Below are 55823 nucleotides of genomic sequence, written 5' to 3'. Positions count from 1 at the left end.
CTCGAGAAACTCCGCCGTCACCGGTCCGGTGCGTTCGTGTTCGGCGATCAGCGCCGAGAACAGGTCGGTCGCGCGCTGCACGCGCTGTGTCTCCGTGGCGTGCACCAGGTCGGGGATCATGAGGGCGCGGGGCACGCCGTACAGCGCGACGATCCCCACGGCGAGGGCTATGAAGACGATGACCAGACGGTCACGCATCCGCCGTCCCCTCGTCGAGCCGGAACCCGACGCCGCGCAGAGTGGTTATGCGCACCTGCGCTCCGGCCTCGTCGAGCTTCTGCCGCAGCCGGGCCATGGTCACGTCGAGGGTCTTCGTGGAGCCGAACCAGTTCTCGTCCCACACCTCGTCCATGAGGTGCTCGCGGGTGACCACGGCACCGCGCCGTGCGTCGAGCTGGGCGAGCAGGTCGAACTCCTTGGTGCTCAGCGGAAGCTCGTGCTCACCGGCGAGCGCACGGCGGGCCGAGACGTCCACGGTCAGGGGCGACCCGGCATCCGCCGGGATGCGCACGGCGGATGCCGGCACGGCAGCGCCTGTGCGGCGCAGCAGCGCCCGCAGCCGGGCGAGCAGCTCGGCGAGCGCGAACGGCTTGGCGATGTAGTCGTCGGCGCCCACGTCGAGGCCGACCACGCGATCGAGCTCACCGTCGCGGGCGGTGAGGATCACGATGCCACCGCTGAAGTCCTGCTCGCGCAGTCGTCGGCAGACGTCGAGCCCGTCCATGTCGGGCAGCCCGAGATCCAGCAGGATCAGGTCGACGTCCGAACCGGCTCGTTCGAGGGCGGCAGCGCCCTCGGCGACCCGCTCGACCTCGTACCCCTCCCGGTCGAGGGTCCGCAGCAGGGGGAGTGCGATGCCGTCGTCGTCCTCCACGACCAGGATGCGTCGTCCCACGAGGTCGAGGCTATCGTCATCCCCGGGAAATGGGATACCAGATCCGGGTTCCGGCATGTCGGCGGTGGTCATCAGAACTCCCTGTCCAGGGGGCCGGTCTCGGTGACCGGGGCGATCGAGCAGCGGGTGCCGGCGAGGTCGGTGGCCGCCGCGGACGGCGACCAGGTCATGTTCGCGGCGACGGTCGCGGTGCGCAGCGTTCCGCTGCCGGCGTTCACCGTTCCGAGCGTGATCCGGACGACGGTCACGGATGCTCCGCCGACGGTCTCCGTGGTCGCGGTCATCGTCGCGGGGAACGTCGCGGTCTTGTTCGTCTTGATGTAGTCACCGCGGAGGTTGACCGATCCGAGGCCGACGGAGGCGCTGCCCACGAGCACGTCGATCGTGTCGCCGGAACCTCCGGTGCCGAGCAGGCCTCCGTCGCGCAGCCGCACGGTGACGGGGAGCGCGGAGCCGTTCCAGCCGGTGGCGATGCTGCCGGTGGACATCTGCTTGCTGTAGGTGAGAGTGACGGTGTCACCGGCATCCGCTCGTCCTGCCACCGCACCGCCGCCTGCGGTCTGCACGTCGAGTCCGCGCACCGGCGTGTTGTCGACGCGGCGACCGGTGACGACGACCGAGACGGTCTGCCTGCCTGTCCCGTCGACCAGGACGGACCGCAGATCGTAGATCCCGTCCGGCACGACCGACGTGTCCCAGACGCACGCGATCGCATCCTGGGGCACGGTGCACGCGGTGCTCCACGACGAGGTGCCGCTCACCGCGTACTGAACCGTGACAGAGGTGATCCCGGCCGTGGAGGCGGCGCTTGTGGTGAGGGCGGCGCCACCGGAGAGATACGTCCCCGGGTCGTCCAGCGAGATCGAAGAGATGGTGTTGTCGATCGTGCGGGTGATCACCGCCGAGGTCGCCGTATTGCCTGCGGCATCCGTCGCGACCGCGCGCAGCCCGTAGCTGCCGCCGGCGAGTCCGGTGGTCTTGAAACGGCACGAGTAGGGGGCAACGGTCGCGGTGCAGATCGTGGTCCATGCCGAGCCGCCGCCGAGCGCGTACTGCAGCGCGACGGATGCCACGCCGGAGTCGGCATCCGATGCGGATGCCGTGATCGTGACGGTCCCGCTGAGCGGGGAGCCGGGGTCGAGCATGCTCACCGCCGGCGCGGTGTTGTCCACCAGTACGTCGGTGAGGACAGGAGAGATGGCGGTGGTGAGGGTCTGTGTGGCGACCGCGCGCAGGTCGTAGAAGCCGTTCGCGAGGCCTGCAGTGTTCCAATTGCAGCCGTAGGGCGGCGTGAGCAGGTTCAGGCAGAGCGAGCGCCAGTTGCCGCTGCCGGCGACGGCGTACTCGATGCGCACGGTGTAGACCCCGAGGCCGGCATTCTGCAGCGTGGCGCTCAGCGCGACGGTGCCGCGCACGACGTCGCCAGGGTCGGAGAGCGTGACGCCGAAGTTGTTGCTCACGGTGACGCGCACGGACGCCGAGGTGGCGGAGTAGCCGGCGTTGTCGATGGCCACTGCGCGCACGTCGTAGCCGCCGTCGGGCACGGCGGAGGTGTTCCACGTGCAGCTGTACGGCGCCGCGGTCGCCGTGCACAGCGGCGTCCAGGTGTCCGCACCGGCGGCCTGCACCGAGAGTGCGACGCTCTTCACGCCGGTCTCTCCGTCGGCGGCGACGGCGCTCAGGGTCACGGCGCCCTTGAGGGCAGTGCTCGGGGCCTGCACGCTGACGGTCGGCGGTGTCCAGTCCGCAGCCGCCGACGCGGTGCTCGGAGCGTTCGTGCTCGACGAGGAGTACGCGGCGGTGGAGAACTGCGGGCCGTTGAGGGCGGAGAACGCGATGAGCACGATCGCGAGCACGGCGAGTGCCGCCGTCCTCAGGGTCGTGCCGCTCATCGTGGGTCCTTCCGGTTCATCTCCGACGCTACGGATGCGAGGGTTACAGCTGGGCAACAGGGGCTGCTCGGCCCGGCCACAGTCGCAGCCCGCGCAGCAGATCCCGCAGATAGAGGAGGGCGATCAGCGCGGCGGGGACGCCGATCGCCAGCATCCGGATGCCGGGCGCTGAGAGGGCGATGAACACCCATCCCACAGCGGGGATCCAGCCCTCGACACGCGGCTGCTGAGCGGCGGCGAGTGTGAACGTCCACGGGTCGGCGCTCTCGTTGGCGTCGCCCTTGGTGCGGAATACGCGACCCCCGGCGGCATCGGACTGCTCGGTGGTCTCGACGATGCGGTGCGTCACCAGTTCGGTGACGCCGGAGTCCTCCGGCGGAAGGTACGTGATCACGTCTCCCACCCGCAGATCGCTGACCGGCACCTGACGCTCGAGGACGAGCGTTCCCCTCTCGAAGGTGCCGGACATCGATCCGCCCGTGATCACGTACCGGTCCATGCCGAGCAGTCCAGGAACGAGCATGAGCGCCACGAGCCCCGTGATGATGACGGCTGTGATCGTCACCAGGGTCGTGGCGATCGTGCGGGTCATCCTCGTGGCGCTCATGCTCGTTCCTTCTCCGGCCCTCGGGCGGCCGGTTTGTTCAGTGAATCGGAGGGAGACTCACTGCTCGGTGGTGGTCGCGGCGGCCTGCGTCGCGTTCCACGAGTAGGTGGCCGTCGCGCTCTTGCCCTGCTCGGCGTTGGTCGCCGACTGGGCGAGCGTGAGGCTGAAGGTGTAGTCGTGGCTCTCGCCCGCGGCGAAGGTGCCGAGATCGAGCGGGCCGGCGGAGGTCAGGTCGCCGAAGGTGCCGGTCCAGACCGGAGTGGCGGAGCCCGCCCTGGTGATGACCAGGCCGAGGTTCGACTTCGTGGTGAAGCCGTTGGCGGCGTCCTCGGTGAGGGCGAACTTCGCGGGCAGGCTGCCGGAGTTGGTGATGGTCACCTTTCCGTTCAGCGTGTCGCCGGGCTTCAGGTTCGAGGCGTTGAAGATCGCGCTGCCGGCCTTGGAGTTGGTCTGGGTGAGCGTGCCGGTGCTGTAGGCGTTGGCAGTGTTGACCGAGTTCGAGATGAAGTCGGCGCCCGACCCGACCGCGACGGCGGCGGCGACCAGCAGGCCGGCGAGCGGCACGATCAGCCGCTTGCGCGACGGGGTGGTGGTGGGCGTCTCAGCGATGTTGTCGTTCATGGGTGGCATCCGTTCTGGAAGGGGGAAAGCTCTTGAGAACGAAGCTATTGAGGCGCCGTCAACGGGCGCCCCACAGCGGGGCAACACTCGGGCCAGCGTTCGGCCACACGCTCCTGCCCGGGTAACAGCACGGTGACGGCCGGTACGCTGAACTCGTGCTTCTCAGCGATCGCGACATCAGGGCAGAACTGGCATCCGAGCGCGTCGGGCTCGATCCGCTTGATCTCGGGATGGTGCAGCCGTCGAGCATCGACGTGCGGCTGGACCGCTACTTCCGGCTGTTCGACAACCACAAGTACCCCTTCATCGATCCCGCCGAGGACCAGCCGGAGCTGACCCGGCTGATCGAGGTCGAGCCGGATGAGCCGTTCGTGCTGCACCCCGGGGAGTTCGCACTCGGTGCGACGTTCGAGCAGGTCACGCTGCCCGACGACATCGCCGCGCGACTGGAGGGTAAGTCCTCGCTGGGACGACTCGGACTCATCACGCACTCGACGGCGGGCTTCATCGACCCCGGCTTCACGGGGCACGTGACTCTCGAACTGGCGAACGTGGCGACGCTGCCGATCAAGCTGTGGCCCGGCATGAAGATCGGACAGCTGTGCTTCTTCCGGCTGTCGTCGCCTGCGGAGAACCCCTACGGCTCCGGTGCCTACGGCAACCACTACCAGGGGCAGCGCGGGCCGACGGCATCCCGCTCGTTCCAGAACTTCCACCGCACCGACGTCGGCGTGACCGACGCGGGGGCGACGGGGAACTGACGCGCGGTCCTGGCCGCCGGGCGCCGCTGCCAGCCCACCGAGGGATGTGTTTCGGTGGTACGGGCTCCGGGAAGCCGCGAAAGGCATCTCTACGTGTCGGCGCCGGAGTGGTCGCGCGGACCCCATGCGGGCGAGGGATGGGTTTCGGTGGTACGGGCTCCGGGAAGCCGCGAAACGCATCCCTGAGGGTGGCGGAGCACCGATGCGAAGAGGGCCTCGATCACCGAAGTGATCGAGGCCCTCTCGTCTGAGCGCGTCACGGCTCAGTGGGTGTGGATGTGGATGTGCTGCACCTGCGGGGCGTGACCCCGGTGTGCGCGGCCGGGACCCCAGTGGCCGTGTCCGCGGTGGCCGCCCTCGAACGGGGCGCCCTCGGACATCCGGCGCTCGTAGTGACCGTGACCGTGGCCGCGGCCGTGCGGGCCGAAGCGGTGCTCGCCGTGTCCGCCGTGACGGTGATCGCGGTGACCACGGTGGCGCCGGGGGAGCGGCTTGCCCTCCTCGTAGCCGAAGGCGCGGGCGATGTTCTCGAGCGAGGCCGTCATGACGGCGTAGTCCTCGGGAGTGACGACGTCGGAGACCTGCGCGCGGATGCCGTCGACGACGGCGCCCAGGCGCTCCTTGGCGGCGCGACCGGAGTCGGTGAGCTGCCAGGTGCCGTCGGTGCGCGTGATCCAGCCGCGCTCGGCGAGGCGGCGGATCTTCGGGGTGTGCGGGTCGCCGCCCTCGGCGACGAGGTTCAGCAGCCGCCAGTCGCGGCGGGTGAGTCCCTCGGTCTCGAAGGCGGTGGCGAAGCGATCGGCCATCAGACGGTCGATCGCGGTGATCCAGAAGCCGAACGGGCGGGTGTTGTTATCTGAGCTGTTCATGGGAAGTCCTTTACTTGTCATATTGCATGTATATGCAGTGTGACATGCAATGTGGGTGCATGTCAAGTCACATGTAAAATCAGATGCATGAGCAGCCCGCCGAAGGATCCCGCAGACCTGATCGCCGACGCGCTCTCCCGGCTGCGCGGACGCGGTCCGTCGCGGGCGCACGACGGGCACGGCCGAGAGGGCCACGGCGGTCCGCATGGACACGGCAACGGGATGCACGGACACCCTGGGCCGCACTCCGGAGGTCCCTGGGGGCGCCACGGCGGCTGGGGCGGACCCGGCATGCGCGACTTCCCGGCCCGGCTGCGGATGCTGGAGGCGCTCGCCGCGGCATCCGCTCCGCTGGGCGTGAGCGACCTGGCCGAGGCGATCGGCGTCGACCAGCCGCGTGCGTCGCGGCTGGTGCAGCAGGGCGTCGAGAACGGGTGGGTGCGGCGCGAGGCCGACCCCGACGATGCGCGCCGCACGCGGATCGTGTTGACCGACGACGGACGGCGGATGCTCGGGGGCGTCCGCGGGCAGCGCCGCGATCGGCTCGACAAGGCGCTCGCCGCGCTGAGTGAGGATGAACGCGCCGAGCTCGCGCGGCTGCTGGGGAAGCTCGCCGACAACTGGGAGTGACCGCTCGGCCGCGTCGACGGCCGGATGTCGGAAATCGCAGACGGGATGCCGTGTGGGCGGCGTGTCGATCTGGGGCGCGCCGAGCGTGAAGCATCCGGTCTGTGGATTCCGACCGCGGGCGCCTCGACGCCGGAGCCCCGGACGATCGGTCGGATGGTCCGGACGCACGGTCGGGCGCGCATCCCGGCATGGCGGCAAGCTGGAACCATGACCACGACCGCCCCCGTCCCCGTGACGACCGCCCCCGCTCCGCCGCGCCTGCGCTACGGCGCGCTGCTCACGATGACCGCGATGAGCTTCCTGCTCGTCACCGCGGAGTTCCTGCCGGGCGGCGTGCTCACCGAGATCGCCACGGACATCGGCGTGAGCACAGGCCAGGCCGGCCTGATGGTCGCCGTCACGGCGCTCGCCGGGCTGATCGTCGCGCCGACGATCGGACTGATGTTCCCTCGGCTGGACCGTCGCGCGCTGCTGGTGTGGATGGCGGTCGCGGCCACCGTCTCGAACGCGATCGTCGCGATCGCCCCGAACCTGCCGCTGCTGCTGATCGGCCGCGTACTGCTCGGCGGGGCGCTGTCGGGGTTCTGGGCGATGTCGATCACCGTCGCCGCGAAGATCGCCGGGCCGGATCGACTGGGCAAGGCCGTGATGTTCACGACAGCCGGAGGATCGCTGGCGACCGTCGCGGGCGTGCCGGTCGGCGTCATGCTCAGCGGCGTCGTCGGCTGGCAGGGAGTCTTCGGACTCGCTGCGGTCGCCACCGCGCTGCTGGCTGTGGCGCTGCGGGTGCTGCTGCCGCAGGTGCCGTCCGAGGGATCCTCGTCGCTGAAGACGCTCGTGGGCACGCTGCGCCTGCCCGGGATCGGCCTCGGGTTCGTCGGCCACATCCTCGTCGTGCTGGGGCACTTCCTCGCGTACACCTACATCCGCGTCGCGCTGGAGAGGGTGCAGGATGCCGGGCATCCGATCGATGCCGGTCTGATCATCGCCCTGCTGGCGGCGTTCGGCGTCGGTGGCCTCGCGGGCAACTTCCTGATCGGGCTGATCGTCGACAGGAGCTATGCGGTGCTCGCCGTCGTCACTCCGGTCGTGGTCGCCGCGAGCGTGATCGTGCTGATCGCGGCATCCGGTTCGCCGGTGCTCGTCGGCGTCGCATCGTTCGTGTGGGGATTCTTCTTCGCATCCTGGCTGCTGATCGTGAACACCTGGGTGGGCAAGCGGATGCCGGATCGGCTGGAGGCCGGCGGCAGCATCTCGGTGGTCGGCTTCCAGGCGGCGATCATGATCGCCGCGGCGGTCGGCGGGCTGCTCGTCGACGGACTGGGGATCGTGCCGGTGTACTTCGTGGGCGCGGCCAGCCTGGTCACCGGTGCGGTGCTGTTCGGACTCTCGGACCGGGTGGCGGCGCGGGGGTAACGCCGCCCGGGCTGGGGGGAACGCGCCGGCCCGGTACGCGAGCGACGCTCGTTGCGTACCGGGCCGGCGGGGACCTGCGGGTCGGTGTTCAGGCCCCGAGAGGGAGCCGGCGTTGGGCGCGCCAGGCCGAAGGAGTGTCACCGACATGGCGGCGGAACGCGCGGCTGAACCCCTCATCCGAGGCGTAGCCGAGCTCGCGCGACACCGCGCTCACGCCGAGTCCGCGCGAGAGCAGGTCCTGCGCGGAGCGCATCCGCACCGAGGTGACGTAGCCGGCGGGCGACTGGCCGTAGGTCGCACGGAACCGCTCGGCGAAGACCGAGCGCGACATCGCGCCGATGCCCGCGAGCGTCTCGACGGTCCAGTCCCGGCCGGGCTCGGCGTTGATCGCGTCGACGACGCGGTCGAGGAACGGATCGGATGCCGCGGACGGCCACCCCGCGGGCGCGCAGCCGTTCGCCACCCAGGCGCGGATCACCGAGGCGAGCACCGTCTTCGCCATCATCCGGCAGATCGGGCCGTCACCACTGCGCTCCGGGGCGGGTGCCTCGGCGGGGTCGACACCCATGACCTGTGCGAGTGCGGCAGCCGCAGGCTCGAGGGCGTCGAAGCCGGTGATCCACGCCAGGTCGGGCAGCAACGCAGAGATGTGCGCAGCCTCATCGGCGAGGGCCAGCTCGGAGATCAGGACGGATGCCGATCCGTGAGTGACCAGCGTCGTCGTCCGCTGTCCGCTGACGAGCAGCATGTCTCCGGTGCCGATGCTCCGGTCGGGCAGGCCGGTGGACCGGATCTGCAGGTCGCCGGCGAGCACGTAGGCGAAGGCCAGGGCGTCGGGGGCGAGGACGAGCGTGTCGTCGTCGAGCCGATGCCGGCGCTGTCTGCGAATGCGCACGTCGACGGCGTCGAGCAGCGTCTCGAGCGCTGCTGACGAGTCGTCGGCGCCCTGGCCGTCGTCCGCGCGCGGTGGCGTCATCGCGATCAGGCTCATGAAGGGGCGAACCGTCCGCCCGCGGCGGGTATTCCGACGAAGCGCCTCAGACCCTGACGTTCGTCGGGAAGCGTACGAACATCAGCAGCACCAGTCCGATCAGCAGGACCAGCCCGATGCCGAGCACGCCGTAGACGATGCCCCCGAACCAGGCGAGGAACAGCGACCAGGCCAGCGGCGACAGGAACGAGGCGACGCGACCGGTCGTGGCGTACAGGCCGAAGATCTCGCCCTGCTGATCCGGAGGGGTGAGCCGCGTGAGCAGGCTGCGGCTGGCCGCCTGCGCCGGCCCGACGAAGGCGCACAGCAACAGGCCGCAGATCCAGAAAACGATGGTGCCGAGGTCGCGCAGGGCGAATACCACGAACGCCATCGCGACGAGCCCGATGAGGGTGATCATGATCAGCCGTCGCGGGCCGATCGCATCGTCCACGCGTCCGGCCAGCAGCGTCGAGACACCGGCGACGAGGTTCGCGGCGAGGCCGAACACGATCACCTCGAGGAAGGAGAAGCCGAAGCCCTGCGCCGCCAGCACGGCGCCGAACGCGAAGACACCGGCCAGACCGTCGCGGTAGACGGCCGCGGCGAGCATGAACCAGAACGTCGGCCGGTTGGTGCGGAACAGGTTCGCGATGTTGTGCCCCAGCACGACGTAGGAGCGGAAGAACCCGACCTTCGGCGACGTGCCGTACGCGGGCGACTCCGGCACGTTGCGGAACATGGGGATCGAGAACACCAGCGTCCACACGGCGCAGATCACCGCGACGAGCTTGAACGAGAGCGGGTCGTCCTGGCCGACCAGGAAGAGCACCGGGATGCACAGGATCAGCGCGACGACGCCGCCGACGTACCCGAGGCCCCAGCCGAGACCCGAGATGCGGCCGACGTTCTTGGGCGTGGAGACCTCGGACAGCATCGCGTAGTAGCTCACGTTGCCGATCTCGCCGATGACCGCGGCGATCGCGACCGCGAGGGCGCCGAACCAGAAGAACTTCGGGTCGGCCTCGACGAAGAACAGCGAGAACTGCACCAGGGCGATCGCGATCGTCGCGCCCATCACCCACTTCTTCTTGCTGCCGCGCGCGTCGGCCTGCTGGCCGAGCACCGGGGCGAGAAGCAGGATCAGGATGCCGGCGGCGAAGTTCGCCCAGCCCCACCACTCCGACAGGTCGGTCAGCCCCTGGCAGTATGCGGAGCCCATGTTGGCGGTGTCGTTGCAGCTCAGATACGAGCCGTCCGGCAGCAGGCCGGATTCGCGCACGTCCGGCTCGAGGAACATCCGGCTCGTCAGATACAGGGCGATCCAGACGAAGGTCAGGATGACGGTGTTGAAGGGCTGCATCGCCCAGTCCCACATCGCCCAGGAGAGCACTCGCTTGCGGGGGATCGGCGTCTCGTCGCCGTCGTCCGCGAACGTGGCCCCGAACGCCGCGAGGGCACCGGTGTTGGCGGTGGGCGGCGGAACGTCAGCGGTCATGGGCGTCACGCTACCGGATGCCGGTGACCAGCGTGCGAACAGCTCTCGTCACCGGCATCCGCCCGTCAGAAGCTGGTGACGAGGTCGCCGAGCACCTCTTTGAGCTGCGTCGGATCGGTCGCGTCGTAGTAGTGCGCACCCGTCGCTCCCGAGATGTCCTTCAGAGCCTGCACGTCGGCATCCTTGCCGTAGGCGAGCGTGAAGATCAGCACCGGGGTGTTGTCATGATGCAGGCCCTCGAGCGTCGACAGCATCTGCGCGGCGGTGGTGGTGTCGTGGTTCGTGTCGTTCTCGCCGTCGCTGAGCAGCACGATCGCGTTGATGTGATCGTTCGCCCACGACGCGGCCTGCTTCTTCGCGAACGTGTCGACCGCCTCGTACAGCGGCGTGTCACCCATCGAGGTGATGCTGTTCAGCCGGCTGACGAAGTTCTTCCCGGTCTGCCGGATGTCGGCGACCGGCGTCAACTGGCCGGGCACCAGCTTGCCGTCCGGATCCTGCGCGAATGCGGCAAGGCCCACGTCATCGCCTTCGGTGAAGTGGTCGAGCGCGGCGCTCACCGCCTTCTTCGCCAGGGTGAGCCGGGTGTCGGTCGCCGTCACCGGTTCGTCCATCGAGCCGGAGACGTCGAGCAGGAACAGCACGTTCGCCCGCTTGCGGACCTCGGGGAAGGCCTTCTGCGCGGCGAGCAGCACGTCGGCGCTGGTGGACAGCTGCGTCGTGGCGCCCTTCTTGTCGAGCTGGGCGATCTGCGCGACGTGGTCGTCGAGTTCGCGGTTCAGGTCGCGGTACCCCGCCTCGCGCACCACGGTCTGGCCCTCCTGCGTGCCGGAGAAGCGGATGAAGTCGGCCGCGGCAGCCTGCTGCTTCGCGTCGACCCAGTCGCCGGTGAGCGGAATCGCGGGGTTGTCGGCAGAGTATGCGCCGTCGGCCGGGTAGATGGGCACCAGCGGATCGACCGGGGGCTGGCCGACGGAGCGGGTGACGCCGTCGCGGCTGGTGATGCCTCGGTTGTAGTCCCAGATCGACTTCTCGTCGACGATGACGGCAGAGAGGTAGTCCGCTGAGGAGCCCTTCGCCTCGGCCTGTCGCGCGTGCCAGAGGAAGTGCTCCGGCGTGGCCATGTAGTGGCTGGTCGCGAGCTCCTGGTCGTGCACCTTGCGGCGCACCGTCGGGTCGGCGATGTCCGCTGTGGTCACCTCGCCCACGTCGTCGGCGGCCACGCCGTACGACGCGAGCATCGCTGCTGCGCCTGAGGTCGCCACCAGCGGGCTGGTCTTGCCCAGCTTGAACGTGCCCCAGTCCGGGTGCCCGGCGTCGGCCCAGACGTCGGGGTCGCCGGCGGCGGTGAAGATCTCCGCCCAGGTCGGGGCCTTGTCGGACCATCCGATCGCGTCGGCCAGGGAGTGCGGCATGGCGGGGACCACGTCGGAGAACGCGACCAGGGTGCGCTCGCCGACGGGCGCCGCGTCTCCGGCATCCGCCAGCCACATCGAAGAGTCCGGCAGCCACACGGTGGGTCGCTGGTCGGCGGCGAACCGCGAGAACGAGTCGGCGGCGTCCTCGGCGGCTGTGCCGGACTTCGACTTCGACGTCGTGACCGTCACGCACGAGCCGTCGACGTCACGGGGCTGCTCGTTGTACGCATTCGCGAGGTTCTCCACCATCTCGGCGTTCTCGAAAGACGACAGCACGCGCACCGAGGTGCATGGTCCTGCACCGGCGGCTGCCGCGGGAGTGTCCTTCGGGAACTCGATCGGTGCGGGCTCCTTGGCGACCGCCGCGGGCGGGGCCGCGGCCTCGGCGTCCCTGTCCGACATGGACGAGGCGATGCCGGCGGTCACCGCAGCCAGCGAACCCAGCAGCACGGTGATAACCGCCACCATCGCGATGAGCACCGTGCGGCGGCGCTTCGGTGGGGGCGCGTCCGCGGCATCGGCCGGGGGAGTGGTCCCGTCGCCCGCGCCGCCGTCCACCTGCAGCAGCGGTCGGGTGGGGACGCCGGATGCCGGCCGGGTGCGCAGGCCGGATGCCGGCTCCTCCGCCTCGGACGTGCGGGCCGCAGCGCCGACCGCTGCCGAGCGCGGCAGAGGGCCGGATGCCGGCACCTGCGGACGCGGACGGGGTCGCAGCTGCGGCTCGTGCGTGATCGGCTTCGCAGGCACGACGGCGTCACCTGTCGCCGGGTCGAACTCGATGTGCGTCGAGCGGCGCGGCGGAAGGGGGGTTTCGGGCATGGCGAGAGAATTCCGGTCGGGGGATCGGGCTCACGACCCACTGCAGCCTTCGGGTGATGGCGAGGGGCGGTCGGCTTGATTATAGGGCGGCGCGCGGGCGGGAAAACAGGTCTGACGAGGGCGAATCTGGTATACCTGCGCGGGTCATGCGCCGGAGGTGTTCAGCATGCCGATGATCACCGCCGTCCACCACGCGATCTGCGACGTGGCGGCGCTGCTCAGGCACCACAGCTTCAGGCGGGTCGGCGTGGCCGCGAAGCGGGTGTCCGGCGGCAGCCGGTGCAGCGTGTCGGTGAGCCTGCCCAGCGCTACGCCGTTCATGGCGGCGACGAACACGGCGATCATCTTCACCACGGTGAGCGGGGCGTCGAGGGCGGGCTGCAGGAACGCGCCAGTGAACAGCAGGCCGGCGATGCCGGCCCACGCCAGCGGGGTGACGGACCGCTCGAACACCCACAGGTCGCTGAGCTGCTGGGCCCCGGTCACCCAGCGCACCGCCTTCACATCGAGCATCACGGTCGCGCCGAGTCCGGCGATCACGGATGCCAGGTGCGTGAACAGCATCGGAAGATGCATCCACGGCGCGGGCTGGATCTGCGTGCTGATCCAGAGCGAGGTGAACATGCCGAGCGAGACTGCCCAGTAGCCGAGGGCACGGCGATGTCGGGCGAGCGATCGTCGCTCGCTGAGGGCGATGCTCACAGGCGACGCGTCTCCTCGGGTATGGAGTGGTGCGTGCGCACCCGCGCTGATTCTATTGCCGCATCGATCGAAAGATCGATGCCCTGGAGAGGTTTTTGGTAACGATCCTGCCTAACCTGGAGGTACCCGACCATAGGAGACCTGTGTTCACCACCCCCGCGCGCCTGTTCCGAGTGCTCGCGATCGCCGAGGCGATCACCTGGACCCTCTTGATCAGTGCCCTGATCGCCCGCGCTGTGGGCGCCCCGCCGGTGCTGGTCACCGTCGCCGGCGGCATCCACGGATTCGTGTTCCTCTCTTATGGGGCGACCGCCGTGCTGCTCGCCTTCCACCAGCGTTGGCACGCCGGCGTCGCGGTCACCGCAATCGCGAGCGCGATCGTGCCCTACGCGACCATCCCCGCCGAGATCTGGCTGCACCGCACCGGCCGGCTCGCCGGCGAGTGGCGCCTGACCGAGACCGACGACCCGCGCGACCGCACCTGGTACGACCGCACCATGCGCTGGTTCCTGCACCGGCCGTGGGTGCTGGCGGTGCTGATCCTGGTGCTGGTCGTCGCGATCTTCGCGGTGCTGCTGATGGTGGGGCCGCCGCAGCTGCCCGGGAAGTGAGGACGGCGCGGGTCCTGGACTCTCAGGCGGGGGCGTCCGTGGAGGCGAGGTAGGCGACCTCCGGGACATGGCTCGTGCCCGCCTGGAACGCAGTGGCGTTGCTGAGCTGCGCTTGGTCGCCCTGCAGCCGAAGCGCAAGTATGCGTGCTCGGCGGGAGGGGAAGGTGAGGATGCGCTGCGCGCCGATCCGAGCGCCGCTCACGAGCACCGTACCGTCGTCAGCGCGCAGCTCGAACCCCCGGATCCGCTGACCATCAACGAGATCCTCCTCGAGCCAGAGGTGGTCGATCTCGCGCTCTTCACCGAGATCCAGCGTCCACTCGCTTGCCTCATCGCTCCTCGACACGAGTGACACCACTGCTCGGTGCGGAGCACCGAAGCGGCGGTCCAACTCCGCGCGGAGTTCACGGAGGCGCTCGGCATCCTCATCAGGGATCAGGCCACGCGTGTCGGGCGGAAGGTTCAGCAGCAGATTGGCACCCATGCCGACCGAGCGGTAATAGATCGCCAAGAGGTGGTCGAGTGATTTGGGTCCGTCGTCCTCGGCCCAGAACCAGCCACGACGGATAGACACATCGCATTCCGGCGGCAGGTAAAGCGCCTCTTCATAGGCCACGGACTCCACCGTGTAGTTCGAGAAGTCGCTCTCGCTCACGACGTAGTCGACCGGATCGGCGGCCAGCCCGTCCTCGTTCCCGACCCAGCGGATGGTGGGCGAGCCCATGTTGAAGATCATCGCCTCCGGCTGGTGCTCGGCCACGATCTCCATGTAACGAGCCCAGTCGTAGACGTGGCCTTCTGAGCCGGCGCCGTCGAACCAGATTTCCGACACCCCTCCGTAGCCCGTGCACAGTTCGCGCAGCTGCTCGGCGTACAGGTCGTCGTACTTCGCGGGATCCTGGTACTGGGGAGCATTCCGGTCCCAGGGTGAGAGGTAGAAGCCGAATCGCACGCCCTGCCTCTCGCACGCTGCGGCGACTTCGGCCACGACATCCCCTCGGCCATCCCGCCAGGGCGACGACGCCACCGAGTACTCGGTGGTCGACGTCGGCCACAGGCAGAACCCGTCGTGGTGCTTCGCCGTGATGACCACGTACTCCGCACCGAGGTCTTTCGCCGTGCTGACCCACTGATCCGCGTCGAGGTCGCTCGGCGCGAAGTCCGCCGCCGGGATGTCCCCCGGTCCCCACTCCAATCCGTGGAAGGTGTTCAGTCCGAAGTGGAAGAAGACGCCGATGCGCATCCGCTGCCATGCCAGCTGTCCGGGAGTGGGGAGCACGAGGGGGGTATCCATGAGAGGCCGATCTGTGGGGTGATGTTGATGACGACTACTTGGATGAGTCGGAGAGGAGATCCTCGTACTCCTTGCGGATCTTGTCGCCGCCGCTGGTACGCCAGGTCTTGATGGCGGCCTTCACATCTGCCAGGGTTCCACGGCCCGCGATGAAGTTGAGGGCCGCGTCGTTGACCGGCTGCGCGAGGCTCGAGCCCCTCGTCGCATCCGTTGGGCTGAACAAGCCGCGCGTGGGGTCGGTGACGCCCATCGGGATCAGTTTCTCGTACGCGTCGAAGAGGACCTTCACCGTGTTTTTCGACGACGGGTCGTAGACGGCCTGCTGAGGGGCGGCGAGGTACTTGAACGGCACCGTGACGTCGAGGGCGGCCGCGGATGTGGGCTGCGGGTTGCCCGAGCCGTCCAAGGTGTAGTCGACGTCCGCGGCGCCGTAGTTCATCAGTAGATACTCCTCGGTGCCGAACGGCGCCGCGAGGAAGTTGGCCACCTCGAGAACCTTCCTGATGTGTGCTTTGCCGCCCTTCTTGACCATCACCGTTCCGAAGGTGACGGCGTTCAGTGGCACAGTGCCGTCGCCGCCGTCGTAGCCGAACGGGATGTAGGGCAGCGCCTCGAAGGACGGATCCGTCAGCGGCAGCAGGGTCGCGTAGCCGGTGGGGCCGGGGTAGGCGGTCAGGCCGTCGTAGCTGAGCGCGACCTTGCCCGAGGTGAACGCGTCCTTCTGCTGAGAGACCTCCCAACCACCGGAGCCGGGAACGAAGTATCCGAGCTTGTTGGCCTTCTCCGCCAGCCCAAGGCTCTCCAGGTAGCGGTCGGTCTCGAACGACTTGGTCAGCTTGCCGCCCTTCTCCTCCCAGTTGTAGGGCACCTTGTAGATGTTGCTGAACGGGCCGCCGAACTCGACGCTGCCCAGTGCCCACTGCTTCGCGGCCGGTGAGGTCAGCGCCTTCATCGCGGCGAGGAAGTCATCGACCGTCGTGATGCTGGAGATGTCCGTGATGCCAGCCTTGTCCCACAGACCCTTGTTGTACAGGCCGGCGCCGCCGGTCTGATTGCGCGGGATCGGGATGAGGAAGAGTTTGCCGTTCTGAACACCTTCGCGCCAGAAGGCGGTGGGGATGTTGGCGAGGTTCGGGTACGCCTTCGCTTTGTCGCCGGCCAGGAACGGGGTCAGATCGGCGCAGGACGACTCCAGGAACCCGATGATGTCGGGGATCGCGGTGCCGGAGTTGAGCATGAGATCCGGCAGGTTGTTGCCGGCGATGGCGGTGTTGAGTTTGGTGTCGTAGTCGGCCGCGCCGACCGCGTCGATCTCGAGGGTGCCTCCCAGCCGCTCGTTGACCTCCTTCCAGGCCGGGTTGCTCTTCATCGGCGTCGACGGCGGCAGGTAGGTCAGTGTCATCGCCGTGATGCTGTCGCCCTTCAGCGGCGCGGTGGCTACCGAGCGGAACGGCGAGCTCGGATAACTGAAGAATCCGGCAGGGGCACCGGCGGCCTTCGGCGCCAGGTCGGGGCTTACGCCCTTGAGGGGGATGTAGCTCGGCAGCACGTCCTCGGTCACGCCCGAGGCCTTCAAGCTGCCCTGGGTGCCACAGCCAGTGAGGGTTCCGGCGGCCACGAGGCCGAGCGCGCTGATCGCGGTCAGCGAGAGGAAGGTGCGGCGGGTTGTTTCAACAGCCATTGTTGAGACCTTTCTGGGGGTGGGGTGGGAGGAGAGATGGTCGGGCGGGATCAGCCCTTGATGGCGCCGGTGAGTACGCCCTTGGTGAAGTACTTCTGAAGGAAGGGGTATACGCACAGGATCGGCACCAGACTGACCACGAGCACGGCCATCTGGATAGCTTGAGAGGGGGCGGTGATCTCACCGGCCGCAGCGGTGTCGAGCGGGGAACCGAGCAGTACGTATTGCCTCAGGATCATCGCAAGCGGCCACTGGTCGCTCTTGAGGTACAGCATCGCGTTGAAGAAGGCGTTCCAGTACGAGACGGCGTAGAACAGGCCCACGACCGCGAGCACTCCCTTCGAGAGCGGCAGGACGATGGTCGTCAGGATGCGGAAGTCGCCCGCGCCGTCGATGCGCGCGGCCTCGAAGAGCTCCTGCGGGAGGCCCATGAAGAACGACCGCACCACGACGAGGTTGAACGCCGACACCAGCACAGGCAGGATCAGCGAGGCGTAGCTGCCGATCAGACCCAGCTGGCTGACCATGAGGAAGCTCGGGATCATGCCGGGGCTGAACAGCATCGTGAACAGAGCCACCATCAGGATGAACTTGCCGAACGGCAGATCGCGTCGCGAGAGGCCATAGGCCATGCCGACAGTCGCCGCCAGAGAGAGAACGGTGCCGATGACGGTGATGAGGATGCTCCGTACGAGCGCGTTCGTGACCACGCCGCCGGCGAAGATCGTCTCATATGCCGCGAAAGTCGGGTGCAGCGGGAACAGCACCAGGCCGTTGGCATTCGCGATGTCGGTGGCACTGGACAGACTCGTGGAGATCACGGTGACGAACGGGTAGATCGTGGCGATGCAGATCAGCGTGATCATCGTCGCCTTGCCGAACTGACTGATCCGGGAGGGCTTCTCCATCCAGGCAGGCCGGCCATCGGCGCGGCTCGGGCGCAGGAGCTGCGGCTGGATCGTCGAGGTGCTACTTGTCATTGGAGTACACGCCTTCCTGGCCGAACAGATGGGCGACCTTGTTCGCGCCGAGCACGAGGATGAGGCCGACGACGCCCTTGATCAGGCCGACCGCAGCCGCGGGGCCCCACTGGCCGTCCTGGATGCCGTGGTAGTACACCCAGGTGTCCAGCACCTCGCCGGCGCCGGCACCCACGTTGTTGCGCTGCAGCACGATCTGCTCGAATCCGACCGAGAGGATGCTGCCCAGGTTCAGGATGAACAGCAGGATGATCACCGGCATGATGCCCGGGATCGTGATCTTCCACAGTCGCGTCCACGGGCCGGCGCCGTCGACGGCGGCCGCCTCGTAGAGCTCCTGGTCGATGTTCATCAGCGCTGCGAGGAATATGATCGTTCCCCAGCCGGCGTTCTTCCAGATGTCCTGCAGGACGACGAGGAAGGGGAAGAACCACGGTGTGCTCATCGCGTCCCAGGCCGGGAGCCCGAGCATCTGGGAGATGGTCGGCAACACACCCGTGGCGCCCAGCACCTGGCTGAAGATCGAGACGATAATCACCCACCCGAGGAAGTGTGGCAAGTAGACGACGCTCTGCACGAACTTGCGCACCTTGCCCGACATGATGCTGTTCAGCAACAGCGCCAGCATGATCGGCACGGGGAAGAAGAGCACGAGCTGCAGCACCGTGATCACCAGGGTGTTGCGCAGCGCCTGCCAGAACGAGTCGTCGGCGAGCACCGAGACGAAGTTCTCCAGACCGGCCCACGAGCTGTTGATGAACCCGAGGTAGGGCTGGTAGTTCTCGAACGCGATGATGTTCCCGGGCAACGGTGCCCAGTGGAACAGGATGAAGTAGATCAGGCCGGGTGCGATCAGCAGCAGCATCACCTTGTCGCGCTTGATGCGCTGCCACAGCGTCATCCTGCTGCGAGGCTCACTGACCCGTTGCGGGGGTGCGACGTCATCGCCTCGCAGCACATCCGAACGAGATGTGCCTGCGGCACCCGATTGCGGCGCCGGGGCGGGATGGTCGTCGACCGGCCGCACCTTTGCGGGCACGAAGGGCTCGGTGTAGCCGGTCATCGGGTCGAATCCGGGGTCATGATCGATCTCCTCTGATCGTTCTTCGGGGGCGGCGGAAGGTCTAGGCGGTGAGGGAGAGATCCGCCCTGAGCACCTCGTGGCTGAGGGGGACTCCGCGTGCGTAGCGCTCCAGCTCGTCGAGAGCGGCGTCGGTCAGACGGTGGATCTCCGAGTCGAGTGAACCGGCGATGTGCGGTGTGACCATCACGTTCGGCAGGGACAACAGTGCCGAGTCGTGGGGGAGCGGCTCGGGGTCGCTGACATCGAGGATCGCGTTCAGGCGTCCGGACGCGCATTCGCGCTCGAGCGCGACGTGGTCGATGAGGCTGCCCCGCGCCGTGTTGATCAGGGTGGCGTGGTCGCGCAGCGCGGCGAGCTCCGCAGCGCCGATCATCTGATGCGTACTGGGTAGCGCGGGTGCGTGCAGCGAGAGGACATCGACGGCGGACAGCATCGTGGCGAGGGGGACGAGGTCGGCGCCGGCGGCGGCCACTTCATAGGGATCGGCATAGGGATCGGCCACCAGGCAGCGCACGCCGTCGAGCTGCCTGACCGCTTCGGCGACCTTGCGCCCCACCTTGCTGAAGCCGACGAGGCCGATGGTGCGGTTCAGATTCGAGCGCTCGCCGAAGCGGTGCACATCGGTGACGCCGTTCTCGGCGCCCACGAGACGCGCCAGAAACGGAGCCTTCTTGCCGGCGAAGACGATCGCTGCCAGCGTGAACTCCGCGACAGGGATCGCGTTCGCGTCGGCCGCGGAGGAGACGCGAAGACCACGGTCCCAGAAACTGTCGCTGACCTGCCCCTTGATGCTCCCTGCGCAGTGCAGCATGATCCGCAGGTTGGGCAAGCGGCTGAGGCGCTCGGAATCCAGCCGGGGCGAGCCCCAGCTCGTGAGCAGCACCTCGACCTCGGCGAGGTTCCTCAGTTCCAGGTCGTCGAGGTCGGCCGTGAAAACGGGTTCCGCTGCCGTGAGGCTCGCCAGACGGGTGAGGTGCGCGGAACTGAATTGCCTGGCGAAGGAATCATGCGGCATCGCGATCATGGCGACCGGTGCGCTCCTGGTCGCGAAGGCTCCCTCGCGCAGAGTCACGATCGTCGATCCGTCGCCGGGCGTCGTCAGTTGGGTCATACGTGGCGTCTCCATCGGCTTCGCGTTCTGCGATGGACCGTTGCGCCATCGCGAAGATCAGTACATACTCAACCCGATCGAGAACCCACAATTCAGTCTGACTCGAACATAAAACATCAGATATCGCTACAAAGCAGGAAAACGAGATGCAGCAGATGCCTCCCGGCCAAGACGGCCGTCCCGCAGACCCGGCGCGGAACGGGGCGGCCGGAAAGACCCCGTTCGGGCTGCAGCGGCGCGAGCGGATCATGCAGGAGATCCGACAGCACGGGTCGGCGAATGTCAGCGACATGGCGGCGCGGCTCGGGTTCAGCGAACTCACCGTTCGCCGCGACATCAACGCCCTCGCGCAACAGGGGCTGGTGACGCGCGTGCACGGCGGCGCCGTGTTGCGCAGCTCCTTCGAACCGGCTCTCGGCGCAGCAGTGGGTGGCGATCCGCGCGCCCCACGGTTCGTCATCGGCATGGTCGTGCCATCTTTGGACTACTACTGGCCGTCGATCGTGCACGGCGCCCGCGCTCAAGCGACCCAACTGCGCGCGCGCTTCGTGTTGCGCACCTCGACGAGGGATGTGCGCGACAATCGCCGCCAGATCGAGGCGCTTCTCGGTATGCCCGGCATGCAGGGGCTCATCGTGGCGCCGAACCTCGCCGAAGCCGCGGGACTCGAGATGCTCAAATGGCTGGACGGCCTGCCGATCCCTGTGGTCCTCGCGGAGCGACGCATCCGCCCGGAGGCGTCGTCCTGGCGGTTGGAGTCAGTGGTCACGGACCATGCGAACGGCGCGATGCAGGCCGTGCACCATCTCTACGAAGCAGGTCACCGACGCATCGGGCTGCTGGCCGAACGACGCAACCCCACAGCCCGTTTCGTTCGGCAGGGGTGGCGCAGTGCGCTGACCGGACTCGGCCTCGACGTCTCGCCCGACGACGACATCCGGTTCGACGCCGAGGGTCGCGATGCGGCGATCGACCGCGTTCTCGAACGCTGTCGTTCGGCCGCCATGACGGCTGTGCTCGTGCTCGCCGATCCGCACGCGCTCGCCCTGGAGCAGCTCGCGATCGATCTGGGCATCCGCGTACCGGCCGATCTCGCGATCGTCGCCTACGACGACGAGCTGGCGCGTCTCGGCGACCCGGCCATCACGGCCGTTCGGCCCCCCAAGCAGGCGCTGGGCCGCGAAGCGGTCAACCTGCTCATCGCCCGTCTCGAGGACGGCGCGAATCGGCCCGCGCATCAGGTGGTGCTGAGCCCGGAGATTCACATCCGGGAATCGTCGCTGCCAGCCGAGATCACCGTCGACACGTCCGCGTACGGGCCCGAACCGCTGACCGACCTCGAACTCTTGAACGACGACGACCTGACGATCGGATGACCCCGTGATCCCCCACCTTCCTCCTGAGGACCGCACGCTCTCGCCGTACACCGGCTACACCCGCGCTCACTGGGCGGCGATCGCCGACCACCTGCTGCTGTCCGTCCGTCCCTACTTCAACGACACCAGATCCCGAGTGGACCTGCCTGGCCGCGAGAGTCGGGCCGGCGTCGACAGCGACGCGCTCGAGGGTTTCGCCCGTACCTTCATGCTCTACGCGTTCCGCATGCGCGGAGAGGATGGCACCGACCCGAACGACTTCACCTCCTGGTACCGTGACGGCTTGATAGCGGGCACCGATCCGGAGAACCCGGAACGCTGGATCACCGGGCACGATCGCCACCAGGTGCGGGTCGAAGCGGCCTCGATCGCCCTCGGGCTGCAGCTCACCAGGCCCTGGCTGTGGGACACGCTGACGCCTCTCCAGCAGCGCAACATCATCGACTGGCTGGCGATCTGTCCCGGGGGGCTGTACTCGCCGAACAACTGGTTGTGGTTCCGGTTGCTCGTGGAGTCGTTCCTCGCGTCGGTGGGCGGGCCTCACGACACGGCGCGGATGCGGGACGACCTCGACAGCATCGAGTCGTACTACCGCACCGAGGGCTGGTACGCGGACGGGGCCTGGCGTGCCTATGACTACTACTGCGGATGGGCGATGCATGTCTATCCGCTGCTGTGGGCGACGTCTCCCGGCTCGGAGGAGCTCGGTGGCGCGGCCCTCGAGTCGGTGTTCCGCGGTCGACTGGCCGACTTCCTGGACGACTACGTCCATCTCATCGGAGCCGACGGCGTGCCGCTGCTGCAGGGGCGTAGCCTTACGTACCGCTTCGCCGCCGCCGCGCCGCTGTGGATGGGGGCGCTCTCGGGTGCTACGCGTCAGAGGCCCGGTGCCTTGCGCCGCGCGGCATCCGGCGTTCTCAAGGCGTTCGTCGATCGTGGTGCGATCAACGACGAGGGTCTGCTCACGCTGGGACTCTTCGATGAGTATCCCGACTTCGCGCAGGAGTACTCCGGACCCGGATCTCCGTACTGGGCCTCGAAGGGCATGATTGGGCTCATGCTGCCGGCGGACCACCCGGTCTGGACCGCGGTGGAGGAACCGTTGCCGGTGGAGCGCGACGACGTGCGACGCGTGATCCGCTCTGCCGGGTGGCTGGTGAGCGGCACTGTCGACGACGGGATCGTGCGGGTGATCAACCACGGCGCTGATCACGCCTATCCGGGCGATCGCACCGAGGACTCGCCGCTGTATGCCCGATACGGGTACTCGACGGCGACCATTCCGCCCGGCGGCGGCGCCGAGGTGCTCCCTCCGAGCGACAACGCCGTGGTGGGGGTCGACAGTGCGGGTGGCGTGACCCGTCGCACCGGCTTCACGCGCGGGCTCATCGGCGACGACGGGATCGCCTCCTACGCGACCTCGATCGATGACGCCTACTGGCTGGACGCGGAGGGGGCAGCCGACGGACCGTCCTTCGCGACGGCGTCGATCGTGCGTGGTGCGTGCGAGGTGCGGGTCGTCCGCCGGATCGCCTCGCCCGGCGGCTTCGACGATGCCGCATCCGTGCACCTTCGGATGAGTGGCTGGCCGCTGGCGGGAGCACGGGAGGCGGATTCGGCGACCGGTGCGGGATCGGCCGTCGCGGCGCTCGACGGCCTGAACTCCGCGCTGCATCTGCTCCACGGCGAGGGAAGCGCGTCGGTGCGCATCGAGCCAGGCGCCTCGCCTCTGGGTGACGTCCTGAGCGTGCCTGCCGTCGACGTGTCGGCCCTTGATGTGGGCGACATCGTGATCACCTGTGTGTCGCTGCGCTCCGACGCGGCGGATGCAGGGGAAATGCCGATCGTGGAAACGACCGGGAGCTTGCCCGTGCAGGTCGTCGTGCGCTGGCCGGAGGGCGGGGTGACGGCGGTCGCGCTGCCGGGGTGAGCACACGGGGCGTACCTGGGCCCGCACTACGCGCGTCAGCCGACTGCGCGAGCACGCAGCGCAACGAAGATCGGCGCAGAGTTCAGTCGCTCGTACTTCTCGGCGTCGACAGCGCGCAGCGCCTCAGCCGGCTGGGGCTCGACGAGGCGCTCGAGCACGAATCCGGCATCCGCGACCTCGTTGAGCAGCGTGCCCATCGTCATGAGCTGATACTCCATCGTCGCTTCTCCGAAGGAGCGCGTCACCCAGCGCTCGTCGTAGTAGGAGCCGCCGAAGTACCGCCAGTCGGCGGTCGGATGCGTGGACGAGAGCACGAGCCACCCGCCCGGACGCAGGATACGGCGGACCTCGGACAGGAAGCGCGGGCGGTCGCTGAGATGGTGGATCACCAGCGCGCAGACCACACCGTCCTGCGACTCATCCGCGAGGAAGTCGAGTGGGGTGTCGAGGTCGTGCCGCACGATAGTGGCAGCTGGCGCTGCTTCCCGCGCGATCCCGGCGAGCACTTCGCTTCCCTCGACGCCGGTGACGCTCGCGCCGGCAGAGCTCAGGATCGCCGCCAGATGGCCCGCCCCGCATCCGAGATCGGCGACATCCTGCCCTGCGGCATCGCCGATCAGCGCCACGACGGCCGGCCGCTCATGCAGGGAGTTCAGTCCCGGCGCCTCCGCCCGTGCGGCGAACGTCTCACCTGCGAGCCCGTGGTACGCCCTGTTCCGGTCGGTCATCGGACGAGTCTATGGCTCCGCGCCACGGCTGTTCCTGCCGACCGCGCGTAGGGTCGAGCCATGCCTGTCGCCGCTGAGGAGCCGCGGACGGTCGTCCTGTTCGAGGGCAGGAGCGACCGGCTCGCGTTCGAGGCCGTCGCGCGCCGCCTCGCTGTGAGTGTGGCGGGGGAGAAGCTCGTCGAGCTGGGCGGCATCACCAACCTGCGCAGCGTCCTGACCTCGACACGGGGTGAGGATGCGCGGGTGCTGGGACTGTACGACGGCGCGGAACGGCCATACGTCGAGCGGGTTCTGCGCGACCTCGGGATGCTGGACGGCGACGACCTTGTGCGCGCAGGGTTCTTCGCGTGCGAGCGCGACCTCGAGGAGGAGGTGATCCGCGCCGCGGGATCCGAGCTGGTGCTCGAGGCCCTCGCGGCGCGGGGCGAGCTCGGACGGTTCCGGGTGTTTCAGAGGCAGCCCGCCCAGCGGGTGCGCAGTATCGAGGAGCAACTGCACCGGTTCGCCGGCACGGCCGCCGGCCGCAAGTCGCGGTTCGCCGCCGACGTCATCGAAGCCGTGCCGATGGAGCGGATGCCGCCGGCCTTGGTGCGCCTGCTCGACGCGTCACAGCGAAGCCGGTGACCGGTGGCTTCGATCTCCCACGGACCGTCAGACGATCAGGCCGACAGCGTCGGGAAGCTCCAGCTGCCGTCGGCGATCTCCGGGCGCGGACGGTACAGCCGGACGAGGTAGTTCCAGCCGTCGGTGATCGGCAGTGCGTTCGGGGTGCCCTCCGGGTAGTCGCCGAAGCGCACGGTGATCGTGCCGTCGTCGTCGCGAATGCCGGTGATGTTGTTGATCGTGTACGCGTCACGGTCGTTCTTCTCGAAGAACCCGCCCGCGTTGTAGACCGACAGCGACCAGAATCCGTCGACCGGGACCTCGCCGACCGTGAGCTCGTACTGGCCCACCGGCAGACGAGGATCGACGCCGATGTAGCTCGCCTCGGAAGAGGGCAGACCACCCCAGCCCGCGGCTGTGCCGATGAGGTGGCGCACGGGGTCGACTTCATCGCGTGTGCCGAAGGTGCGATCGAATGCGGCGAGGTTGCGGGCGAGGGCCAGCAGCGCGTCACGGGTCTCGTCGAGGCTCGTGGCGTCGTAATCGGGGTATTCGAAGGCGACGGCCGAGGCGCTCGTGAGCTGGATCTGGTCCTGCAGGGCCGAGACCGCCGCCAGGTCGGCGGCGTCGGCCGGGTCGACCAGAGTGCGCACCGCGACCACGACGTACGGGGTGTCGAACTGCTGCACGGTGAGTTCGTACTCGCCGGCGTCGTGGAAGATTTCGTTGATGTAGTGCTGCTCGTTCACGATCATCGCCGACAGGTAGCGGTCGCCGTGCTCCGGGATCGTCAGCGTGGCGCCGGCGCTGATGTCGACGACGGCGAAGCTGTACAGGGTGTCGCGGTTCAGCCGGATCACGGTCTGCTTGTCGATGTCGGCGGGGAGCCGGTTGTGCAGGAACATGTTCACCCCGCCTGCGTCGCGCTGCAGGTCATGCATCATCCGATGGGTCTCGGCCAGGGCGAAGTTGTCGACGTTCACGTGCACGCTCATGCCTTGATCCTGGCACATAGAGGGGATGCCGGTGCTCCGGCATCCCCTGATCCGTGCTCAGAGGGTCGCGGCGTGCGGATCGAAGTCCGCGGGCAGTGATCCGATCTCGCCGAGCGTGCTGTCGACAGCCACGAAGCTGTGCGCGGCCGCTGCCTCTTCGATCGACAGCAGTGTGTCGAGCACGTGGTAGCCGAACTCTCCGGTGGCGACGTGCGGTCGGCCGGCGCGGATCGATCGGGCCATGTCGAGCACACCGAGGCCGCGACCGGTGACCGCGCCCTCCAGCGGCATCTGGACGATCTCCTGTTCGATCACCCGGGGATCCGTGAGCGGCCGGGTGATGGTGATCTCGCCGCCGAAGGTGTTCGGGTCGGGGATGACCATCGTGCCCTCGGTGCCGTGGATCTCGACGATGCCGTGGCGCGCCACGGGGGAGTCGGTGCTGAACAGGCTCTGCGCCTGTCCGCCTCGCTCGAAGTCCATCAGCACGGACAGCGTCGAGGGGATCTCCACCGGGAACTCCTGTCCGGCCAGCTCGCCCGAGTGCACGCGGCGGGTCTCGGTGCCCTTCAGCCCGAGCGCGGCGACGCTCGCGACGGGCCCGAACGCGTGCACCAGTGCCGACACGTAGTACGGGCCCATGTCGAGCAGGGGGCCAGCGCCCTTCGCGTACAGGAAGGCGGGGTTCGGGTGCCACAGCTCCGGTCCCTGGGACTGCAGGGTCGTGGTCGCGAACAGCGGTCGCCCGATGTCGCCCCGGGCGATCGCCCGCTTGGCGGTCTGCAAGCCGGGGCCGAGCACGGTGTCTGGGGCGACGCCGACGCGCAGACCGGCGGCCTCGGCCCTCCGCAGCAGGCGCTGCGACTCCTCACGCGCGACGCCGATCGGCTTCTCGGTCCAGACGTGCTTGCCTGCGGCGATGATCGCCTCGGAGACGGCGACGTGCACCGCCGGGATCGTCAGGTTGACGACGATCTCGATGTCGTCGTCGTTCAGCACGGAATCGACGTCACCACCGCGTGGCACACCGTACTTCTCCGCCTGCGTCCGCGCGCGCTCCTCGATCAGGTCGCCCACGGCGAGCACGCGCAGATCCGGGAAGGCCGTCAGGTGCGTCAGGTACTGGTCGCTGATGTTGCCCGCGCCGATGACCCCGACGCCGACCGGGGTGCCCATCAGGCGCTCACGATCGAGTCGAGGTGCACGAGGCTCTGCTGGACCGCGTCGAAGAGATCGCCGTCGAAGTGGTCGAACTCGACGATCGCGATCTCGAGGGCCGGCGCCGCGGCGATCGCCTCGGCGAGCGGCACCACGCCCTGGCCGGCCGGAACCTGGTCCGCGGGCGGGTAGGCGGCGATCGCCTCGGGGTCGAGCGTGCCGTCCTTGACGTGCACGGCGACGACGCGGTCGCCGAGCGTCTTCAGCAGAGTCGGCGAATCGATGCCGGCGCGCGCGACCCAGTACAGGTCGACCTCCAGCACGACGCGCTCGTCGAGCAGCTCGGCGAGCAGCTCGAGCCCGGTCTGGCCGTCGAACGTCGCCTCGAGCTCGTGCGCGTGGTTGTGGTACCCGACCCGGATGCCTCGCCGCGCGCCGATCTCGGCCGCGTTGTTCAGCAGGCGGGCGGTCTCCTCCACCTGCTCGCGGGTCTCCCAGCGCGAGGGCGCGCTGTACGGCTCGATGACCGTCGTCATGCCCAGGACGTCAGCAGCGTCGAACACCGCGTCGATGGCCGCGACCGCATCAGTCGTCTCGCTGCCGTCGGGACCGATGAACGACGTCGATGCGACGAACGCGTGCCCCGTCGGCGCGGTGATGCCGTGTGCGGCGAGCGAAGCGGCGAGAGCCTCGGCGCGATCCACGAAGTCGTAGGGCTCGGCGGCGGTGAAGCCCCGCGCGGCGAGGGCGGCGAGGGTGCCGTCCAGGTCGGCCTCGAGGGCCTCTCGAACGGTGAACAGCTGGATGGATGTCTGGACCGGCATCGGTCACGCCTTTCGTAGTCAGCTCTGACGGTGATGACGTAGAACGTTACCAGCGAATACTTCCAACTGGAAGTATTCATTTGACTAGGATGGCGCCATGGCGGATCCGGGGAAGAGTCCGGCCTCGAGGGGGCCGTATGCCAAGGGCATCGCCCGGCGGCAGGAGATCCTCGACCGCGCGATCGAGGTGTTCGCGCGTCGCGGCTCGGACCGCACCAGCCTGCGCGCGATCGCCCAGGAGGTCGGCGTCACCCACGGCGCGCTCACGCACCACTTCGGCTCGCTCGAGGAACTGCTCGTCGCGGTGTACCGCGAGTCCGAGTCCCGAGGCGACGGCGGCCCCGACCTGGATGCGACGCCGGTCGAGGTGCTGCGGCTCTGGACCGAATCGAACCGTGAGGTGCAGGGCCTGGTGCAGCTGTACTCGAGCCTGGTGGCGTCGGCGCTCGAGGAGGGGCATCCGACCGCCCGAGCCTTCGCGACCGAGCGCTTCGCGGCCAGTCGCGCGTCGCTCGCCGAGCGTGTGCGTCACAACCAGCTCAGCGGCAGCATCAGGACGGACGTGGATCCCGATGCCGTCGCCGCTCTCGTGATCGCTGCATCCGACGGTCTGCAGACGCAGTGGCTGCTCGACCCGGCTGCCCCGAAGGAGGCCGCGCTCGTGCTGCTCGAGCAGCTGCTCGCGCCGCCCCCGCGCGAGTGAACAGGTGCCGGAAGCGGCCCTGCCGTCGAGCATTGCCAAGCCGGGAACTGTGCTGATACGCTCGGCGCCGTGAACGTTCACGGCATGTCTTCGTGAACGTTCACGAGACCGACAGTCATCCGATGGAGGATCAGCCATGGCCGACGCGCCGCAGCACGTGCGATGGGGTATCGCAGGACCGGGCAACATCGCGCACCGCTTCGCGGAGCAGCTGCCGCACAGCAGGACGGGAGAGCTGGTCGCCGTCGCCAGCCGCACCTCCGGGCGGGGTGAGGAGTTCGCCGCGAAGTACGAGCGCACGCCGGGCTGCATCCGCGTGCACGAAGGCTACGAGGCGCTGTTCGCCGATCCCGACGTCGACGCCGTGTACATCGCGACGGTGCACATCGACCATGTCCGCCTGGCGATCCAGGCGCTGGATGCCGGCAAGCATGTCGTGTGCGAGAAGCCGCTCTCCGTCGACCACGCCGGGGCGATGGCGGTCGTGGAGGCCGCGCGCCGCAACGGACGCTACTTCGCCGAGGCGTACATGTACCGGTTCCACCCGCAGACCGTCCAGCTCGCGAAGCTCGTCGCGGACGGCGTCATCGGCGAGGTGCAGCACGTCGATGCGACCTTCTCCTTCCGTGCGGACGTGTCGCCGGAGAGCCGGCTCGCCGATCCCCGACTCGCCGGCGGCGGCATCCTCGACGTCGGTGGCTACCCCGTGTCGGCGGCGCGGATGATCGCCGGTGCGGCGACCGGCGCGGCCTTCGCCGATCCGGTCGCGCTGACGGCGAAGGGCGTGGTGGGCGCGACCGGCGTCGACGAGTGGGCGACGGCGTCGCTGGTCTTCGCCTCCGGCATCACCGCGCATGTCGCCACCGGCATCCGGATCGACGGCGAGAACCGCATCGTGATCTCCGGATCGAGGGGACGCATCGTCGTGCCCGACCCGTGGCTCCCGTCGACGACGGAGGGGAGCGTCATCGAGGTGTGCACGACGGATGCCGGAGCCGACGGCGTGCGCACCGTCCGCATCGAGCCCGCGTGCCAGTACGCCCTGCAGGCGGATGCCGTGGCGGACTACGCGGCAGTCGGGCAGAGTCCGAACCTCGGCTGGTCGGACAGCCTCGGCAACGCGCGGGTGCTCGACCAGTGGCGCGCGGCCATCGGGCTGGAGTATCCGTTCGAGCGCGCGACCGCCGACATCCCGCCGGCGAGCGGCACGGCACCGCGCCGCCGACCGGAGGCCACGATGCGCCACGGCCGTGTCCCCGGGCTCGACAAGGAGATGTCCCGTCTGGTGATGGGCGTCGACAACCAGACCACGCTCGGCCATGCCTCGGCGATGTTCGACGACTTCGTCGAACGCGGAGGGAACGCCTTCGACACGGCCTACATCTACGGCGGCGGGGTCACGGAGCAGCTTCTCGGCCAGTGGGTGCGCAACCGCGGCATCCGCGACGAGGTCGTGATCATCGGCAAGGGCGCGCACACGCCGCACTGCGACCCCGAGTCGATCGTGCGGCAGCTCGACGAGAGCCTCGACCGCATGCAGACCGACCACGTCGACGTCTACCTGATGCACCGCGACAACGAGGACGTCCCGGTGGGGGAGTTCGTGGACGTGCTGGACGAACTGGCCGGATCAGGGCGCATCGGCGCCCTCGGCGGATCGAACTGGTCGACCGCGCGGTTCCAGCAGGCGCTGGACTACGCCGAGGCGAACGGACGGCGGTCGTTCGGCGTGCTGAGCGACCACTTCGGTCTCGCGCACGCGCTCGACGTGCCCTGGGCCGGATGCGTGGCCGTGACGGACGACGCCGACCGTGAGTGGCTGGAGCGCACCGGCGTCACGCTGCTGCCCTGGTCATCCCAGGCGCGCGGCTTCTTCGCGCGCGCCGATCGCGCCGACCTCTCCGATGACGAGCTCGTGCGGTGCTACTACAGCGAGGACAACTTCGAGCGGCTGTCGCGCGCCCGTCACCTGGCATCCGAGCTAGGTGTCGCGCCGACGGCGATCGCGCTGGCCTATGTGCTGGCGCAGGACTTCCCGACGTTCCCGCTGATCGGTCCGCGCAGCATCGAGGAGACCCGCACCTCGATGGCAGGTCTCGACGTGGCGCTCAGCCCAGAGCAGGTGCGCTGGCTCGACCTCCGCGGCTGACCACGCGGCATCCGACGCGAGTCCGCGCGGCGGCCCTCGTTCCGCTAGGCGGACTCGCGCAGGATGAGTCGATGGCTGAGCCGGACCCGCCGAGGTCCCGGTGTTCCGTCGAGCATCGAACGGGCCACGGCGACAGCCGCCATGGCAGCCTCATCCATGTCGACGCCCATGGTCGTCAGTTCGGGCATTGTGTAGGTGCCCGCGCTCAGGCCGTCGAGCCCGATGACCCGGATGTCGTCCGGCACCCGCAGGCCCTGGCGGCGCAGCTCTTTCATCGCGCCGAAGGCGCAGAAGTCGTTGAACGCCATGACGGCGTCGGCGCCGCGGATCTCGTCGATGTGCTCGCGCGTCGCCTCCTCGCCCGCCACGACGCCGTCCTGCGATGCGGCGATCACCGTGGGGGTGATCCCGTGCGCCTGCCACGCCGCCACCATCAGCAGCGCGCGAGGGCTCGCAGGCAGCGCTCCGGGGCTGTCGAGCACGACGGGGCGGCTCGCGCCGCTCGCGAGCAGGTGATCGACCGCTTCGCGGACGCCGGGTTCGAGGTCGAACTCGACACCGCCCCAGCCCTCGGGCAGGTCGTCCGAGGGGCCGGCGATCTCGACGACGGGCACGCCGGGAAGGATCAGGCTCAGTTCGCGGTGCGGAATCGAGACGAACCCGACGAGGGCGTCCACCTGCGGGGCGAGCGTGGTCAGATAGGCGCGCTGGTCGTCGATCTTGCTCAGGTCGAGGAGCATCACGGACCATCCCCGTTCCGCGGCATGCGCGACCACCGCCGCCGCCAGTTCGGGGTAGTACGGGTTCGTCAGGTTGTGCACCATCAGCCCGATGGTCTGCTGGTCGCGTTTGACCAGCCCGCGCCCGAAGCGCGAGGGCCGGTATCCGAGCTCCCGCGCGGCGTCCAGCACGCGCTGCTTCGTGACCTCGTTGATGCCGGGCATGTCGTTCATGGCCCGGGTCACGGTCTGCCGGGAGACTCCGACGGCCGTCGCGATGTCGACGATCGTCGCGCGCCGGCCGGTCTCCATGACTGCCGATCCTAGCGCCCGGAAAACCTGAGTCGGATGTTATCAAGTTTGAATTGACACCCTCGGGTCCCGGGCGTACACTTGAGTCATCGCGACTCAGGTTTTTCCGGGTCGCAGCAGACTTCCCAGACAACAACCACAAGGAGAGAACACATGGCACGTGCTGTCGGTATCGACCTCGGAACCACCAACTCCGTCGTCAGCGTCCTCGAGGGCGGCGAGCCCAAGGTCATCGCCAACGCCGAGGGATTCCGCACCACCCCGTCGGTGGTCGCATTCACCAAGGACGGGGAGGTGCTCGTCGGCGAGACCGCGAAGCGCCAGGCCGTCACCAACGTCGACCGCACGATCTCGTCGGTCAAGCGCCACATGGGCACCGACTGGTCCTTCGACGTCGACGGCAAGAAGTGGACGCCGCAGGAGATCTCGGCCCGCATCCTGCAGAAGCTCAAGCGCGACGCTGAGGCCTACCTGGGTGACACGGTGACCGACGCGGTCATCACCGTCCCGGCGTACTTCAACGACGCCGAGCGCCAGGCCACCAAGGAGGCCGGCGAGATCTCGGGTCTCAACGTCCTGCGCATCATCAACGAGCCCACCGCGGCGGCCCTGGCCTACGGCCTCGACAAGGGCAAGGAGGACGAGCTCATCCTCGTCTTCGACCTCGGTGGTGGAACCTTCGACGTCTCCCTCCTCGAGGTGGGCAAGGACGACGACTTCTCCACGATCCAGGTGCGCGCCACCGCCGGTGACAACCGCCTCGGCGGCGACGACTGGGACCAGCGTCTCGTCGACTACCTGATCAAGCAGTTCAAGGAGACCACCGGCGTCGATGTCTCGGGCGACAAGATCGCGCTGCAGCGCCTCAAGGAGGCTGCTGAGCAGGCCAAGAAGGAGCTCTCCTCCTCGACCAGCACCAGCGTCAACCTGCCGTACCTGTCGCTGACCGACAGCGGCCCCGTCTCGCTGAGCGAGACCGTCACGCGCGCCAAGTTCGAGGACCTCACCAAGGACCTGCTCGACCGCACCAAGAAGCCCTTCGAGGACGTCATCCGCGAGGCGAACATCAAGGTCGGCGACATCGACCACATCGTGCTCGTCGGTGGTTCGACCCGCATGCCGGCTGTGGCCGACCTGGTCAAGGCCGAGACCGGCAAGGACGCCAACAAGGGCGTCAACCCGGACGAGGTCGTCGCCGTGGGCGCCGCGCTGCAGGCCGGTGTACTGAAGGGCGAGCGCAAGGACGTCCTGCTCATCGACGTCACCCCGCTGAGCCTCGGCATCGAGACCAAGGGCGGCATGATGACCAAGCTCATCGACCGCAACACCGCGATCCCGACCAAGCGCAGCGAGACCTTCACCACTGCGGACGACAACCAGCCGTCCGTGGCGATCCAGGTCTTCCAGGGTGAGCGCGAGTTCACCCGCGACAACAAGCCGCTGGGCACCTTCGAGCTGACCGGTATCGCGCCGGCTCCGCGCGGCATCCCGCAGATCGAGGTCACCTTCGACATCGACGCCAACGGCATCGTGCACGTGTCCGCCAAGGACAAGGGCACCGGCACCGAGAAGTCGATCGTCATCTCGGGCGGCTCCTCGCTGTCGAAGGACGACATCGAGCGCATGGTGCGCGAGGCCGAGGAGCACGCCGCAGAGGACAAGAAGCGCCGTGAGTCCGCGGAGACCCGCAACCAGGCCGAGACCCTGTCGTACTCGATCGAGAAGCTGATCAAGGACAACGAGGACAAGCTGCCCGAAGACGTGAAGACCGAGGTCCAGGCCGACGTCGACGCGCTGAAGGCGGCGCTGGCCGGCGAGGACGACGACGCGGTGAAGACCGCGTTCGACAAGCTGAACCAGTCGCAGTCCAAGCTCGGCGAGGCCATCTACGCGCAGGGCCAGGCGGACGCCGCGGCCGGCGCAGCGCCCGAGGGCGACGCGCCCGCCGGTGACGCCTCCTCCGACGAGGACGTCATCGACGCCGAGGTCGTGGACGACGAGGACGAGAAGAAGTAACGATGACAGACAAGAACTTCGACGAAGTTCCTGAGGACGAGGGGTCGGATGCTGCGGCATCCGGCCCCGCGCCGCAGGACGACGCATCCGAGGCCGAAGAGCTCACGATCGACGACATCCTGAGCGCGGAGCAGACCGCCGAGGCGGCTGCGGAGGACCACGCTCTGGAGGACGCCGAGAACGCCCTGCTCATCGACCTGAAGCGCCTGCAGGCGGAGTACGCGAACTACCGTCGCCGCACCGAGGAGCAGCGCCACATCGAGATCCAGCGTGCGAAGGGCGAGGCCGCCAAGGGCCTGCTGCCCGTGCTGGACGACCTGGCGCGCGCCGAGCAGCACGGTGATCTCGGAGAGGGCTCGCCCTTCTACGCGATCGCCGAGAAGCTCCGCTCCGTCGTCGACCGCCTCGGCGTGGTCGCCTACGGCGCGGCCGGCGAGGAGTTCGATCCGCAGCAGCACGAGGCGATCTTCCAGCAGCCCACCCCCGGGGCCACCACTTCGACGATCCTCGAGGTCGTCGAGGTCGGCTACCGGCTGGGCGAAGTCGAACTGCGCCCGGCGAAGGTCGTGGTCGCCGTACCAGCGGAGTAGGTGATCGATGGCTAGTCAGGACTGGTTCGACAAGGACTTCTACAAGACGCTCGGCGTCAAGAAGGATGTCTCGGACGCCGATCTGAAGAAGACGTACCGCAAGCTGGCGCGCAAGTACCACCCGGACTCCAACCCGGGTGACGCCAAGGCCGAGGCGACGTTCAAGGAGATCAGCGAGGCGTACTCGGTGCTCAGCGACCCTGAGCAGCGCAAGGAGTACGACGAGATCCGTGCCATGGGGTCGGGTGCGCGCTTCACCGCGCCCGGCGCCGGCGGCGCCGGCGGCTTCGAGGACGTGTTCAGCCGGTTCGGGCAGGGCCGCAGCCAGCAGGCCGATTTCGACGACATCTTCGCGATGTTCAACCAGGGCGGCGGCTCGTTCGGCTCCGGCCGCTTCGGGCAGCCGTCCGGCGGGTACCGCGGCTTCGGCGGCCCGCAGCGCGGCGCCGACGTGACCGCCCGCACCACCATCGACTTCGTCACCGCGGCCAAGGGCGAGACCATCTCGCTGCAGTCCGAGGACGGCAAGCCGTTCAAGGTGAAGATCCCCGCCGGCGTCGCCGACGGGCAGAAGATCCGGTTGCGCGGCCGCGGCCGTCCGTCACCGGACGGCGGCGAGAGCGGTGACATCGTGGTGCAGATCACGGTGCGCCCGCATCCGGTCTTCACCCGTGACGGTCAGAACCTGCGTCTGACCGTACCGGTGACCTTCACCGAGGCCGCGCTCGGCGCGACCATCGAGGTGCCGACGCTGGACGGCGAGAACGTCAAGCTGCGCGTCGCCCCCGGCACGCCGTCGGGGCGGGTGCTGCGCGTCAAGGGCCGCGGCATCACGACGAAGAAGGGCACCGGCGATCTGCTCGCCGAGCTGCAGGTCGCCGTGCCGTCGCACCTCGATGAAGCCGCGAAGGCTGCTCTGGAGGCCTTCCAGGCCGCCGAGCCGAAGGAGAACCCGCGCGCCGAGATGATGGCGAAGGCACGGGCGTGAAGGTGATGGGGATGGATGCCGACGAGGATGCTCCGGTCTACGCGATCGCGGTCGCGGCCGAGCTCTCCGGCATGCATCCCCAGACCCTTCGGCAGTACGACCGCATCGGCCTGGTCGTCCCCGGGCGCACCCGCGGCGGCTCACGCCGCTACTCGCCGCGCGACATCGTGCAGCTGCGCGAGGTCGCCCGGCTCTCCGCCGACGGCATGAGCCTGCCGGCGATCGCGCGTCTGCTCGACCTCGAGGACGAGGTGCGCGCGCTGCGCCACCGCGTGCGCGAGCTCGAGCAGACGCTGGACGCCGAGCGGCGCAGCCGCCCGGGCGTCCGCGTGTTCGCCGCGGCGAGCAGCGGTCAGGTCGTGACCGTGCCGTCTGGCCGCCGCATCCGCCGCTCCACCGAGGTCATGCTGTGGAGCCCGCACCTCGCTTCCGACGGCCCCGAGGACTGACGCTTCAGATCCCGAGCACGGCCTTCGCGATGAGGAAGTAGATCACCAGGCCCGTCGCGTCGACGAACGTCGTGATGAACGGGTTCGAGAACACCGCGGGGTCGACGCGGATCGCGCGTGCGGCCAGCGGCATCATGCCGCCGACGGATGCCGCGACCGTGCACACGGCCACGAGCGTGAGCCCGATCACCAGGCCCACGTGCCACTCGTAGACCAGTCCGGCGATCGCGAAGCCGAGCAGCCCGAGCAGCAGCCCCAGGCAGAACCCGGTGCGCACCTCTCTCGAGAGCACCTTCAGCACGTCGCGCGGAGCGACCTCGCCGAGAGCGAGAGACCTCGTGACCGTCGTCGCCGCCTGATTGCCGGTGTTGCCGCCCGTGCCGATCAGCAGCGGCACGAACAGTGCGAGCACCGTCATCTGCGCGAGCGTCGCCTCGAAGGTGTCGAGCACCTGCACCGTCAGCGTCGCGCCGACCGCGAGCACCAGCAGCCACACCACGCGCGAGCGCACCAGCCTGCTGATCGGAGTGGACAGGTAGGAGCGGCGCAGCGGCTCCACGCCGCCCTGCCGTGCGGCATCCTCGCTCTCCTCCTGCTTGAGGATGCGGGCGGCGTCGTCGATGGTGAGGATGCCGACCAGGCGGTCCTCGCCGTCCACGACCGGCAGCGCGAGCAGACCGTAGTCGGTGGTGCGCCGCGCGGCGGTCTCGGCGTCCTCCGAGACGACGGCGATGTGCGGGTCGCCGTTCATGAGGTCGCCGATCAGCGCGTCATCCGTCGCGCCCATCAGGTCGCGCAGGCTGACGACGCCGACGACCCGGCGGCCGCGGTCGGTCACCGGCAGCGTGTAGACGGTCTCGGCCGAATCGAGGGCGCCGCGGACGCGCGCCATGGTCTCTGCGACGGTGAGCTGCGGATGCGTGGTGACGAACTCCGGGCTCATCCGGCGCCCGATCGAGTCCTGCGGGTAGCCGAGCATGCCCGAGGTGAGGTCGCGCTCCTGCCGGGTCAGCCCGCGCAGCAGCCGAGGAGCGACGGATGCCGGCAGCTCGTCGAGCAGCCACACCCGGTCGTCCGGGTCCATCTCGGCGAACAGGGTCGTCACCTCGGCGTTGCGCAGCGCCTGCACCAGGTCGCCCTGCGTGCCGGGGGAGAGCGCCTCGAACACCTCGAGCGCCCTGCCCTTCGTGAGCAGGCGGTACACGATCGCGGCATCCTCGATGCCGAGCCGATCGACGAGTTCGACGACCTCGGGCACCGTCAGCGGGGTCAGCACGGCGGATGCGCCGGCGAGGTCGTTCTGAGAGAGGAGCTGGCCGATCGTGTCGGCGGCCTCGGCCACGTTCTGAAGCTGCGTGGGGGTCATGTTCGTGCCTTCGCAGAGAAAGCCGCCCCACCGCGGCGATCAGTTCGGACTGATCAGCGGTGCGGAGCGGAAGCGGATGGGTGAGACGCGTCTGCGACTGTGACTGTCACTGGACATGGGGCACCACCTCGCTTCCTGGTTCCTCGAAGGGGAAAAGACCTCGTACAGCCTACGCCCGCCTTGCTGGGCGACCGGTCCGCGTGACGATATCCTCAGCGCATGACAACTTCCCCCACGGCGATGCACGTCGACCGCCCCGGCCGCAGTGCCACCGCCCTGGAGTCGCTGTCGCTCGGTGTCGGCGCGATCGCGTTCGTCATCGCCGCCCTCGTCGCGCTGCCGGTGTTCGGCTTCCAGGACGCGCCGATCGCCGGTCCCGGCTCGATCGGCCAGTACGCCGCTCTCGCCTCGGCGGTCGTCGCCGCACTCGCCTTCATCGCCGGCCGGTACGTGGTCCGCGAACGCGGCGAGAAGGTCACCTTCCTCGAGGTCACGGATGTCGCGGCGCTGGCCTTCGCGCACGCGATCATCGCGCTGCTGGGCTGGACGCTGCTCGCCGACATCCTGGAGAGAGGGTTCATCGGCGCGACCGTGTTCGCCTTCCCTCTGCTGATCCTCTCGGGAGCGGCCGCCGCTGTCACCGCCTACGTCGTGTTCTTCTCGGCCACCCACATGGATCTCTCGCTGCTGGCGACCGTGCTCGCGGTGTTCCTCATCTTCGGCGTGATGGCGAGCATGCTCACCGCCAGCGATCCGAAATGGTGGGAGGAGAACCTCAGCGCCCTCGGCATGACCGACGACCTCTCCGCGATGGCGTTCAACCTCACGCTCATCGTCGCCGGCTTCATGGTGACGATCCTGGTGCGGTACGCCACCAAGTCCGCGTCGATCCGCAACGCTCCCGGCATCGTCTGGGTGCGCACCCTGCTGGTGATCGTCGGCGTCTTCCTCGGCTGCGTCGGAGTGTTCCCCGTCGACGAGTTCTTCCTGGTGCACAACAGCGTCGCGACAGGCATGGCCGTCGCGTTCACCGCGATCGTGATCGGCCTGCGCTGGTGGGTGCCGCGGATGCCGCGCGGCTTCCTGCTGATGGGGTACGTCTTCGTGGCGGTCGTGGTGCTGGTCGGCATCTTCTTCGCGACCGGCTACTACACGCTGACCGCGGTCGAGCTGGTCGCCGGCATCCTCGTCTTCTCCTGGATCATCCTGTTCATCCGCGCCGCCGCCGCCGTCGAGGAGGACGCGGGGACGGATGATGCGGCGCAGGCCGCCGCTCTCGACCGGGCTGCTGCGGCGGCGGGCGCATGAGCGCGCCGGCCCCGGCGCCCGCCGGCCTGTCGCCGACCCTGCGGGTGCTGATCGGGCTCGCCGCGGCCGTCATCGTGCTGGCGGGCATGCACGGTGCGCGCGAACTGATCGGACCGCTGGCGCTGGGCGCCGTGCTCGTGATCATCTGCCATCCGGTGCGGCATCCGCTCGAGCGCGCCGGCTGGCCGCGCTGGCTGGCGACGACCGCGGTGATCGTGCTGGGCTGGGTGGTGCTCGTCGTGATGGCGCTGCTGCTCGGCTACGCCGGTGCGCAGTTCGTGCGGATGGTGGGCGACTACGCCGACGAGCTGATGGACACCTGGACCTCGCTGTCCGCGCAGCTCACGTCTCTCGGACTCGACCCCGCCACCGGGGCCGAGCTGATCAAGCCCGACACGATCCTCGGCTTCGTCACCTCACTCGCGGGCAGCACGGTGAACGTGCTCACCGGACTGTTCTTCGTGTTCGCGTACATCCTGTTCATGGCCGCGGACGCCTCGCGATACGGACGGGCCGAGAAGCTGTACGGCGCGGAGTCCCGGCCGGCGATGCGCCGCTTCACCGACTACAGCAGCAACGTGCGGCGCTATTACGTCATCAACGCGTCCTTCGGTGCGGTCGTCGCGATCATCGACGGACTGGCGCTCTGGGCGGTCGGCGTGCCTGCACCGATCGTCTGGGCGATCCTCGCGTTCGTGACCAACTTCATCCCGAACATCGGTTTCGTGATCGGCCTGATCCCGCCGGCGATCCTCGCGCTCGTGGTCGGCGGCTGGCCCCTCATGCTCGCCGTGATCGCGATCTACATCGTCGTCAACGTGACGCTGCAGGTGCTGGTCCAGCCGAAGTTCGTCAGCGACGCCGTCAGCCTGAGCCTCACGCTGAGCTTCGTGTCGGTCGCGTTCTGGACCTTCATCATCGGCCCGCTCGGCGCGATCCTGTGCATCCCGCTCACCCTGCTGCTGCGCGCGCTGGTGCTCGAGGGCGACCCGCAGCAGCGCTGGCTGCGCTGGCTGTCCGGCGACGGCACCGTGGGCCGGAGCGTGGCCTAGCCTCGGCGGCCCAGAGATGCTCTTCGGCGCTCCGCGGGCCGTGTAGCAACGAAATCCATCCCTGCGCCGCGTCGGTCAGCCGCCGACGAGGTGCGGTCAGGCCGCTGCGAGACACGCCTTCGGGTCGTCGGCCCAGAAGCGCACGGTGGTCACCTCGTGGCTGCCGCCGTGCGGCGGCAGACCGGGAAGGATGACGGTGACAGGGCGCTCCAGCTCGACTTCGATGTTCGCCTCGTACTGCATCCGCTCGGAGTAGACGCCGTCGACCACACGAGGTGTCTTCGGCTGGTCGACCCTGGTGACGATCGCGATCGAGGCGATGTCGTCCCAGGAGAACGGCACGTCGATCTCCAGGCCGTCGCGCACGCGGATGCCGTCGGGGCCGATCGAGTGCGGCCGCATGAGCATCGCGCAGAGCAGCCCGAGCATCCAGGTCAGGCCCCAGATGCCGAGCACGAGGAAGCCGATCCGCACCGGCGCCCAGCGGTGCACGATCAGGTCGATCACCGGGATCTCGACGGCCGAGAGCACGATGAAGATGATGAGCACCGTGAGCACCGGGCGGTGGTACGCGACACCCGTTCCGCCTGCGGCGACGGCGGGGCGGCGCAGCAGGGCGCGGCCGATGCTCGTGTAGACGCCGGCTTCCATGAGGACGGCCCGGCGGATGCCGGCGGCCAGCCTTTCCCCGCGCGACGGGGTCGTCGTACGCTCGAGCGCGGTCACGAGGGCCCGCCCTCGGCGGCGGCCAGCGCGGAGAGCCGATCGGCGATCGCGGCGACCCCGCGCCTCACGGCCTCGCGGTCCTCCGGGGAGACCGCACCGAGGAGCTCGGCGTCGAGGTCGGCGTGGTCGCGGCGCATCTGTGCCATGTACGCGGTCGAGGTCTCCGTGAGTTCGACGAGCACCGCGCGTCGATCGGTCGGATGCGGCGTGCGCCGCACATGACCGGATGCCTCCAGGGCGTCCACGAGGCCGGTGATGTTCCGCGGGCTCACGCCGCACAGGCGTGCGAGGGTCTGCTGCGTCGAGGGGCCGGCGTCCTGCAGCGCCCAGAGCAGGTGCACTCGGGCCGTGCTGAGCGGGGTGCCCTCGAAGGCGCGCGACATGTCCTTCTGGAAGAGGTCGCCGATCTGGAGCAGGCGGTCGAGAAGCAGGGGTTCCATAATCATGATGCTACTACATGATTACCGCACTTCATTAAATCTCGGGAAGCAGACCGTTCACCAAAGCGTCGACGACATCATCGGTCGGGGTGTCCGGATCGATCGGTGACGTGAGCCGGTCGAGCAGCAGCCCGTCGAGCGCGTAGTGGAACAGCGCGATCTCGCGGCGCCCACCCGGCAGTCCGGCGGCCTGATTGAACGCGATGTCGCCCTCGAACGCGGCCCGCTGCCAGGCCGCCATCGTCTCAGCCAGTTCCGGGCGCCGGGCGGACTCGAGTCGAAGCTCGAACAGGGCGAGGGTCACCTCGCGCTCCGTCGACAGGCGGCGCACGATGTCGCGCATGTAACCGGCGAACAGCGCACGGCTCGGCTTCTCGGCGGCTCGGGTCGCGAGATCCTCGGATGTCGGCCCGAGGCGCACCCCTATGCGCTCGAACAGCCCGGCGATCAGGGCGTCGCGGCTGCGGAAGTAGTTCGAGGCGGTGCCGATCGGCACGCCGGCGCGTTCGTCGATCGCCCGGTGGGTGAGTCCTCGTGAGCCCTCGCTCGCCAGCACCGCGATGCCGGCGTCGGCGAGGATGTTGCGCCGTGCCTCGTTCTTGGCCATGAATTGACCCTAGCGCAACCACTGCACCTGTTGTAGTCTCTAACCACTGCACCTGTTGTGAATGGAGAGCGTATGCGAGAACTCACCTACTTCGTCGCCGTCAGCATCGACGGTTTCATCGCCGGCCCCGAGGGGGAGTTCGACTTCTTCAGCGCGGTGGGCGACCACATGGCCGTGGTGGGCGAACGGTTCCGCGGCACCGTGCCGACGGCGCTCGCCGACATGGCCGGCGTCCCGGCCGAGGACGGTCCGTTCGACACCGTCGTGATGGGCTGGAACACCTACGCCGTCGGACTCCCGATGCTGCCCAGCCCCTACAACCACCTGCGTCAGGTGGTCTTCACCAGTCGCGGCCCAGAGCCCGTCGAGGGTGTGGAGTTCACCGATCGCGACCCGGTCGAGGTCGTGCGCGAGCTGAAGGCCGAACCGGGCAAGGGGATCTGGCTGTGCGGCGGCGGCGCGCTCGCGGCGGCGCTCGCCGACGAGATCGACCGCCTGGTGCTCAAGATAAGCCCGGTGGTCCTGGGCGGCGGCATCCCGCTCTTCGGAGGGCGCGGCTTCGCACCGACCACACTCGCGCGCACGGCGACCACGGCCTTCGACTCGGGCGTCGTGCTCGCCGAGTACGAGCGAGCCGCCTGAGGGCATCCGCCATCGGCCGAGGGATGGGTTTCGGTGCTCCGCGGGCGTCGCAGCACCGAAAGGCATCCCTGCGGGCCACCGCTTCCGGGATCAGGGTGCTCGGCGGGCGTCGCAGCACCGAAAGGCATCCCTGTGCGGCGGCCGTCAGGCCGGCGGCAGGCGCAGCACCTGCGACTCGCCGCCGGTCACGTCGTCGGCGATGCGCAGGCTGCGGGCGAGGTCGTCGAGCGCGCCCTCGACCGTCCCGAACCGCTCCCGGTCGCCGCACACGGCGTTCAGCGTGATCAGATGGGTGCCGGTGTCCCAGGTGTAGGTCGCGAACGGGGGAGTGCCCGGGGTCGGCGGCAGCGCCATCATCAGCTTCTCGCCCACACCCAGCGGGGTGGCGAAACTGACCGTGTCGTCGTACTCCATCGGCATCATCGCGCGCGCGGTGCGCAGCTGCGGGGTGAGCTCCTGCGTGGTCGCGATCGCGACCACGAGATCAGGGTCGGCCTTCCAGGTCCACGCCAGCACGCGGCCGTCGGCCTTGCGCATCGCGAACGGTGCCGCCTGGCTGGCCAGCCACGAGCCGAACGCCGAGCCCTTCCTGGCCTCGCCGCCCATCGCAGAGCCGGCCTGCCCCAGCAGCATCCGGATGGCGGCCTTGCGATGCCGTCGTCCCTTCCAGCCCAGCGAGCCGGTGACGGGGATCCAGAGGTCGGGATCGGCGGAGGAGACGAGGCGCATGACAAGAGGGTAGAGGATGCCGCTCGGTGCGGGCTCCGAGGCCGACACAGTGCCCTCGGGTAGAGTGGCGTGCGCCCGACCGGGCACCCTCCGGCCGCACTGGGAGCGACTACTCCGTGACATCCTCCGACGATCAGAGCGTGGACTCGGCGACCCCGACCGCCCGCCCGCTGACCATCCTCATCGGCTGCGACACGTTCTACCCCGACATCAACGGGGCCGCCCGCTTCGCCGAGCGGCTCGCTGCCGGCCTCGTCGAGCGTGGGCACGACGTGCACGTCGTCGCGCCGAACACCCGCTACCGCCGCTCCGAGACCCACACCGAGGTCATCGAGGGTGAGTCCCTGACGATGCACCGGCTGCCGTCGGTGCGCTGGCTGCCGCACGACTGGCTGCGGTTCGTCTGGCCCTGGCGGGCGAAGCACTACGCACGCAAGGTGCTCACCGAGGTGCAGCCCGACGTCGTGCACATCCAGTCGCACATCATCATCGGCCGAGGGCTGGCGCGGATCGCGCGGCAGCGCGGCATCCCGATCGTGGCGACGAACCACGTCATGGCCGAGAACATCCTCGACCACACGGCCATGCCGGACTTCGTGAACGCCCCGGTGCTGAAGCTCGCGTGGGACGACGCCGAGCGCACGCTGCGCATGGCGCGCGCCGTCACCACGCCCACGCGCAAGGCGGCGGACTTCCTCGAGAAGACGATCGACATCAGCGGGGTCGTGCCGGTCTCCTGCGGCATCGACCGCCGCAACTACACGCCCGTGATCGCCCCGCGCGAGAAGAACCGCCTGCTGTTCGTCGGCCGGCTCACCGGCGAGAAGCAGGTCGACGTCGTGCTGCGCGCGATGACGAAGCTCGACCCGGCGCTCGACGTGCACTTCGACATCGCCGGCGGCGGTGACCAGCGCAAGAACCTCGAGCACCTCGCCGGGCAGCTCGGGCTGTCGGACCGGGTCACTTTCCACGGGCGCGTGACGGACGAGGAGCTGCGGGACCTCTACTCCCGGGCATCCGTCTTCGTGATCGCGTCGATCGCCGAGCTGCAGTCGATCGTGACGATGGAGGCGATGGCCTCGGCGCTGCCGGTGGTCGGCGCCGACGCCGTGGCGCTGCCGCACCTGGTGCACGACGGCGAGAACGGCTACCTGTTCGAGCCGGGGAACGTCGACGACCTCGCCGAGAAGATCACCCGCGTGCTGACCGCGTCTCCCGCGGAGTACGAGCGGATGCAGCGCGCGTCGCTCGACGGCGTCGCCGTGCACGACATCAACCGCACGCTGGACACGTTCGAGGCGCTCTACCGCGACGAGCCGCTGCCGGCCTGAGCCTCCGCCGATCGGCCCGCAAGGGCCCCTCTGCTACTCCAGTCGCAACGGTTGCGGGTGTGTGCGCCGAAGCACCCGCAGCGAGTGAGACCGGAGCGGGTTGGGTGCTTCGATCGGTCGTCGCCGTGGGCCCCGGGTCGTTCCGGTCGCAACGGTTGTGGGTGCACGGACCGAAACACCCGCAACGAGTGAGACCGGAGCTGATAAGGCGATTCGCTCCGTTGAGGATGCAGGCCGCCAGACGTTCCGGTCTCAACGGTTGCGGGTGTGCCGCGCCGCGGCAGAACGCGAACGGGGCGGGGGACCGAAGTCCTCCCGCCCCGTTCGACGTCGGATGCGGTTACTCGCGCGCGAGCGCGGCGAGGGCCTCGAGCTCGAGGTCGAGGTACTGCTCCTCGCTCACGTCGACACCAACGCCGAGCAGTTTGCCGCCGGTGAACGGGAAGCCGTCGGAGTACTGTCCGCTGACGGCGTCGCCGCTGTCGTAGCCGATGCACAGTCCGTCGCCGGCGAGGGTGAACTTGCCGACCTGCGCGCGCATCGGGCCCTCGGCGACGACCTGGTCGTCGACGTAGAGCTTCGCGGTACCGATCGACTCGCCGTGCTCGCCGGCGCTTTCGCGGATGAACTCGACGCCCAGGGCGTGCTTGCCCGGGGTCAGCTCGCCCGACGTGAACGTCTGCTCCGGCGGGATGCCGAGGAAGTTGTACACGTAGTTCAGCTTATTGTCCTTGATGAACAGCGAGTGCCCGCCGAAACGGGAGCCGTGTGCGAACAGTACGCCCTCGGCACCTTCCTCGAGCACGACGTCGGCGATGATCTTGTACGACCTGCCACGCACGTTCACCGCGACGCTCTCGGCCACGGCCGTGGTGTCGGGGTAGTAGATGTACCGGGTGCGCGGCGGCTCGGCCTGCGGGCGCTCGATGGTGAGCTGGTCGCGGGCGGAGCGGTCATCGAGTGGAAGCACGTTGTTCTTCTCGGCCTCCTCGAACCAGGCGTCGATGAGCTCCTGCAGCTTCTCGGGGTGCTCGGCGGCGAGGTCCTTCGACTCCGAGCGGTCCTCTGCCACGTGGTAGAGCTCCCAGCGGTCCTCGTCGAAGCGGCCGTGGCCGGTGAGCGGGGCGTGGATGGCGGCGGCCTTCCAGCCGTCCTTCCAGATGCCGCGCGTGCCGAGCATCGCGTAGTACTGCACCTTCTTCTCGGTCTGCCCGTCGGGCGCCGCGTCGAAGGAGTACTTCATCGAGACGCCATCGAGCGGACGCTGCTCGACACCGCGGAACACGTCCGGCATCTCGATGCCGATCACGTCGAGCACGGTCGCGACGATGTCGGTCGAGTGGTGGTACTGGTGCCGGATCTCGCCCTTGGCCTTGATGCCGGCCGGCCAGTGGATGATCATCGGGTCGCAGGTGCCGCCCGAGAACTGCGAGTACCGCTTGAACATCTGGAACGGGGTCGAGAACGCCGTCGCCCACCCGGTCGGGTAGTGGTTGTACGTCTCGGGGCCGCCCAGCACGCCGATCTTGTCGAGGTTCTCCTTCAAGTCGTCGGGGAACCCGTTGAAGAACTTGTTCTCGTTGACCGAGCCGTCGGGGGAGCCCTCACCGGATGCCCCGTTGTCGGCGCAGTAGAAGATGAGCGTGTTGTCGAGCTGACCGGAGTCCTCGAGGTAGTCGATGATGCGGCCGATCTGCACGTCGGTGTACTCGCTGAAGCCGGCGAACACCTCGGCCATGCGGGCGAACAGACGCTTCTCGTCGTCGGACAGCGAGTCCCACGGCTTGACGTAGTCGGCGGCGTTCGCCTGGTCCTCCGGCATCGGGTTGATCGGCGTCAGTGCCGTGTCGGCGGGCAGGATGCCGCGCTCGATCATGCGACCGAGCACCCACTCGCGGTACGCGTCGTAGCCGTCGTCGAACTGCCCCTTGTACTTGTCGATGTAGTCCTTCGGCGCGTGGTGCGGGGCGTGGTTCGCACCCGGGCAGAACCAGGTGTACCAGGGCTTGGATGGGTTCGACGCGTTCTGGTCGCGGATCAGGCGGATGGTCTGATCGGCCAGATCCTTGGAGAGGTGGTAGCCCTCCTCCGGGGTGTACGGGGGCTCGATGAAGTGGTTGTCCTCGACGAGGTCGGGGTACCAGTTGTTCGTCTCGCCGCCGAGGAAGCCGTAGAACCGGTCGAAGCCCTGCGCGAGCGGCCACTGCTCCTTGCTGCCACCGGTGGAGATGTCCTCCTCGGGCACGTTGTGGTTCTTGCCCACCCAGAACGTGGAGTAACCGTTCTTCTGCAGCACCTGGCCGATGGTGGCGCACGACTCGGGGATGTGGCCGGAGAGTCCGGGGAACCCGTTGGTGCCCTCCATGATGTTGCCCATGCCGTTGACGTGGTGGTTGCGTCCGGTGAGGAATGTCGAGCGGGTCGGCGAGCACAGCGCGGTGGTGTGCCACTGCGTGTAGGTCAGGCCGTTCGCCGCGAGGCGGTCGAGCGTGGGCATGTTGATGCGGCCGCCGTACGGCGACCACGAGGCCATGCCGGTGTCGTCGTAGAGGATGACGAGGATGTTGGGCGACCCCTCAGCCGCCTTCACGGGCTCGTACGGCGCCCAGTCGGCCACCGAATCGCGCACGTCGAGCGCGATCTTCCCCTGGAATTCCTTGGTCATGGTGCTCCCTTCCACCGCGGACGCCATCGGCGAGCATCCGACGTTCCCAAACTAATGGCGAGGGGATGCCCGACGGCACCCCCTCGCCCGGATCGGATGATTCAGTCGCGCGCCATCGCGGCGGCGAGGTGCGCCTCGAGGTCGATGTACGCGTCGTCGGCGATGTCGAAGACGACCTTGGCGATCTCGCCGCCGGTGAAGTCGAACCCGTAGCCGTACAGGGACGAGACCGGATCGGCGCTGTCGCGGCCGATCGTCAGTCCCTCACCGCACAGCGAGAAGTGACCGAGGATCGTGCGGATCTGCTTCTCGCCGACCTGCTGGTCGTCGATGTACAGCCGAACCGGACCCTTCGGCTCCCGGTAGTCGCCGGTGCCCTCCTTGACGAACTCGACACCGATGATGTGCCTGCCCGAGGTCGGCACGGGGGCGGAGACCCGATCCTCCGGCGGGATGCCGAGGAAGTTGTACACGTAGTGCACCTGCCCGTCCTTCACCACCAGGGCGTGGCCGCCGAACCGCGAGCCGTGCGCGAAGATCACGCCCTCGGTGTCGGGGGTGAACTCTATCTCCGCTGCGATCTTGTACGAGCCACCGTGCACGTTCGCCGCGGACCGCTCCGGCACCTCGCTGGTTCCCGGGTAGTACGTGAACTGTCCCGAGGGCGGTGCCGGCTGGTGGAACTCCATCTTCATGAAGGTCTCGAAGTCCTTCGGGTTGCCGATGATCTGCAGGTCGTTCAGCGGCAGCACCAGGTTGCCCTTCGCCTCCTCGAGCCACAGCGCCTTGAGCTCCTCGAGCTTGTCGGGGTGCTCGGCGGCGAGATCGTGCGCCTCGGCCCGGTCGACATCAGTGTGGTACAGCTCCCAGACGTCGTTCGGGAAGTCGCCCTTGCCGCTGACCGGACCGTGTACTGTGACGGCCTTCCACCCCTCGTGCCAGATGCCACGCTGACCGAACATCTCGAAGTACTGGGTCTTCTTGTTGGTCGGCCCGTCCGGTGCCGCCGTGAAGGACGGCACCATCGAGACTCCAGAGAGGGGGGTCTGCTCGATGCCGTTGTAGGTGCCGGGGAAGGAGACTCCGCACGCCTCGAGGATCGTCGGGACCACGTCGACCGAGTGGTGGTACTGGTGACGGATCTCGCCCTTGGCCGAGAATCCGGCCGGCCAGTGGATCACCATCGGGTCGGCCACACCGCCCTGGTAGGTGTAGCGCTTGAACATCTTGTACGGGGTCGAGAACGCCGCCGCCCACCCCGTGGGGTAGTGGTTGTAGGTGTCCGGGGAACCGAGTCTGTCGACCAGCTTGAGGTTCTCCTCGAGGCTGTCCGGATAGCCGCCGAAGATCTTGCCCTCGTTGACCGATCCGTTCGGCGAGCCCTCGCCGGATGCGCCGTTGTCGGCGCAGTAGATGACGAGGGTGTTGTCGAGTTGTCCTGATTCCTCGAGGTAGTCGATGATGCGGCCCACCTGGCTGTCGGTGTACTCGCTGAAACCGGCGTACACCTCGGCCATGCGGCTGAACATGGCCTTCTGCTCGGCGGACAGCGTGTCCCAGGGGAGCACCTCGTCGCTCTGCGAGAAGGTGCCGTCGGGCATCGGGTTCAGCGGAGTCAGTTCGGTGTCCTCGGGGACGATTCCCTTCTCCTTCATCCGCTCCAGCACCCACTCACGGTACGCCTCGTAGCCGTCGTCGAACATGCCCTTGTACTTGGCGATGTACTCTTCGGGCGCGTGGTGCGGGGCGTGGTTGGCGCCGGGGCAGAACCACAGGTACCAGGGCTTCTCCGGCTCGGTCTGCTTGACGTCGCGGATCATCTTCAGCGCCTGGTCGGCGAGGTCCTTCGAGAGGTGGTACCCGTCCTCGGGCAGGTAGGGCTGATCGATGTAGTGGTTGTCCTCGGCAAGCGACGGATACCAGTTGTTGGTCTCGCCGCCGATGAAGCCGTAGAACCGGTCGTAGCCCTGCGCGAGCGGCCAGTGCTTCTTCGAGGCGCCGGCGGTCCACTCGTCGATCGGCACGTTGTGGTTCTTGCCGACCCAGAACGTCGACCACCCGGCATCCCGCAGCACGTTCGCCATCGTCGCATTCGACTCAGGGATGTGCGAGTTGTAGCCGGGGAACCCGGTGGACGACTCCGAGATCGTCGCGAAGCCGTTCAGGTGGTGGTTGCGTCCGGTGAGGAACGTCGAGCGCGTCGGTGAGCACAGCGCGGTGGTGTGCCACTGGGTGTAGGTGAGTCCGCCCTTCGCGAGACGGTCCATCGTGGGCATGTTGATACGGCCGCCATAAGGCGACCAGGCGGCCATGCCCGTGTCGTCATAGAGGACGACGAGCACGTTCGGCGATCCCGCCGGTGCCTTGCTGGGCAGGAAGGCGTCCCAGTCGCCTTGCGAGTCGCGGACGTCGAGTTCGATCTTCCCCTGGAATTCCCGTGCCATGATGCTCCCTTTCTCCGGCGTCTGCACTGCTGATCCCGAACCTATCGGGCGGCGCGGTTGGGTGGAAGAGGGCAGGGCGGGATCACCCGGGTGGGATCGGGAGGCTCAGCCTTTCAGCTGGTCGCGGATCGCCTTCTTGTGCACCGGAGTCTGCTGCACGACGTGCTCGGCGTACTCCGGATGCTTCGGCAGCCAGGCGACGACGTAGGGACAGACCGGCACGATCGCGGCGCCCGAGGCGACCACGTCGTCGACCGCCGCGCGCACCAGCACAGAGGCCAGGCCCTTGCCGCCGTACTCCTCCGAAACGCCGGTGTGGAACAGCACACGCTGGTTCCCGCCCTCAGCCGCGACGTCGACGTAGGACTCCTCGCCGATCTCTTTGTCGCCGGTGCCGTCCTCGCCTGTGTCCAGCAGTACGTAGCGCGACTCCTCGGGGCGGTCCCGCACGATGTAGCGGTCGTTCGTCATGTTCGTCTCCTGATCACTCGCGCGGCCGCAGCCGGATGGTGGGCATGGGTGGGGCGGGCAGCGGCGCCCGCTGCCCTGGGGGGAACTCGCCGAACAGAGCCGGCTTGCCGGCATCCGCAGCATCCGCCGGCTCGAAGCCGAGCTCGGCCTGGTACCTACGGCGGAACTCGACGATCTCGTCGTGGCTGCGGCCGACGAAGTTCCACCACATCACGATCTGCTCGCCCAGCGGGACGCCGCCGAGCAGGATCACGCGGGCGCCCTCCGCGCCTGCCGTGACATGCATCGTGTCGGACCCGGTCGGTACGTAGCCGAGCTCGCGATGCCCGACCGTGGTGCCGTTCACCTCGAACCCGCCGGTCTCGGCGAGCAGCGCGTGCTCGAAGTCGGTGCGCACCGTCAGCGTCACCGACGCGCCGGGTTCGAGGACCAGCTCGGCACCGAGCAGATCGGGAGTGCGGGTGTCGATCGGCGAGGTCGATCCCAGCAGCGATCCGATGAACACCCGCGCGGTCATCCCCGGCACCGACACCGGCTCCGGTGCGTAGTGGTCGAAGTGGTTCTCGGTGAACCGGGTGCTCTCCGGCAGCGCGTACCAGAGCTGCACGCCGTGCAGCGTCTGGGTCTCGGGAGTGCTGATCTCCGAGTGCGTGATGCCGCTGCCCGCGATCATCAGGTTCAGCTCGCCGGGCCTCACTGCGGCGGCGTTGCCGCCGGAGTCCAGGTGATCGATCTCTCCGGTGAACAGCCAGCTCACCGTCGCGAGTCCGGTGTGCGGATGCCGCGGCACCTCCATGCCCCCGGACACGGCGACGTCGTCGGGCCCGTAGTGGTCGAGGAAGCACCAGGCGCCGACCAGCGACCGCTGCTTCTGCGGCAGCGTGCGGTACACGGTCATCGCGCGAGGCCCGCCGAGCGGAACCTCGCGAGGCTCGAGCACCTCGACGCCGGTGCAGGGCTGTCCCGGCTCCAGGACCTCGACCTGCGGGTCCTTCTCGAGGTCGCTCACTTCGTCTCACTCCGTTCGCTCAGCACGGCGCATCTCGATCTTGCCCTCCGCATCGCGCGGCCGCACCGGGTGCTCGCTGAGGATGGAGACCCGGTTGAACAGGTTGATCGCCACCGCGACCCACTCCGCTGCGGCGAATGCCTCGTCGCCGAGCAGGTTCCGTGCGCCCTCGAGATCGGCGACCGCGTCCTCCGTGAGCGGCAAGCGGGTCGCGGCCTCGGCGATGGCCAGCATGGCGGCCTCGCGCTCGGTGAACAGCGTGGACTCGCGCCAGGCGGGGATCAGATCGAGCTTCTGCTGAGTGATCCCCGCGGCCCGTGCCTCCCGTGAGTGCAGATCGAGGCAGAACGCGCATCCGTTCAGCTGCGAGGCGCGCACCTTGATGAACTCCGTCTCGGCCACGGAGACGCCCGCGGCGGCGGCTGTCGCGGCGATGACGGGCGACATGGCGGTGACCGCCTTCCAGGTGTCGGCGGCGGCCTTGTCGAGATAGGGGCGCATGTTCTCTCCTCGTCGTGAGTCGGATTCCGTGGTGATCGGGTCAGGCGTCGGATGCCAGCCGGAAGCTCACGTGCGACATCCCGGTGTCCTCGGCCTGCGGCGACCTGGCCGCGGGCCGGAAGCGCAGGCAGTAGTCCGGCGAGCACAGGAACGACCCGCCTTTGAGCACCCGGCGGGGGATCTGCTCACCCTCGCGCGAGCTCGCCGCCGCGAGCAGGTTGGCCCGCTTGCCGGCATCCACCGGCTTGTCGGTCGGCACGATGTGCCGCGGGGCGTAGAAGTCGGTGGTCCACTCCCAGGTGTTGCCGATCATGTCGAACAGGCCGTAGCCGTTCTCGGGGTACGAGCCGACCGGGGCGGTGCCGCCGACGCCGCGGTTGTCGTACGGGAACCGGCCCAGCCACGAGTTCGCCAGCGCGCGTCCGCCCGGATACGGGTCCTCTCCCCAGGCGAAGCGGGAGCCGTCGACGCCGCCGCGGGCGGCGTACTCGTGCTCGGCCTCGGTGGGCAGACGGCGGCCTGCCCACTCGGCGTAGGCCGTGGCATCCTCGAACGCGACGTGCACGACAGGGTGGTCCATCCGATCGTCGATGCTCGAGTCGAGGCCGAACGGCGCGCGCCAGTGCGCGCCCGGCTCCCAGCGCCACCAGTTGCGCCAGTCGCGCAGATCGGTCGGGCCCTTGGTCGGGGTGAACACCATCGCTCCGGGTGCGAGATCCTCCTCGGCGACGCCGGGGTACAGTGCCGGGTCCATCGGCCGCTCGGCGACCGTCACGTAGCCGGTGTCCTCGACGAACCGCGCGTAGTCGGCGTTGGTGACCGCGTACCGGTCGATGCGGAAGGACGCCACCTCGCGCTGGTGCACGGGCTGCTCGTCGGGATAGAACTCCGTCGATCCCATCGTGAACGTGCCGCCGGGGATCAGGACCATCTCGCGCTCGTCATCCGCCATGGCTCAACCGTAATGCTCGCAGCGGATGCCGGGACGCTGGCATGATTCAGGAATGGATGAGACGACCTGGAGGCGGCGCACCGGGCCCACGCTGCTGGTCGCGTCCATCGCCTTCCTGCTGGCGTACTCCTGGCGCGTGATCACCGAGGCCGACGGCCCGTGGGCGATGGTGGCCGACACCGTCGTGGTCGTCACCTGGGCGATGTTCGTGATCGACTACGTCGTGCGTCTCTCGCTGGCGCCGGAGAAGTGGCGCTGGTTCCGCACGCATCTCGCCGACCTCGCGATCACCCTGGTCCCGGTGCTGCGGCTGGTGCGGGTCGCCAGGGTCTTCACGCACCTGCCCGGCATGCGCCGCACCAGGGCGGCAGCGCTGCGCACCCGCATCCTCGTCTACGGCATCGCCTCCACGGCCATCCTCATCTTCATCGCATCGCTGCAGGTGCTCGACCGTGAGCGCGGCGCCCCCGGTGCGACCATCGTCAGCTTCGGCGACGCCCTCTGGTGGGCCTGCGTGACGGCGACGACGACAGGATTCGGCGACCTCACACCGGTGACCGTGATCGGCCGGCTGGTCGGCGTCATCCTGATGTTCGGCGGCGTGGCGCTGGCCGGCGTCATCACGGCGACGCTGGCGTCGTGGGTGTTCGAACGCGGTGCGCACGGCGACGGCGCGGATGCCGCGACGAAGGACGACGTGCGCGCGCTGCGTGACGAGATCGCCGCGCTGCGCGAGGACCTCGCCCAGGGCGGCGGGAAGCCGCACGGAAGCGATCCCATTCAGTAACCTGACCTCATCAGGATCGGAGGAGCCCTCATGACCAGCCTTCCCTCGTGGCGTGACACCGCCACCCGCAGGACGATCGTCGACTTCGTCGAGTCCGTCACGACCGGGCCCGATGCCGTGCCCGTGGCGGAGCGCATCGCCGTGTTCGACAACGACGGCACGCTGTGGTCCGAGAAGCCGGTCATCATCCAGCTCGACCACATCATCGGGCAGTGGGCCGCCGAGGTGAAGGCCGATCCGTCCCTTGCGGAGAAGCAGCCGTACAAGGCAGTCGCCTCGGGCGATCTGGGCTGGATCGGCAGTGCCGTCGAGAAGCACTACGGCGGCGACGACAGCGATCTGAAGGTGCTCCTGGGCGCCCTGGTCGGGCTCACCGACGGGATGACGGTGGACGAGTACGCGGCATCCGTCGCCGAATTCTTCCGCACCGCGAAGCACCCCACGCTCGGCACGCTGTTCTCGGGAGCGGTCTACGAGCCGATGCGCGAGCTGCTGCGCTACCTCGAGGCCAACGGGTTCACCTGCTACATCGCCTCCGCCGGCGAGCGCGACTTCATGCGCAGCGTCACCGAGGCGTACTACGGCATCCCGCCGGAGCGCGTGATCGGCTCGGCCTACGGCCTCACGTACGACGAGGATGCCAGGGCAGTGAAGTTCTCGGCGAACCTGGACTTCCTCGACGACGGCCCCATCAAGCCGGTCCGCATCTGGAGCCGCATCGGGCGCCGTCCGCTGCTGGCCGCGGGCAATGCGAACGGAGACCTGCCGATGCTGCAGTTCGCCGTGGGCGACGGCACCGTGCGCCGGGGCCTCGCGCTGCTCGTCCACCACGACGACCACTCCGGCCGCGGTGACGCCCCGTACGACGGCGGTGCCGAGAAGGCGCTCGCCGCAGACGACGTCACCGTGATCAGCGTCGCGAACGACTGGGAGCAGGTCTTCCCGGCATGAGTGCGCCCACGGCGACGCGCGCCTGGTTCTTCCCCACGCTGCGCGGGTACCACCGGTCCTGGATCGGACCCGACATCGTGGCGGGACTCTCGGCCGGCGCCGTCGTCGTGCCGCAGGCGATGGCCTACGCGACCATCGCGAGCCTGCCCGTGCAGATCGGCCTCTACACCTGCATGGTGCCCATGCTGGTCTACGCGATGCTCGGCGGCTCGCGCGCGATGAGCGTGTCGACGACGTCGACGATCGCCACGCTGACCGCGACGACGCTGGTGTCCGCCGGCGTCGCGGTGGGTTCGGACGATCCGGTGCCAGACCTCATGGCACTCACGCTGCTCGTCGGCGTGATCCTGCTGATCGCGCGGGTGCTGAAACTCGGCGGCGCAGTCGAGTACATCTCCAAACCGACCATCATCGGCGTGCAGGTCGGCGTCGGCGCGACCGTCGCGGTGGGCCAGCTGCCCAAGCTGATCGGCGTCGACAGCGAGTACTCCGGCTCCGGGTTCATCCGCTCGATCCTCGGCGTCGTCGAGGCCGTCCCCGGCATGAACCTCACGACCGGGCTGCTCTCGATCGGGTCGATCGCCGTGCTGGTGCTGCTGAAGCGCTTCCTTCCGCGCGTGCCCGCTCCGCTGATCGTCGTCGCCGCCGGCATCCTGCTCGCGGCGTTCGCCGGGCTGAAGGACGCCGGCGTGGAACTGATCGCCCCCGTGCCGCAGGGCTTCCCACCGTTCGAGCTGCCGACCTTCGCACACATCGGGGCGATGGTGCCGGGGGCGTTCGCGATCTCGATCATGGCGTTCCTGGAGTCCAGCGCCGTGGCGCGCGGCATCCGCGAGGCCGGCGAGCCGCAGATCGACAGCAATCGCGAGCTGATGGCGACCGGCGCGGCCAATGCGATCGGCTCGTTCTTCCAGGTGCTGCCCGCCGCCGGCGGGTTCTCGCAGAGCGCGGTGAACAAGGGCGCGGGTGCGAAGTCGCAGATCGCGACGGTCGTGACCGTGATCCTCGCCCTGCTGGTGGCGCTGTTCCTGGGGCCGGTGCTGAGCCTGATGCCGCAGGCCACCCTGGCCGCGCTGGTGTTCGTCGCGGTGGTCGGCCTGATCGACGTGAAGGGCATGGCGCGACTGTGGCGACTGAACCGTGCGGACTTCTGGGTCGCGGCGAGCACCGCGTTCGTGGGTCTCACCGCGGGACTGCTGCTGGCCGTCGCGGTGGGCGTCATCGGCACCTTCGTGGTGGTGTTCCGTGAGCTGAACCGGGTGCGGATCTCTGTCGGTGACGTCGACGGCGACGTGCTGCCGGTGAAGCTGAACGGACCGGTGTACACAGCGAACGCACTGCCGTACGAGACCGCCGTGCTGGATGCCGCCGCGGCCGCGCCCGGGGTGAAGGTGCTCGCACTGCAGCTGGCGCAGATGCGGGTGGTGTCTGTCACCGTGCTCGACACGCTCACCGATCTCGACACCGAGCTGGCCGCGCAGGGCATCGAACTGAGACTGGCCGCCGTTCCGGATTCCGGGGCGACCGTCGCTCGCCGTGGGTCCTGGTACGCGACGCTCGAAGCGGACGGCCGGGTGTACGAGACGCTCGATGCCGCGGTACGCGGGCGCGCCGAGTGAGCGCGGGGGAGAGATGAGCCACAGCAGCAGCATCGCCGGGGCGCGGCGGGCCACCCAGGCGCGGAAGCTGCTCGTCATGGCAGTGCCGGCGATCGCCGTCGGCGTCGGGTCCGCGCTCATGCTGTGGGCGCTCGACATGCTGTCGGAGGGACTGGAGCACGTGCTCTGGGACGCCTTGCCCGCGGCATTCGGATTCGGCCCAGACAACCCGTTCTGGGTGATCGGCGTGCTCACCCTGACCGGCGCCGCAGTCGGCGCGACCGTGCGCTACCTGCCGGGGCACGGCGGCCCGGACTCGGCGGTGGGTGAGCTGGACGCCGAGCCGCCGAAACTCATCGCGCTGCCCTCGCTTGCCCTGGCCGTGGTGCTCGGACTCGCCGGCGGCGTCAGCCTCGGGCCGGAGAACCCGATCATCGGCATCAACAGCGCGCTCGCGGTCGCCGTGCTCGCGCGGTTCGCCGCCAAGATCCCGGCGAAGCTCGCCGCGGTCTTCGCGATGTCGGCGACGATCGGCGCGCTGTTCGGCACCCCGGTCGCGGCCGCACTGGTGCTGACCGGAGCGATCGGGGCGATCAAGGGCGAGGGCGCGCTCTGGGACAAGCTGTTCCTGCCCCTCGCCGCCGCGGCATCCGCCGCCATCACGATGAAGCTGCTCGGTGGTAACACGCTCGCCTTCTCATTGCCGCCGATCGGCGAGGCGGACTTCTTCGACGCCGTCGTCGGCGTCGGAATCGCGATCTGCGCTGCGCTGATCGTCATCCTCGCCGCGGTGCTGCTGCCGATCGCGCACCGGCTGTTCCACTCGCTGGGCAGCCCGCTGCTGT

52 protein-coding genes (2 of these 52 cut by a window edge) are annotated in these 55823 nt (G+C 68.8%); 21 read left to right on the top strand and 31 right to left on the bottom strand.

The genetic code is table 11. The features are described 5' to 3' along the window. The 5 genes from GON06_RS17090 to GON06_RS17070 form a co-directional block, all read right to left on the bottom strand. Positions 1–198, bottom strand: the start of a protein-coding gene (locus GON06_RS17090; protein ID WP_157313499.1) for a sensor histidine kinase. 1056 nt of this gene lie to the left of the window's left edge; the window shows 198 of its 1254 coding nt (coding positions 1–198); the start codon lies at positions 196–198; its stop codon lies beyond the left edge, outside the window. Next, positions 191–895, bottom strand: a complete 705-nt coding sequence (locus GON06_RS17085) for a response regulator transcription factor (RefSeq protein WP_332837667.1) — start codon at positions 893–895, stop codon at positions 191–193. The genes GON06_RS17090 and GON06_RS17085 overlap by 8 nt, the downstream gene beginning before the upstream one ends. Before the next feature lie 71 nt (positions 896–966). Then, positions 967–2787, bottom strand: coding sequence for an Ig-like domain-containing protein (locus tag GON06_RS17080; RefSeq protein ID WP_157313498.1), 1821 nt, complete (start codon positions 2785–2787; stop codon positions 967–969). Between the two features lie 43 nt (positions 2788–2830). Continuing rightward, positions 2831–3394 (bottom strand): signal peptidase I, encoded by a 564-nt coding sequence (locus GON06_RS17075; protein ID WP_157313497.1) that lies wholly within the window; start codon positions 3392–3394, stop codon positions 2831–2833. Positions 3395–3451: 57 nt separating this feature from the next. Further along, positions 3452–4015, bottom strand: coding sequence for a TasA family protein (locus GON06_RS17070; RefSeq protein WP_157313496.1), 564 nt, complete (start codon positions 4013–4015; stop codon positions 3452–3454). A 155-nt stretch (positions 4016–4170) separates the two neighbouring features. Here GON06_RS17070 and dcd point away from each other — a divergent pair, with 155 nt between their 5' ends. Further along, on the top strand, positions 4171–4776 hold the full coding sequence (gene dcd / locus GON06_RS17065; protein ID WP_332837666.1) for a dCTP deaminase: 606 nt from the start codon (positions 4171–4173) through the stop codon (positions 4774–4776). Positions 4777–5039: 263 nt separating this feature from the next. Here the strand turns inward: dcd and GON06_RS17060 are convergent, their stop codons facing one another. Beyond that, the gene (locus GON06_RS17060) at positions 5040–5645 is read right to left on the bottom strand and encodes a MarR family winged helix-turn-helix transcriptional regulator (protein WP_157313495.1); all 606 of its coding nucleotides are present in this window, start codon (positions 5643–5645) and stop codon (positions 5040–5042) included. A gap of 87 nt (positions 5646–5732) precedes the next feature. Here GON06_RS17060 and GON06_RS18570 point away from each other — a divergent pair, with 87 nt between their 5' ends. Beyond that, the gene (locus GON06_RS18570) at positions 5733–6275 is read left to right on the top strand and encodes a MarR family winged helix-turn-helix transcriptional regulator (RefSeq protein WP_198346746.1); all 543 of its coding nucleotides are present in this window, start codon (positions 5733–5735) and stop codon (positions 6273–6275) included. Between the two features lie 207 nt (positions 6276–6482). Then, on the top strand, positions 6483–7691 hold the full coding sequence (locus tag GON06_RS17050) for an MFS transporter (RefSeq protein ID WP_157313494.1): 1209 nt from the start codon (positions 6483–6485) through the stop codon (positions 7689–7691). Positions 7692–7779: 88 nt separating this feature from the next. Here GON06_RS17050 and GON06_RS17045 read toward each other — a convergent pair whose 3' ends face one another. The 4 genes from GON06_RS17045 to GON06_RS17030 all read right to left on the bottom strand — a co-directional run bounded on the left by GON06_RS17045 (position 7780) and on the right by GON06_RS17030 (position 13098). Next, positions 7780–8667 carry a helix-turn-helix transcriptional regulator gene (locus GON06_RS17045; RefSeq protein WP_232528521.1) on the bottom strand — a complete coding sequence of 296 codons (888 nt, stop codon included), beginning with the start codon at positions 8665–8667 and terminating at the stop codon, positions 7780–7782. Between the two features lie 61 nt (positions 8668–8728). Further along, positions 8729–10159, bottom strand: a complete 1431-nt coding sequence (locus GON06_RS17040) for an MFS transporter (RefSeq protein WP_157313492.1) — start codon at positions 10157–10159, stop codon at positions 8729–8731. 65 nt (positions 10160–10224) lie between these two features. After that, positions 10225–12396, bottom strand: a complete 2172-nt coding sequence (locus GON06_RS17035; protein ID WP_232528520.1) for a vWA domain-containing protein — start codon at positions 12394–12396, stop codon at positions 10225–10227. Between the two features lie 144 nt (positions 12397–12540). Then, the gene (locus GON06_RS17030) at positions 12541–13098 is read right to left on the bottom strand and encodes a hypothetical protein (RefSeq protein WP_157313491.1); all 558 of its coding nucleotides are present in this window, start codon (positions 13096–13098) and stop codon (positions 12541–12543) included. 143 nt (positions 13099–13241) lie between these two features. Here GON06_RS17030 and GON06_RS17025 point away from each other — a divergent pair, with 143 nt between their 5' ends. Beyond that, positions 13242–13709, top strand: coding sequence for a DUF3817 domain-containing protein (locus GON06_RS17025; RefSeq protein ID WP_332837663.1), 468 nt, complete (start codon positions 13242–13244; stop codon positions 13707–13709). A 22-nt stretch (positions 13710–13731) separates the two neighbouring features. Here GON06_RS17025 and GON06_RS17020 read toward each other — a convergent pair whose 3' ends face one another. The 5 genes from GON06_RS17020 to GON06_RS17000 form a co-directional block, all read right to left on the bottom strand. Then, positions 13732–15003, bottom strand: a complete 1272-nt coding sequence (locus GON06_RS17020) for an alpha-L-fucosidase (protein WP_157313490.1) — start codon at positions 15001–15003, stop codon at positions 13732–13734. 34 nt (positions 15004–15037) lie between these two features. Continuing rightward, positions 15038–16684 (bottom strand): extracellular solute-binding protein, encoded by a 1647-nt coding sequence (locus tag GON06_RS17015; protein ID WP_157313489.1) that lies wholly within the window; start codon positions 16682–16684, stop codon positions 15038–15040. A gap of 50 nt (positions 16685–16734) precedes the next feature. Next, positions 16735–17664, bottom strand: a complete 930-nt coding sequence (locus tag GON06_RS17010) for a carbohydrate ABC transporter permease (protein ID WP_198346745.1) — start codon at positions 17662–17664, stop codon at positions 16735–16737. After that, positions 17654–18727, bottom strand: coding sequence for an ABC transporter permease (locus tag GON06_RS17005; RefSeq protein WP_232528519.1), 1074 nt, complete (start codon positions 18725–18727; stop codon positions 17654–17656). The genes GON06_RS17010 and GON06_RS17005 overlap by 11 nt, the downstream gene beginning before the upstream one ends. Positions 18728–18788: 61 nt before the next feature. Then, complete coding sequence (locus GON06_RS17000; RefSeq protein ID WP_198346744.1) at positions 18789–19859, bottom strand: hydroxyacid dehydrogenase; 1071 nt, start codon at positions 19857–19859, stop codon at positions 18789–18791. Between the two features lie 146 nt (positions 19860–20005). Here GON06_RS17000 and GON06_RS16995 point away from each other — a divergent pair, with 146 nt between their 5' ends. Further along, positions 20006–21235 (top strand): substrate-binding domain-containing protein, encoded by a 1230-nt coding sequence (locus GON06_RS16995; protein WP_232528518.1) that lies wholly within the window; start codon positions 20006–20008, stop codon positions 21233–21235. A 4-nt stretch (positions 21236–21239) separates the two neighbouring features. Continuing rightward, a complete protein-coding gene (locus GON06_RS16990) occupies positions 21240–23165 on the top strand; it encodes a DUF2264 domain-containing protein (RefSeq protein ID WP_198346743.1) in 1926 nt (641 codons plus the stop codon). A 35-nt stretch (positions 23166–23200) separates the two neighbouring features. Here GON06_RS16990 and GON06_RS16985 read toward each other — a convergent pair whose 3' ends face one another. Further along, positions 23201–23893, bottom strand: a complete 693-nt coding sequence (locus GON06_RS16985) for a class I SAM-dependent methyltransferase (protein WP_157313488.1) — start codon at positions 23891–23893, stop codon at positions 23201–23203. A gap of 60 nt (positions 23894–23953) precedes the next feature. Between GON06_RS16985 and GON06_RS16980 the strand changes: the two genes are divergently transcribed. Continuing rightward, the gene (locus GON06_RS16980) at positions 23954–24517 is read left to right on the top strand and encodes a hypothetical protein (RefSeq protein ID WP_157313487.1); all 564 of its coding nucleotides are present in this window, start codon (positions 23954–23956) and stop codon (positions 24515–24517) included. Positions 24518–24552: 35 nt separating this feature from the next. On the opposite strand, the gene GON06_RS16975 is transcribed toward GON06_RS16980, so the two are convergent. The 3 genes from GON06_RS16975 to GON06_RS16965 are packed head-to-tail and all read right to left on the bottom strand — an operon-like array spanning position 24553 to position 27473. After that, positions 24553–25491 (bottom strand): DUF1254 domain-containing protein, encoded by a 939-nt coding sequence (locus GON06_RS16975; RefSeq protein ID WP_157313486.1) that lies wholly within the window; start codon positions 25489–25491, stop codon positions 24553–24555. A 57-nt stretch (positions 25492–25548) separates the two neighbouring features. Next, positions 25549–26667: a Gfo/Idh/MocA family protein gene (locus GON06_RS16970; protein WP_157313485.1), complete on the bottom strand. Its 1119-nt coding sequence runs from the start codon at positions 26665–26667 to the stop codon at positions 25549–25551. Then, entirely contained in the window at positions 26667–27473 is an 807-nt protein-coding gene (locus tag GON06_RS16965; RefSeq protein WP_157313484.1) for a sugar phosphate isomerase/epimerase family protein, read from the bottom strand. Before GON06_RS16965 ends, GON06_RS16970 begins: the two co-directional genes overlap by 1 nt. Before the next feature lie 97 nt (positions 27474–27570). Here GON06_RS16965 and GON06_RS16960 point away from each other — a divergent pair, with 97 nt between their 5' ends. Both GON06_RS16960 and GON06_RS16955 read left to right on the top strand, forming a co-directional pair. Next, the gene (locus GON06_RS16960) at positions 27571–28176 is read left to right on the top strand and encodes a TetR/AcrR family transcriptional regulator (RefSeq protein ID WP_157313483.1); all 606 of its coding nucleotides are present in this window, start codon (positions 27571–27573) and stop codon (positions 28174–28176) included. Between the two features lie 136 nt (positions 28177–28312). After that, the gene (locus GON06_RS16955) at positions 28313–30325 is read left to right on the top strand and encodes an aldo/keto reductase (RefSeq protein ID WP_157313482.1); all 2013 of its coding nucleotides are present in this window, start codon (positions 28313–28315) and stop codon (positions 30323–30325) included. Between the two features lie 44 nt (positions 30326–30369). Here GON06_RS16955 and GON06_RS16950 read toward each other — a convergent pair whose 3' ends face one another. After that, on the bottom strand, positions 30370–31356 hold the full coding sequence (locus GON06_RS16950; protein ID WP_157313481.1) for a LacI family DNA-binding transcriptional regulator: 987 nt from the start codon (positions 31354–31356) through the stop codon (positions 30370–30372). A 153-nt stretch (positions 31357–31509) separates the two neighbouring features. Between GON06_RS16950 and dnaK the strand changes: the two genes are divergently transcribed. The 4 genes from dnaK to GON06_RS16930 are packed head-to-tail and all read left to right on the top strand — an operon-like array spanning position 31510 to position 35399. Beyond that, positions 31510–33372 (top strand): molecular chaperone DnaK, encoded by a 1863-nt coding sequence (gene dnaK / locus GON06_RS16945; protein ID WP_157313480.1) that lies wholly within the window; start codon positions 31510–31512, stop codon positions 33370–33372. 2 nt (positions 33373–33374) lie between these two features. Next, the gene (locus tag GON06_RS16940) at positions 33375–33962 is read left to right on the top strand and encodes a nucleotide exchange factor GrpE (RefSeq protein WP_157313479.1); all 588 of its coding nucleotides are present in this window, start codon (positions 33375–33377) and stop codon (positions 33960–33962) included. A 7-nt stretch (positions 33963–33969) separates the two neighbouring features. Further along, positions 33970–34950: a DnaJ C-terminal domain-containing protein gene (locus GON06_RS16935; RefSeq protein ID WP_157313478.1), complete on the top strand. Its 981-nt coding sequence runs from the start codon at positions 33970–33972 to the stop codon at positions 34948–34950. Positions 34951–34961: 11 nt separating this feature from the next. Beyond that, entirely contained in the window at positions 34962–35399 is a 438-nt protein-coding gene (locus GON06_RS16930; RefSeq protein WP_232528517.1) for a heat shock protein transcriptional repressor HspR, read from the top strand. A gap of 4 nt (positions 35400–35403) precedes the next feature. On the opposite strand, the gene mgtE is transcribed toward GON06_RS16930, so the two are convergent. Next, positions 35404–36765, bottom strand: a complete 1362-nt coding sequence (gene mgtE, locus GON06_RS16925) for a magnesium transporter (protein ID WP_157313477.1) — start codon at positions 36763–36765, stop codon at positions 35404–35406. A 219-nt stretch (positions 36766–36984) separates the two neighbouring features. Here mgtE and GON06_RS16920 point away from each other — a divergent pair, with 219 nt between their 5' ends. Both GON06_RS16920 and GON06_RS16915 read left to right on the top strand, forming a co-directional pair. Then, entirely contained in the window at positions 36985–38073 is a 1089-nt protein-coding gene (locus GON06_RS16920; RefSeq protein ID WP_157313476.1) for a DUF998 domain-containing protein, read from the top strand. After that, positions 38070–39125, top strand: a complete 1056-nt coding sequence (locus GON06_RS16915; RefSeq protein ID WP_157313475.1) for an AI-2E family transporter — start codon at positions 38070–38072, stop codon at positions 39123–39125. Before GON06_RS16920 ends, GON06_RS16915 begins: the two co-directional genes overlap by 4 nt. A 96-nt stretch (positions 39126–39221) precedes the next feature. On the opposite strand, the gene GON06_RS16910 is transcribed toward GON06_RS16915, so the two are convergent. From GON06_RS16910 to GON06_RS16900, 3 genes are read right to left on the bottom strand one after another with little or no spacing between them, the layout of a single operon-like run. Further along, positions 39222–39851, bottom strand: coding sequence for a hypothetical protein (locus GON06_RS16910; RefSeq protein WP_332837662.1), 630 nt, complete (start codon positions 39849–39851; stop codon positions 39222–39224). After that, positions 39848–40291 (bottom strand): MarR family winged helix-turn-helix transcriptional regulator, encoded by a 444-nt coding sequence (locus GON06_RS16905; protein WP_157313474.1) that lies wholly within the window; start codon positions 40289–40291, stop codon positions 39848–39850. The genes GON06_RS16910 and GON06_RS16905 overlap by 4 nt, the downstream gene beginning before the upstream one ends. Before the next feature lie 34 nt (positions 40292–40325). Continuing rightward, positions 40326–40898, bottom strand: a complete 573-nt coding sequence (locus GON06_RS16900) for a TetR/AcrR family transcriptional regulator (protein WP_157313473.1) — start codon at positions 40896–40898, stop codon at positions 40326–40328. A gap of 72 nt (positions 40899–40970) precedes the next feature. Between GON06_RS16900 and GON06_RS16895 the strand changes: the two genes are divergently transcribed. Next, positions 40971–41540, top strand: coding sequence for a dihydrofolate reductase family protein (locus GON06_RS16895; protein ID WP_157313472.1), 570 nt, complete (start codon positions 40971–40973; stop codon positions 41538–41540). A gap of 144 nt (positions 41541–41684) precedes the next feature. On the opposite strand, the gene GON06_RS16890 is transcribed toward GON06_RS16895, so the two are convergent. Beyond that, complete coding sequence (locus GON06_RS16890) at positions 41685–42269, bottom strand: hypothetical protein (protein ID WP_157313471.1); 585 nt, start codon at positions 42267–42269, stop codon at positions 41685–41687. Positions 42270–42385: 116 nt separating this feature from the next. On the opposite strand from GON06_RS16890, the gene GON06_RS16885 reads away from it, so the two are divergent. Continuing rightward, positions 42386–43600 (top strand): glycosyltransferase, encoded by a 1215-nt coding sequence (locus GON06_RS16885; protein WP_332837661.1) that lies wholly within the window; start codon positions 42386–42388, stop codon positions 43598–43600. Between the two features lie 340 nt (positions 43601–43940). Here the strand turns inward: GON06_RS16885 and GON06_RS16880 are convergent, their stop codons facing one another. The 6 genes from GON06_RS16880 to GON06_RS16855 all read right to left on the bottom strand — a co-directional run bounded on the left by GON06_RS16880 (position 43941) and on the right by GON06_RS16855 (position 51621). After that, a complete protein-coding gene (locus GON06_RS16880; protein ID WP_157313470.1) occupies positions 43941–46265 on the bottom strand; it encodes an arylsulfatase in 2325 nt (774 codons plus the stop codon). A gap of 101 nt (positions 46266–46366) precedes the next feature. Then, complete coding sequence (locus GON06_RS16875; RefSeq protein ID WP_157313469.1) at positions 46367–48709, bottom strand: arylsulfatase; 2343 nt, start codon at positions 48707–48709, stop codon at positions 46367–46369. Between the two features lie 105 nt (positions 48710–48814). Continuing rightward, positions 48815–49180, bottom strand: coding sequence for a GNAT family N-acetyltransferase (locus GON06_RS16870; RefSeq protein ID WP_157313468.1), 366 nt, complete (start codon positions 49178–49180; stop codon positions 48815–48817). Between the two features lie 13 nt (positions 49181–49193). Continuing rightward, positions 49194–50189: a pirin family protein gene (locus tag GON06_RS16865; protein ID WP_332837660.1), complete on the bottom strand. Its 996-nt coding sequence runs from the start codon at positions 50187–50189 to the stop codon at positions 49194–49196. A 6-nt stretch (positions 50190–50195) separates the two neighbouring features. Beyond that, positions 50196–50690, bottom strand: coding sequence for a carboxymuconolactone decarboxylase family protein (locus tag GON06_RS16860; protein WP_157313467.1), 495 nt, complete (start codon positions 50688–50690; stop codon positions 50196–50198). Positions 50691–50730: 40 nt separating this feature from the next. Continuing rightward, positions 50731–51621 carry a formylglycine-generating enzyme family protein gene (locus tag GON06_RS16855; protein WP_157313812.1) on the bottom strand — a complete coding sequence of 297 codons (891 nt, stop codon included), beginning with the start codon at positions 51619–51621 and terminating at the stop codon, positions 50731–50733. 73 nt (positions 51622–51694) lie between these two features. On the opposite strand from GON06_RS16855, the gene GON06_RS16850 reads away from it, so the two are divergent. The 4 genes in view from GON06_RS16850 to GON06_RS16835 are tightly spaced (at most 30 nt apart) and all read left to right on the top strand, a layout consistent with a single transcriptional unit that may run on beyond the window. Continuing rightward, entirely contained in the window at positions 51695–52429 is a 735-nt protein-coding gene (locus GON06_RS16850; RefSeq protein ID WP_157313466.1) for a potassium channel family protein, read from the top strand. Positions 52430–52459: 30 nt separating this feature from the next. Then, the gene (locus GON06_RS16845) at positions 52460–53380 is read left to right on the top strand and encodes an HAD family hydrolase (protein WP_157313465.1); all 921 of its coding nucleotides are present in this window, start codon (positions 52460–52462) and stop codon (positions 53378–53380) included. After that, positions 53377–54999, top strand: coding sequence for a SulP family inorganic anion transporter (locus GON06_RS16840; RefSeq protein ID WP_157313464.1), 1623 nt, complete (start codon positions 53377–53379; stop codon positions 54997–54999). The genes GON06_RS16845 and GON06_RS16840 overlap by 4 nt, the downstream gene beginning before the upstream one ends. A gap of 13 nt (positions 55000–55012) precedes the next feature. Next, a protein-coding gene (locus tag GON06_RS16835) for an ion channel protein (protein ID WP_157313463.1) crosses the window boundary here: on the top strand, positions 55013–55823 show its 5' portion. 476 nt of this gene lie beyond the right edge of the window; 811 of the gene's 1287 nt are visible here — the first part of the coding sequence; it begins with the start codon at positions 55013–55015; the stop codon falls past the right edge of the window.

Origin of the sequence: Microbacterium sp. MAH-37, from assembly GCF_009758255.1 — a bacterium.
GTDB lineage: Bacteria > Actinomycetota > Actinomycetes > Actinomycetales > Microbacteriaceae > Microbacterium.
The sequence above is the reverse complement of the archived record's forward strand: the minus strand, read 5'-3'. Positions and strand labels throughout refer to the sequence as shown.

What these genes read in the sequence shown, in the direction of transcription:
- GON06_RS17080 (WP_157313498.1), bottom strand. Translation starts at nt 2,787, where the DNA reads ATGAGCGGCACGACCCTGAGGACGGCGGCACTCGCCGTGCTCGCGATC.
- GON06_RS17075 (WP_157313497.1), bottom strand. Translation starts at nt 3,394, where the DNA reads ATGAGCGCCACGAGGATGACCCGCACGATCGCCACGACCCTGGTGACG.
- GON06_RS17070 (WP_157313496.1), bottom strand. Translation starts at nt 4,015, where the DNA reads ATGAACGACAACATCGCTGAGACGCCCACCACCACCCCGTCGCGCAAG.
- GON06_RS17060 (WP_157313495.1), bottom strand. Translation starts at nt 5,645, where the DNA reads ATGAACAGCTCAGATAACAACACCCGCCCGTTCGGCTTCTGGATCACC.
- GON06_RS18570 (WP_198346746.1), top strand. Translation starts at nt 5,733, where the DNA reads ATGAGCAGCCCGCCGAAGGATCCCGCAGACCTGATCGCCGACGCGCTC.
- GON06_RS17050 (WP_157313494.1), top strand. Translation starts at nt 6,483, where the DNA reads ATGACCACGACCGCCCCCGTCCCCGTGACGACCGCCCCCGCTCCGCCG.
- GON06_RS17045 (WP_232528521.1), bottom strand. Translation starts at nt 8,667, where the DNA reads ATGACGCCACCGCGCGCGGACGACGGCCAGGGCGCCGACGACTCGTCA.
- GON06_RS17040 (WP_157313492.1), bottom strand. Translation starts at nt 10,159, where the DNA reads ATGACCGCTGACGTTCCGCCGCCCACCGCCAACACCGGTGCCCTCGCG.
- GON06_RS17035 (WP_232528520.1), bottom strand. Translation starts at nt 12,396, where the DNA reads ATGCCCGAAACCCCCCTTCCGCCGCGCCGCTCGACGCACATCGAGTTC.
- GON06_RS17020 (WP_157313490.1), bottom strand. Translation starts at nt 15,003, where the DNA reads ATGGATACCCCCCTCGTGCTCCCCACTCCCGGACAGCTGGCATGGCAG.
- GON06_RS17015 (WP_157313489.1), bottom strand. Translation starts at nt 16,684, where the DNA reads ATGGCTGTTGAAACAACCCGCCGCACCTTCCTCTCGCTGACCGCGATC.
- GON06_RS17010 (WP_198346745.1), bottom strand. Translation starts at nt 17,664, where the DNA reads ATGACAAGTAGCACCTCGACGATCCAGCCGCAGCTCCTGCGCCCGAGC.
- GON06_RS17005 (WP_232528519.1), bottom strand. Translation starts at nt 18,727, where the DNA reads ATGACCGGCTACACCGAGCCCTTCGTGCCCGCAAAGGTGCGGCCGGTC.
- GON06_RS17000 (WP_198346744.1), bottom strand. Translation starts at nt 19,859, where the DNA reads ATGACCCAACTGACGACGCCCGGCGACGGATCGACGATCGTGACTCTG.
- GON06_RS16995 (WP_232528518.1), top strand. Translation starts at nt 20,006, where the DNA reads ATGCAGCAGATGCCTCCCGGCCAAGACGGCCGTCCCGCAGACCCGGCG.
- GON06_RS16985 (WP_157313488.1), bottom strand. Translation starts at nt 23,893, where the DNA reads ATGACCGACCGGAACAGGGCGTACCACGGGCTCGCAGGTGAGACGTTC.
- GON06_RS16980 (WP_157313487.1), top strand. Translation starts at nt 23,954, where the DNA reads ATGCCTGTCGCCGCTGAGGAGCCGCGGACGGTCGTCCTGTTCGAGGGC.
- GON06_RS16975 (WP_157313486.1), bottom strand. Translation starts at nt 25,491, where the DNA reads ATGAGCGTGCACGTGAACGTCGACAACTTCGCCCTGGCCGAGACCCAT.
- GON06_RS16970 (WP_157313485.1), bottom strand. Translation starts at nt 26,667, where the DNA reads ATGGGCACCCCGGTCGGCGTCGGGGTCATCGGCGCGGGCAACATCAGC.
- GON06_RS16965 (WP_157313484.1), bottom strand. Translation starts at nt 27,473, where the DNA reads ATGCCGGTCCAGACATCCATCCAGCTGTTCACCGTTCGAGAGGCCCTC.
- GON06_RS16960 (WP_157313483.1), top strand. Translation starts at nt 27,571, where the DNA reads ATGGCGGATCCGGGGAAGAGTCCGGCCTCGAGGGGGCCGTATGCCAAG.
- GON06_RS16955 (WP_157313482.1), top strand. Translation starts at nt 28,313, where the DNA reads ATGGCCGACGCGCCGCAGCACGTGCGATGGGGTATCGCAGGACCGGGC.
- GON06_RS16950 (WP_157313481.1), bottom strand. Translation starts at nt 31,356, where the DNA reads ATGGAGACCGGCCGGCGCGCGACGATCGTCGACATCGCGACGGCCGTC.
- dnaK (WP_157313480.1), top strand. Translation starts at nt 31,510, where the DNA reads ATGGCACGTGCTGTCGGTATCGACCTCGGAACCACCAACTCCGTCGTC.
- GON06_RS16940 (WP_157313479.1), top strand. Translation starts at nt 33,375, where the DNA reads ATGACAGACAAGAACTTCGACGAAGTTCCTGAGGACGAGGGGTCGGAT.
- GON06_RS16935 (WP_157313478.1), top strand. Translation starts at nt 33,970, where the DNA reads ATGGCTAGTCAGGACTGGTTCGACAAGGACTTCTACAAGACGCTCGGC.
- GON06_RS16930 (WP_232528517.1), top strand. Translation starts at nt 34,962, where the DNA reads ATGGATGCCGACGAGGATGCTCCGGTCTACGCGATCGCGGTCGCGGCC.
- mgtE (WP_157313477.1), bottom strand. Translation starts at nt 36,765, where the DNA reads ATGACCCCCACGCAGCTTCAGAACGTGGCCGAGGCCGCCGACACGATC.
- GON06_RS16920 (WP_157313476.1), top strand. Translation starts at nt 36,985, where the DNA reads ATGACAACTTCCCCCACGGCGATGCACGTCGACCGCCCCGGCCGCAGT.
- GON06_RS16915 (WP_157313475.1), top strand. Translation starts at nt 38,070, where the DNA reads ATGAGCGCGCCGGCCCCGGCGCCCGCCGGCCTGTCGCCGACCCTGCGG.
- GON06_RS16905 (WP_157313474.1), bottom strand. Translation starts at nt 40,291, where the DNA reads ATGGAACCCCTGCTTCTCGACCGCCTGCTCCAGATCGGCGACCTCTTC.
- GON06_RS16900 (WP_157313473.1), bottom strand. Translation starts at nt 40,898, where the DNA reads ATGGCCAAGAACGAGGCACGGCGCAACATCCTCGCCGACGCCGGCATC.
- GON06_RS16895 (WP_157313472.1), top strand. Translation starts at nt 40,971, where the DNA reads ATGCGAGAACTCACCTACTTCGTCGCCGTCAGCATCGACGGTTTCATC.
- GON06_RS16890 (WP_157313471.1), bottom strand. Translation starts at nt 42,269, where the DNA reads ATGCGCCTCGTCTCCTCCGCCGATCCCGACCTCTGGATCCCCGTCACC.
- GON06_RS16880 (WP_157313470.1), bottom strand. Translation starts at nt 46,265, where the DNA reads ATGACCAAGGAATTCCAGGGGAAGATCGCGCTCGACGTGCGCGATTCG.
- GON06_RS16875 (WP_157313469.1), bottom strand. Translation starts at nt 48,709, where the DNA reads ATGGCACGGGAATTCCAGGGGAAGATCGAACTCGACGTCCGCGACTCG.
- GON06_RS16870 (WP_157313468.1), bottom strand. Translation starts at nt 49,180, where the DNA reads ATGACGAACGACCGCTACATCGTGCGGGACCGCCCCGAGGAGTCGCGC.
- GON06_RS16860 (WP_157313467.1), bottom strand. Translation starts at nt 50,690, where the DNA reads ATGCGCCCCTATCTCGACAAGGCCGCCGCCGACACCTGGAAGGCGGTC.
- GON06_RS16855 (WP_157313812.1), bottom strand. Translation starts at nt 51,621, where the DNA reads ATGGTCCTGATCCCCGGCGGCACGTTCACGATGGGATCGACGGAGTTC.
- GON06_RS16850 (WP_157313466.1), top strand. Translation starts at nt 51,695, where the DNA reads ATGGATGAGACGACCTGGAGGCGGCGCACCGGGCCCACGCTGCTGGTC.
- GON06_RS16845 (WP_157313465.1), top strand. Translation starts at nt 52,460, where the DNA reads ATGACCAGCCTTCCCTCGTGGCGTGACACCGCCACCCGCAGGACGATC.
- GON06_RS16840 (WP_157313464.1), top strand. Translation starts at nt 53,377, where the DNA reads ATGAGTGCGCCCACGGCGACGCGCGCCTGGTTCTTCCCCACGCTGCGC.